Source organism: Variovorax sp. (genome assembly GCF_035634955.1).
Classification (GTDB): Bacteria; Pseudomonadota; Gammaproteobacteria; order Burkholderiales; family Burkholderiaceae_C; genus Variovorax.
This window is the reverse complement of sequence record NZ_DASQBZ010000003.1, coordinates 55,515-109,995: the sequence shown is the minus strand read 5'-3', so window position 1 is coordinate 109,995 and position 54,481 is coordinate 55,515. Positions and strand designations below refer to the sequence as shown.

The 54,481-nt window shown below is 68.5% G+C and carries 59 protein-coding genes (2 of these 59 only partly in view); 20 read left to right on the top strand and 39 right to left on the bottom strand.

Annotated elements, in window-relative coordinates; translation table 11 throughout:
- The 14 genes in view from rpsK to rplN are tightly spaced (at most 44 nt apart) and all read right to left on the bottom strand, a layout consistent with a single transcriptional unit that may run on beyond the window.
- Window positions 1–231: the 5' portion of a 30S ribosomal protein S11 gene (rpsK, locus tag VES41_RS00955; RefSeq protein WP_324811783.1), read on the bottom strand. It extends 174 nt beyond the left edge of the window; the window shows 231 of its 405 coding nt (coding positions 1–231); its start codon is at window positions 229–231; the stop codon falls past the left edge of the window.
- A gap of 12 nt (window positions 232–243) precedes the next feature.
- The gene (gene rpsM / locus VES41_RS00950) at window positions 244–609 is read right to left on the bottom strand and encodes a 30S ribosomal protein S13 (RefSeq protein WP_324811781.1); all 366 of its coding nucleotides are present in this window, start codon (window positions 607–609) and stop codon (window positions 244–246) included.
- A gap of 27 nt (window positions 610–636) precedes the next feature.
- Window positions 637–750: a 50S ribosomal protein L36 gene (gene rpmJ / locus VES41_RS00945; protein WP_038201958.1), complete on the bottom strand. Its 114-nt coding sequence runs from the start codon at window positions 748–750 to the stop codon at window positions 637–639.
- Between the two features lie 44 nt (window positions 751–794).
- On the bottom strand, window positions 795–2,108 hold the full coding sequence (secY, locus tag VES41_RS00940; RefSeq protein ID WP_324811772.1) for a preprotein translocase subunit SecY: 1,314 nt from the start codon (window positions 2,106–2,108) through the stop codon (window positions 795–797).
- A gap of 22 nt (window positions 2,109–2,130) precedes the next feature.
- Complete coding sequence (rplO, locus tag VES41_RS00935) at window positions 2,131–2,562, bottom strand: 50S ribosomal protein L15 (protein WP_324811768.1); 432 nt, start codon at window positions 2,560–2,562, stop codon at window positions 2,131–2,133.
- Window positions 2,563–2,584: 22 nt separating this feature from the next.
- Window positions 2,585–2,770, bottom strand: a complete 186-nt coding sequence (gene rpmD / locus VES41_RS00930; RefSeq protein ID WP_324811765.1) for a 50S ribosomal protein L30 — start codon at window positions 2,768–2,770, stop codon at window positions 2,585–2,587.
- Window positions 2,771–2,783: 13 nt separating this feature from the next.
- Entirely contained in the window at window positions 2,784–3,305 is a 522-nt protein-coding gene (rpsE, locus tag VES41_RS00925) for a 30S ribosomal protein S5 (protein WP_324811763.1), read from the bottom strand.
- Window positions 3,306–3,323: 18 nt separating this feature from the next.
- Window positions 3,324–3,689, bottom strand: coding sequence for a 50S ribosomal protein L18 (gene rplR, locus VES41_RS00920; protein WP_324811853.1), 366 nt, complete (start codon window positions 3,687–3,689; stop codon window positions 3,324–3,326).
- Between the two features lie 14 nt (window positions 3,690–3,703).
- Window positions 3,704–4,237 carry a 50S ribosomal protein L6 gene (gene rplF, locus VES41_RS00915; RefSeq protein WP_324811761.1) on the bottom strand — a complete coding sequence of 178 codons (534 nt, stop codon included), beginning with the start codon at window positions 4,235–4,237 and terminating at the stop codon, window positions 3,704–3,706.
- 16 nt (window positions 4,238–4,253) lie between these two features.
- Window positions 4,254–4,649 (bottom strand): 30S ribosomal protein S8, encoded by a 396-nt coding sequence (rpsH, locus tag VES41_RS00910; protein WP_324811759.1) that lies wholly within the window; start codon window positions 4,647–4,649, stop codon window positions 4,254–4,256.
- 20 nt (window positions 4,650–4,669) lie between these two features.
- Window positions 4,670–4,975: a 30S ribosomal protein S14 gene (gene rpsN, locus VES41_RS00905; protein WP_324811758.1), complete on the bottom strand. Its 306-nt coding sequence runs from the start codon at window positions 4,973–4,975 to the stop codon at window positions 4,670–4,672.
- A gap of 8 nt (window positions 4,976–4,983) precedes the next feature.
- Window positions 4,984–5,523 (bottom strand): 50S ribosomal protein L5, encoded by a 540-nt coding sequence (gene rplE / locus VES41_RS00900; protein WP_324811756.1) that lies wholly within the window; start codon window positions 5,521–5,523, stop codon window positions 4,984–4,986.
- A gap of 11 nt (window positions 5,524–5,534) precedes the next feature.
- The gene (rplX, locus tag VES41_RS00895; RefSeq protein WP_324811755.1) at window positions 5,535–5,852 is read right to left on the bottom strand and encodes a 50S ribosomal protein L24; all 318 of its coding nucleotides are present in this window, start codon (window positions 5,850–5,852) and stop codon (window positions 5,535–5,537) included.
- A 17-nt stretch (window positions 5,853–5,869) separates the two neighbouring features.
- Window positions 5,870–6,238, bottom strand: coding sequence for a 50S ribosomal protein L14 (rplN, locus tag VES41_RS00890; RefSeq protein ID WP_214122248.1), 369 nt, complete (start codon window positions 6,236–6,238; stop codon window positions 5,870–5,872).
- A 300-nt stretch (window positions 6,239–6,538) separates the two neighbouring features.
- Between rplN and proC the strand changes: the two genes are divergently transcribed.
- Window positions 6,539–7,387 carry a pyrroline-5-carboxylate reductase gene (gene proC, locus VES41_RS00885; RefSeq protein WP_324811753.1) on the top strand — a complete coding sequence of 283 codons (849 nt, stop codon included), beginning with the start codon at window positions 6,539–6,541 and terminating at the stop codon, window positions 7,385–7,387.
- A gap of 22 nt (window positions 7,388–7,409) precedes the next feature.
- Here proC and ubiA read toward each other — a convergent pair whose 3' ends face one another.
- The 4 genes from ubiA to recG form a co-directional block, all read right to left on the bottom strand.
- Entirely contained in the window at window positions 7,410–8,306 is an 897-nt protein-coding gene (gene ubiA / locus VES41_RS00880; protein WP_414718979.1) for a 4-hydroxybenzoate octaprenyltransferase, read from the bottom strand.
- Between the two features lie 37 nt (window positions 8,307–8,343).
- Window positions 8,344–8,937, bottom strand: a complete 594-nt coding sequence (locus VES41_RS00875) for a Dps family protein (RefSeq protein ID WP_324811752.1) — start codon at window positions 8,935–8,937, stop codon at window positions 8,344–8,346.
- 108 nt (window positions 8,938–9,045) lie between these two features.
- A complete protein-coding gene (locus VES41_RS00870) occupies window positions 9,046–10,011 on the bottom strand; it encodes a LysR substrate-binding domain-containing protein (protein WP_324811750.1) in 966 nt (321 codons plus the stop codon).
- 75 nt (window positions 10,012–10,086) lie between these two features.
- Window positions 10,087–12,267 carry an ATP-dependent DNA helicase RecG gene (gene recG, locus VES41_RS00865; RefSeq protein ID WP_324811747.1) on the bottom strand — a complete coding sequence of 727 codons (2,181 nt, stop codon included), beginning with the start codon at window positions 12,265–12,267 and terminating at the stop codon, window positions 10,087–10,089.
- 99 nt (window positions 12,268–12,366) lie between these two features.
- On the opposite strand from recG, the gene queA reads away from it, so the two are divergent.
- Complete coding sequence (gene queA, locus VES41_RS00860) at window positions 12,367–13,416, top strand: tRNA preQ1(34) S-adenosylmethionine ribosyltransferase-isomerase QueA (RefSeq protein WP_324811744.1); 1,050 nt, start codon at window positions 12,367–12,369, stop codon at window positions 13,414–13,416.
- The gene (tgt, locus tag VES41_RS00855; RefSeq protein ID WP_324811742.1) at window positions 13,410–14,582 is read left to right on the top strand and encodes a tRNA guanosine(34) transglycosylase Tgt; all 1,173 of its coding nucleotides are present in this window, start codon (window positions 13,410–13,412) and stop codon (window positions 14,580–14,582) included. Before queA ends, tgt begins: the two co-directional genes overlap by 7 nt.
- On the opposite strand, the gene VES41_RS00850 is transcribed toward tgt, so the two are convergent.
- The 5 genes from VES41_RS00850 to VES41_RS00830 all read right to left on the bottom strand — a co-directional run bounded on the left by VES41_RS00850 (window position 14,579) and on the right by VES41_RS00830 (window position 19,641).
- Window positions 14,579–15,658 carry a serine endopeptidase gene (locus VES41_RS00850; protein WP_324811741.1) on the bottom strand — a complete coding sequence of 360 codons (1,080 nt, stop codon included), beginning with the start codon at window positions 15,656–15,658 and terminating at the stop codon, window positions 14,579–14,581. The two genes, tgt and VES41_RS00850, sit on opposite strands and share 4 nt — an antisense overlap.
- Window positions 15,659–15,734: 76 nt before the next feature.
- A complete protein-coding gene (locus VES41_RS00845; RefSeq protein ID WP_324811740.1) occupies window positions 15,735–15,899 on the bottom strand; it encodes a hypothetical protein in 165 nt (54 codons plus the stop codon).
- Window positions 15,886–16,698 (bottom strand): phosphatase PAP2 family protein, encoded by an 813-nt coding sequence (locus tag VES41_RS00840; RefSeq protein ID WP_324811739.1) that lies wholly within the window; start codon window positions 16,696–16,698, stop codon window positions 15,886–15,888. The genes VES41_RS00845 and VES41_RS00840 overlap by 14 nt, the downstream gene beginning before the upstream one ends.
- Complete coding sequence (locus VES41_RS00835) at window positions 16,695–18,656, bottom strand: MFS transporter (protein ID WP_324811737.1); 1,962 nt, start codon at window positions 18,654–18,656, stop codon at window positions 16,695–16,697. The genes VES41_RS00840 and VES41_RS00835 overlap by 4 nt, the downstream gene beginning before the upstream one ends.
- Before the next feature lie 82 nt (window positions 18,657–18,738).
- Window positions 18,739–19,641, bottom strand: coding sequence for a hypothetical protein (locus VES41_RS00830; protein ID WP_324811734.1), 903 nt, complete (start codon window positions 19,639–19,641; stop codon window positions 18,739–18,741).
- 143 nt (window positions 19,642–19,784) lie between these two features.
- Here VES41_RS00830 and VES41_RS00825 point away from each other — a divergent pair, with 143 nt between their 5' ends.
- Window positions 19,785–20,549, top strand: coding sequence for a helix-turn-helix transcriptional regulator (locus VES41_RS00825; protein ID WP_324811731.1), 765 nt, complete (start codon window positions 19,785–19,787; stop codon window positions 20,547–20,549).
- On the opposite strand, the gene VES41_RS00820 is transcribed toward VES41_RS00825, so the two are convergent.
- The 4 genes from VES41_RS00820 to VES41_RS00805 form a co-directional block, all read right to left on the bottom strand.
- Entirely contained in the window at window positions 20,546–21,823 is a 1,278-nt protein-coding gene (locus VES41_RS00820) for an FIST signal transduction protein (protein WP_324811730.1), read from the bottom strand. The two genes, VES41_RS00825 and VES41_RS00820, sit on opposite strands and share 4 nt — an antisense overlap.
- Before the next feature lie 40 nt (window positions 21,824–21,863).
- On the bottom strand, window positions 21,864–22,553 hold the full coding sequence (locus VES41_RS00815) for a PhaM family polyhydroxyalkanoate granule multifunctional regulatory protein (protein ID WP_324811728.1): 690 nt from the start codon (window positions 22,551–22,553) through the stop codon (window positions 21,864–21,866).
- Window positions 22,554–22,615: 62 nt separating this feature from the next.
- Window positions 22,616–23,530, bottom strand: a complete 915-nt coding sequence (locus tag VES41_RS00810) for a copper chaperone PCu(A)C (protein ID WP_324811725.1) — start codon at window positions 23,528–23,530, stop codon at window positions 22,616–22,618.
- 192 nt (window positions 23,531–23,722) lie between these two features.
- Window positions 23,723–24,082: a DUF2946 family protein gene (locus tag VES41_RS00805; RefSeq protein ID WP_324811723.1), complete on the bottom strand. Its 360-nt coding sequence runs from the start codon at window positions 24,080–24,082 to the stop codon at window positions 23,723–23,725.
- A gap of 139 nt (window positions 24,083–24,221) precedes the next feature.
- Here VES41_RS00805 and VES41_RS00800 point away from each other — a divergent pair, with 139 nt between their 5' ends.
- On the top strand, window positions 24,222–25,328 hold the full coding sequence (locus VES41_RS00800; RefSeq protein ID WP_324811722.1) for a hypothetical protein: 1,107 nt from the start codon (window positions 24,222–24,224) through the stop codon (window positions 25,326–25,328).
- A 9-nt stretch (window positions 25,329–25,337) separates the two neighbouring features.
- On the opposite strand, the gene VES41_RS00795 is transcribed toward VES41_RS00800, so the two are convergent.
- The 3 genes from VES41_RS00795 to VES41_RS00785 are packed head-to-tail and all read right to left on the bottom strand — an operon-like array spanning window position 25,338 to window position 28,340.
- The gene (locus VES41_RS00795; RefSeq protein WP_324811848.1) at window positions 25,338–26,315 is read right to left on the bottom strand and encodes a tripartite tricarboxylate transporter substrate binding protein; all 978 of its coding nucleotides are present in this window, start codon (window positions 26,313–26,315) and stop codon (window positions 25,338–25,340) included.
- Between the two features lie 25 nt (window positions 26,316–26,340).
- Window positions 26,341–26,544 (bottom strand): hypothetical protein, encoded by a 204-nt coding sequence (locus tag VES41_RS00790; RefSeq protein ID WP_324811719.1) that lies wholly within the window; start codon window positions 26,542–26,544, stop codon window positions 26,341–26,343.
- Window positions 26,541–28,340: an FAD-dependent monooxygenase gene (locus VES41_RS00785; RefSeq protein ID WP_324811715.1), complete on the bottom strand. Its 1,800-nt coding sequence runs from the start codon at window positions 28,338–28,340 to the stop codon at window positions 26,541–26,543. The genes VES41_RS00790 and VES41_RS00785 overlap by 4 nt, the downstream gene beginning before the upstream one ends.
- 65 nt (window positions 28,341–28,405) lie before the next feature.
- Between VES41_RS00785 and VES41_RS00780 the strand changes: the two genes are divergently transcribed.
- A complete protein-coding gene (locus VES41_RS00780; RefSeq protein WP_324811713.1) occupies window positions 28,406–29,182 on the top strand; it encodes a helix-turn-helix transcriptional regulator in 777 nt (258 codons plus the stop codon).
- 50 nt (window positions 29,183–29,232) lie between these two features.
- Here VES41_RS00780 and VES41_RS00775 read toward each other — a convergent pair whose 3' ends face one another.
- Window positions 29,233–30,318 (bottom strand): fumarylacetoacetate hydrolase family protein, encoded by a 1,086-nt coding sequence (locus tag VES41_RS00775; RefSeq protein ID WP_324811711.1) that lies wholly within the window; start codon window positions 30,316–30,318, stop codon window positions 29,233–29,235.
- Between the two features lie 167 nt (window positions 30,319–30,485).
- On the opposite strand from VES41_RS00775, the gene VES41_RS00770 reads away from it, so the two are divergent.
- The 3 genes from VES41_RS00770 (at window position 30,486) to VES41_RS00760 (ending at window position 32,905) form a co-directional block, all read left to right on the top strand.
- Window positions 30,486–31,610, top strand: coding sequence for a DUF3108 domain-containing protein (locus tag VES41_RS00770; RefSeq protein WP_324811708.1), 1,125 nt, complete (start codon window positions 30,486–30,488; stop codon window positions 31,608–31,610).
- 144 nt (window positions 31,611–31,754) lie between these two features.
- Entirely contained in the window at window positions 31,755–32,027 is a 273-nt protein-coding gene (locus VES41_RS00765) for a BTH_I0359 family protein (protein ID WP_324811845.1), read from the top strand.
- Window positions 32,028–32,032: 5 nt separating this feature from the next.
- Complete coding sequence (locus tag VES41_RS00760; protein WP_324811706.1) at window positions 32,033–32,905, top strand: ChaN family lipoprotein; 873 nt, start codon at window positions 32,033–32,035, stop codon at window positions 32,903–32,905.
- Window positions 32,906–32,923: 18 nt separating this feature from the next.
- Here the strand turns inward: VES41_RS00760 and VES41_RS00755 are convergent, their stop codons facing one another.
- Window positions 32,924–34,258 carry an aminotransferase class III-fold pyridoxal phosphate-dependent enzyme gene (locus VES41_RS00755; RefSeq protein ID WP_324811705.1) on the bottom strand — a complete coding sequence of 445 codons (1,335 nt, stop codon included), beginning with the start codon at window positions 34,256–34,258 and terminating at the stop codon, window positions 32,924–32,926.
- 123 nt (window positions 34,259–34,381) lie between these two features.
- Between VES41_RS00755 and purU the strand changes: the two genes are divergently transcribed.
- From purU to VES41_RS00730, 5 genes are all read left to right on the top strand, one after another.
- Window positions 34,382–35,230 carry a formyltetrahydrofolate deformylase gene (purU, locus tag VES41_RS00750; protein ID WP_324811703.1) on the top strand — a complete coding sequence of 283 codons (849 nt, stop codon included), beginning with the start codon at window positions 34,382–34,384 and terminating at the stop codon, window positions 35,228–35,230.
- A gap of 82 nt (window positions 35,231–35,312) precedes the next feature.
- On the top strand, window positions 35,313–35,711 hold the full coding sequence (locus tag VES41_RS00745) for a NirD/YgiW/YdeI family stress tolerance protein (RefSeq protein WP_324811701.1): 399 nt from the start codon (window positions 35,313–35,315) through the stop codon (window positions 35,709–35,711).
- 10 nt (window positions 35,712–35,721) lie between these two features.
- Window positions 35,722–37,224, top strand: a complete 1,503-nt coding sequence (locus VES41_RS00740; RefSeq protein ID WP_324811699.1) for an FAD-linked oxidase C-terminal domain-containing protein — start codon at window positions 35,722–35,724, stop codon at window positions 37,222–37,224.
- Between the two features lie 8 nt (window positions 37,225–37,232).
- Window positions 37,233–37,586 carry a CidA/LrgA family protein gene (locus tag VES41_RS00735; protein ID WP_324811697.1) on the top strand — a complete coding sequence of 118 codons (354 nt, stop codon included), beginning with the start codon at window positions 37,233–37,235 and terminating at the stop codon, window positions 37,584–37,586.
- Between the two features lie 9 nt (window positions 37,587–37,595).
- Complete coding sequence (locus tag VES41_RS00730; RefSeq protein ID WP_324811694.1) at window positions 37,596–38,327, top strand: LrgB family protein; 732 nt, start codon at window positions 37,596–37,598, stop codon at window positions 38,325–38,327.
- Window positions 38,328–38,354: 27 nt separating this feature from the next.
- On the opposite strand, the gene VES41_RS00725 is transcribed toward VES41_RS00730, so the two are convergent.
- The 4 genes from VES41_RS00725 to VES41_RS00710 form a co-directional block, all read right to left on the bottom strand.
- Window positions 38,355–38,678 carry a hypothetical protein gene (locus VES41_RS00725; protein ID WP_324811692.1) on the bottom strand — a complete coding sequence of 108 codons (324 nt, stop codon included), beginning with the start codon at window positions 38,676–38,678 and terminating at the stop codon, window positions 38,355–38,357.
- Between the two features lie 146 nt (window positions 38,679–38,824).
- Entirely contained in the window at window positions 38,825–39,265 is a 441-nt protein-coding gene (locus tag VES41_RS00720; RefSeq protein WP_324811690.1) for a YXWGXW repeat-containing protein, read from the bottom strand.
- 131 nt (window positions 39,266–39,396) lie between these two features.
- Complete coding sequence (locus VES41_RS00715; RefSeq protein ID WP_324811687.1) at window positions 39,397–42,711, bottom strand: carboxyl transferase domain-containing protein; 3,315 nt, start codon at window positions 42,709–42,711, stop codon at window positions 39,397–39,399.
- A 61-nt stretch (window positions 42,712–42,772) separates the two neighbouring features.
- Window positions 42,773–44,389: an AMP-binding protein gene (locus tag VES41_RS00710; protein WP_324811842.1), complete on the bottom strand. Its 1,617-nt coding sequence runs from the start codon at window positions 44,387–44,389 to the stop codon at window positions 42,773–42,775.
- Between the two features lie 89 nt (window positions 44,390–44,478).
- Between VES41_RS00710 and VES41_RS00705 the strand changes: the two genes are divergently transcribed.
- The 4 genes from VES41_RS00705 to VES41_RS00690 all read left to right on the top strand — a co-directional run bounded on the left by VES41_RS00705 (window position 44,479) and on the right by VES41_RS00690 (window position 50,766).
- Window positions 44,479–45,162, top strand: a complete 684-nt coding sequence (locus VES41_RS00705) for a TetR/AcrR family transcriptional regulator (protein WP_324811684.1) — start codon at window positions 44,479–44,481, stop codon at window positions 45,160–45,162.
- A gap of 421 nt (window positions 45,163–45,583) precedes the next feature.
- Window positions 45,584–47,308 carry an aspartate-alanine antiporter gene (gene aspT, locus VES41_RS00700; RefSeq protein ID WP_324811682.1) on the top strand — a complete coding sequence of 575 codons (1,725 nt, stop codon included), beginning with the start codon at window positions 45,584–45,586 and terminating at the stop codon, window positions 47,306–47,308.
- 41 nt (window positions 47,309–47,349) lie between these two features.
- Window positions 47,350–49,041, top strand: a complete 1,692-nt coding sequence (gene aspT, locus VES41_RS00695) for an aspartate-alanine antiporter (RefSeq protein WP_324811679.1) — start codon at window positions 47,350–47,352, stop codon at window positions 49,039–49,041.
- 72 nt (window positions 49,042–49,113) lie between these two features.
- On the top strand, window positions 49,114–50,766 hold the full coding sequence (locus VES41_RS00690) for a bifunctional aspartate transaminase/aspartate 4-decarboxylase (RefSeq protein ID WP_324811677.1): 1,653 nt from the start codon (window positions 49,114–49,116) through the stop codon (window positions 50,764–50,766).
- Between the two features lie 4 nt (window positions 50,767–50,770).
- Here VES41_RS00690 and VES41_RS00685 read toward each other — a convergent pair whose 3' ends face one another.
- The 3 genes from VES41_RS00685 to VES41_RS00675 all read right to left on the bottom strand — a co-directional run bounded on the left by VES41_RS00685 (window position 50,771) and on the right by VES41_RS00675 (window position 53,197).
- Complete coding sequence (locus tag VES41_RS00685; RefSeq protein ID WP_324811675.1) at window positions 50,771–51,598, bottom strand: DUF2242 domain-containing protein; 828 nt, start codon at window positions 51,596–51,598, stop codon at window positions 50,771–50,773.
- Between the two features lie 112 nt (window positions 51,599–51,710).
- Complete coding sequence (locus tag VES41_RS00680) at window positions 51,711–52,289, bottom strand: DUF2242 domain-containing protein (protein ID WP_324811673.1); 579 nt, start codon at window positions 52,287–52,289, stop codon at window positions 51,711–51,713.
- 197 nt (window positions 52,290–52,486) lie between these two features.
- Window positions 52,487–53,197 (bottom strand): YggS family pyridoxal phosphate-dependent enzyme, encoded by a 711-nt coding sequence (locus VES41_RS00675; protein ID WP_324811671.1) that lies wholly within the window; start codon window positions 53,195–53,197, stop codon window positions 52,487–52,489.
- Between the two features lie 73 nt (window positions 53,198–53,270).
- Here VES41_RS00675 and VES41_RS00670 point away from each other — a divergent pair, with 73 nt between their 5' ends.
- Both VES41_RS00670 and VES41_RS00665 read left to right on the top strand, forming a co-directional pair.
- A complete protein-coding gene (locus VES41_RS00670) occupies window positions 53,271–54,314 on the top strand; it encodes a type IV pilus twitching motility protein PilT (protein WP_324811669.1) in 1,044 nt (347 codons plus the stop codon).
- Between the two features lie 73 nt (window positions 54,315–54,387).
- A protein-coding gene (locus VES41_RS00665) for a PilT/PilU family type 4a pilus ATPase (protein ID WP_324811667.1) crosses the window boundary here: on the top strand, window positions 54,388–54,481 show its start. 1,043 nt of this gene lie beyond the right edge of the window; 94 of the gene's 1,137 nt are visible here — the first part of the coding sequence; it begins with the start codon at window positions 54,388–54,390; its stop codon lies off the right edge, out of view.

Here is a 54,481-nt window from a genome sequence, read left to right as displayed (position 1 = left end):
GCGGCCGGCGACTTCCGAAGCGACCTGGGCGGCGAAGGGCGTCGACTTGCGCGAACCCTTGAAGCCCTGGCCACCCGACGAAGCCCACGACAGGGCGTTGCCCTGACGGTCTGTGATCGTGATGATGGTGTTGTTGAACGAGGCGTGCACGTGCGCGATGCCGTCCGCGATGTTCTTGCGAACCTTCTTGCGAACGCGCTGCGCAGCGTTATTGGCAGGAGACTTAGCCATGCTGTTGGATCCTTACTTCTTCAGGGACTGCGCGGCCTTGCGCGGGCCCTTGCGGGTGCGTGCGTTGGTACGCGTGCGCTGACCGCGCATCGGCAGGCCACGGCGGTGGCGGAAGCCCCGGTAGCAGCCGATGTCCATCAGTCGCTTGATGTTCATCGTGGTCTCGCGGCGCAGGTCGCCCTCGATCGTGAACTCTGCGATCTGATCGCGAATCTTTTCCAGATCGCCGTCGGTCAGGTCCTTGATCTTCTTCGAGTAGTCGATGCCGCAGGCTTCGCAGATCTTGCGAGCGCGCGTGCGACCGATGCCGAAGATCGCCGTCAGGCCGATCTCGGCGTGCTTGTGCGGCGGAATGTTGATGCCAGCAATACGTGCCATGTGCGTCCTCTAAATCTCTTTAGTCGATCAACCCTGGCGCTGCTTGTGGCGCGGGTCGGTACAGATCACACGCACCACACCCTTGCGGCGGATGATCTTGCAATTACGGCAGATGGTCTTGACCGAAGCCGAAACTCTCATTTTGTTACTCCTAAATCTCTTTATCCGGGCTCGAGTTCGCTCAATCAAGACGTCTTGAAGTTGGCCTTCTTGAGCAACGATTCATATTGCTGGCTCATCATGTAGTTCTGCACCTGGGCCATGAAGTCCATGGTGACGACCACGATGATCAGCAACGACGTCCCGCCGAAATAGAACGGCACGTTGTACTTGAGGATCAGGAACTCCGGCAGCAGGCAGACGAAGGTGATGTACACCGCGCCCGCCAGCGTGAGGCGAACCAGGATCTTGTCGATATAGCGGGCCGTCTGGTCGCCCGGACGGATGCCCGGAATGAAAGCGCCGCTCTTCTTCAGGTTGTCCGCCGTCTCGCGGCTGTTGAAAACCAACGCCGTGTAGAAGAAGCAGAAGAACACGATCGCAGCCGCATACAGCAGCACGTAGATCGGCTCGCCGGGACGCAATGCACCCGCGATGTCCTTGACCCACGCCCAGCCCGTATCACCGGCTCCGAACCAGCCCACGACCGTCGCCGGCAGCAGGATGATCGACGAGGCGAAGATCGGCGGGATCACGCCGGCCATGTTCAGCTTCAGGGGCAGGTGGGACGATTGTCCGCCGTACACCTTGTTGCCGACCTGGCGGCGCGCGTAGTTCACGAGGATCTTGCGCTGGCCGCGTTCGACGAACACCACGAAGTAGGTCACCAGCACCACCACCGCGACGATGAACAGTGCGACCAGCACGTTCATTGCACCGGTGCGAACCAGCTCCAGCAGGCCACCCACGGCATTCGGCAGACCGGCCGCGATACCTGCGAAGATCAGGATCGAGATTCCGTTGCCCAAACCGCGTTCGGTGATCTGCTCGCCCAGCCACATGAGGAACATGGAGCCGGCCGTCAGGCTGATCATGGCGGTGATCCGGAAGCCGAAGCCGGGCGAGATCACCAGGCCGGCCGACGACTCGAGCGCCACCGCGATGCTGAACGACTGGAACAGCGCCAGGCCCAGGGCCCCGTAACGGGTGTACTGGGTGATCTTGCGGCGTCCGGTCTCGCCTTCCTTCTTGAGCTGCTCGAAAGTCGGCACGACGTAGGTCATCAACTGCATGATGATCGACGCCGAGATGTACGGCATGATGCCCAACGCGAACACGGTGAAGCGCGACAGCGCCCCGCCCGAGAACATGTTGAACAGGCTCAGGATGCCGCCCTGCTGACCCTGGAACAGCTGCGCCAACTGGTCCGGATTGATGCCCGGAACCGGAATGTGCGCGCCGATGCGGTAGACCACCAGGGCGAGCAGCAGGAACACCAGACGGCGACGCAGGTCGCCGTACTTGCCCGTCTTCGCCAGCGTTGCCGCGTTGGTTGCCACGTACTTCCTTTGTGCCCGCTGCTTAGGCGATGCTGCCGCCGGCCGCTTCGATCGCAGCCTTGGCACCGGCGGTTGCACCCACGCCCGTCAGCTTGACGGCACGGGTGAGTTCGCCCGACTTCACGACCTTGACCACCTTGGCGAGCTGGCCCACCAGGCCGGCTTGCTTGAGGGCCAGGACGTCGACTTCGGCCAGGCCGAGCTTTTCCAGCGCGGTCAGCGTCACTTCGGCGTTGAACTTCAGCGTCTGCGACTTGAAGCCACGCTTGGGCAGGCGCCGCTGCAGCGGCATCTGGCCGCCTTCGAAGCCGACCTTGTGAAAGCCGCCAGCACGCGACTTCTGACCTTTGTGACCACGACCGGCAGTCTTGCCCAGGCCGGAGCCGATACCGCGGCCGACGCGGCGCTTCGCGTGCTTGGCGCCAGCGGCCGGCTTGATGCCATTGAGTTCCATATCGTTCTCTCAGCGGCTCTTGTCAGAGCACTTTGACCAGGTAACTGATCTTGTTGATCATGCCGCGCACCGCGGGCGTGTCCTGCAACTCCGAGACGGAGTTGAGCTTGCGCAGGCCGAGGCCACGCACGGTGTCGCGATGCGACTGCTTCGTGCCGATCGGGCTGCGAACCAGTTGCACCTTGATGGTTTGCTGTTGGGTCGTCATGTGACTACTCCGCTCAGGCCGTGAACAGCTGTTCGACAGCCAGGCCACGCTTGGCGGCGACTTCCGAGGCCGTGGTTGCGTTGCGCAGGCCGTTCAGCGTTGCGCGGACCATGTTGTAGGGGTTCGAAGAGCCATGGCTCTTGGCCACGACGTCGGTGATGCCCATCACTTCGAACACGGCGCGCATCGGGCCGCCGGCGATGATGCCGGTACCCTTCGGGGCCGGATACATCACGACCTTCGAAGCGCCATGATGGCCGTGCACCTGGTGGTGCAGCGTGCCGCTCTTGATCGAAACCTTGAACAGGTTGCGACGGGCTTCTTCCATTGCCTTCTGCACGGCGGCGGGCACTTCCTTGGACTTGCCCTTGCCCATGCCGACGCGGCCATCGCCGTCACCGACTACCGTCAACGCTGCGAAACCGAGGATACGACCACCCTTGACCACCTTGGTCACGCGGTTGATCGAGATCATCTTCTCGCGCAGACCGTCCTCGGGGCCTTCGTTCTGCGTTCTTGCCTGAATCTTTGCCATTGTGAATCTCGTGTCCGGTTAGAACTGCAGGCCGGCTTCGCGGGCCGCATCGGCCAGCGCCTTCACGCGGCCGTGGTAGGCGAAACCTGCGCGGTCGAACGCAACCTTCTCGATGCCGGCGGCCTTCGCCTTCTCGGCGATGCGCTTGCCGACGATCGCGGCGGCGGCAACGTTGGCGCCCTTGCCGGCGCCGCCCAGCGACGAACGCACTTCGGCTTCGGCGGTGGAGGCGCAGGCCAGCACACGGGAGCCGTCGTCGGAGATGACGCTGGCGTAGATGTGCAGGTTGGTGCGGTTCACCGTGAGGCGGGCAACGCCCTGAGTCGCGATGCGGATGCGGGTCTGACGCGCGCGGCGCAGACGCTGTTCCTTCTTGGTCAACATCATTTTGCTGCCCCTTACTTCTTCTTGGTCTCTTTGATCACGATCTTCTCGTCCGCGTAGCGGATGCCCTTGCCCTTGTAAGGCTCGGGCGGACGGAAGGCTCGGATCTCGGCGGCCATCTGGCCGACACGTTGGCGGTCTGCACCCTTGACCACGATCTCGGTCGGGGTGGGGGTGGTGACCGTGACGCCTTCGGGCATCACGACGTCGACCGGATGCGAGAAGCCGATGGCCAGGTTGAGCTTGGCGCCCTGGGCGGAGGCCTTGAAGCCCACGCCAACCAGGTTCAGCTTCTTTTCGAAGCCCTTCGACACGCCGATCACCATGTTGTTGACGAGCTGGCGCATGGTGCCGCTCATCGCCACGGCTTCGCGCGAATCGTTGGTGGGGGCGAAGCTCAGCTTGCCGTCGCCGTTGCTGACCTTGACCAGCGGGTTGACGACCAGCGACAGCGCGCCGCCGGCGCCCTTGACGTTGACCTGGGCGTCCTTGATCGACACATCCACGCCTTGCGGGATGGTGACCGGTGCTTTTCCTACTCGGGACATGTTCCTTGCTCCTCGATCAAGCGACGTAGCAAAGGACTTCGCCGCCAACGCCGTTGGCGCGCGCCTTGCGGTCCGTCATCACGCCCTGGGGCGTGGTCACGATGGCGACGCCCAGGCCGTTCTGGACCTGGGGAATCGCCGAACTGCCGCGATACACGCGCAGGCCGGGGCGACTGACGCGCTCGATGCGCGCAATCACCGGGCGACCGGCGTAGTACTTGAGGGCGATTTCGAGTTCGCTCTTGCCGGCTTCGGTCTTGACCTGGAAGCCGTCGATGTAGCCCTCGTCCTTCAGGACCTGGGCGATCGCGACCTTCACCTTGGAAGCCGGGACCGACACCGTGGGCTTGGCGACCATCTGCGCGTTACGGATACGCGTCAGCAGGTCGGCAATGGGATCACTCATGCTCATGTTTGTTGCTCCTGCCTGGCTTACCAGCTGGCCTTGATGACACCGGGGATGTCACCGTTGAAAGCCAGTTCGCGGATCTTGGCGCGGCCCAGGCCGAATTGACGGAAGGTGCCGCGCGGACGCCCCGTGATCTCGCAGCGGTTGCGCTGGCGGGTCGGGTTCGCATTGCGCGGGAGCTTCTGCAGGCCCAGGCGGGCAGCAGCGCGCTCTTCGTCGCTCTTCTTCGCGTCGTTCGCGACAGCCTTCAGTTCGGTGTACTTGGCGGCGTACTTGGCGGCCAACTTGTCGCGCTTGAGTTCGCGCTGGATCAAAGCTACTTTAGCCATGGATCACCTCAGTTCTTGAACGGGAAACGGAAGCCGGCCAGCAGGGCCTTGGCTTCGTCGTCGGTCTTGGCCGTCGTGGTGATGCTGATGTTCAGACCACGCAGGGCATCGACCTTGTCGTACTCGATCTCGGGGAAGATGATCTGTTCTTTTACGCCGATGTTGTAGTTGCCGCGGCCATCGAAGGCACGGCCCGAGACACCGCGGAAGTCGCGCACCCGGGGCAGCGCCACGGTGACGAAGCGGTCCAGGAATTCGTACATCTGGACGCCGCGCAGCGTGACCATGCAGCCGATGGGCTGGCCTTCGCGGATCTTGAAGCCGGCGATGGCCTTGCGAGCCTTCGTGACGACGGGCTTCTGACCGGCGATCTTGGTCAGATCGGCGACGGCGTTGTCGAGCACCTTTTTGTCGGCCACGGCTTCGCCCACGCCCATGTTGAGCGTGATCTTGGTCAGGCGGGGAACCTGCATCGCCGAGGAGTAGCCGAACTTGTCGGTCAGCTCCTTGACGACCTTTTCGCGGTAGTGTTGTTGCAGTCGTGCCATGTCGGTACCTCTTACGCGGCCTTGATGAGTTCGCCGCTGGACTTGTAGACCCGCACGCGCTTGCCATCGACGAGCTTGATGCCCACGCGATCGGCCTTGCCGGTCGCGGCATTGAAGATCGCCACGTTGGATTGGTGGATCGGCATGGCCTTCTCGACGATGCCGCCGGTCGTACCCTTCATCGGGTTCGGCTTGGTGTGCTTCTTGACGAGGTTGATGCCCTCGATGAGCAGGTGGGAGTCGTCGGCACGCATCGTCACGGCGCCGCGCTTGCCTTTGTCGCGGCCGGCCAACACGATGACCTGGTCGCCTTTGCGAATCTTGTTCATGGCTGTGTTGTCCTTGCTTACAGAACTTCGGGGGCCAGCGAGACGATCTTCATGAACTTCTCGGTGCGCAGCTCGCGCGTGACCGGTCCGAAGATGCGGGTGCCGATGGGCTCGTGCTTGGCGTTGAGCAGCACGGCGGCGTTGCCGTCGAACTTGACGAGCGAGCCGTCAGCGCGGCGGATGCCCTTGGCGGTGCGCACGACGACGGCGTTGTAGATCTCGCCCTTCTTGACGCGGCCACGCGGAGCAGCTTCCTTGATGCTCACCTTGATGATGTCGCCGACGCTGGCGTAGCGACGCTTGGAGCCGCCAAGAACCTTGATACACAGGACGGATTTCGCGCCCGTGTTGTCGGCCACTTCGAGCCTGGATTCAGTCTGGATCATTGTTCGTAGTTCCCAACTTGTATCGATCCGGCGGCGCCTGCAGCCAGCGCTGCAGCGTGTCGATCGGATCGATCAGTCTTGGGCCCGTCAATCGCACCCCGAACCACTCGGAGCGCCACCTTTGGGCAGATAGTCCTCACTTGGCCTGGCAGGGCGCCCTTGGAGGCGACAATAAGTCACTGCTGACTTTGGCTGTGCCGGCGCGCCCTTGCTGCAGCCGTTTACTGTAGCCGCTGCAGCCATTCCGAAGCGAAGCCGCATATTCTCGCACGCCTGAAAATTCTCGTCAACTACCCCGCCATGACCCAATCTCCCGCCCTCCCCTCCTCCCCCGGCCTGCCTGCAGTCGCCTTCATCGGAGGCGGCAACATGGCCAGCGCCGTCATCGGCGGCCTGATCCGCCGTGGCGCCCCGGCCGCCGCCTTCGAGGTCGTGGAGCCATTCGAGGCGGCCCGGCTCAAGCTCAGGCAGGACCTGGGCATCGAAGCCCGGCCGGTCGCCAGCGAAGCCCTGGCGCGCTGCGCCGTGGTGGTCTGGGCGGTCAAGCCGCAGACCTTCGCCGAGGCGGCTCGGCCGGTGCAGGCCTACGCGGCCGGCGCGCTTCACGTGAGTGTTGCCGCGGGCATCCCGTCGGACAGCATCGCCCGATGGACGGGCAGCGAGCGGGTCGTGCGCACCATGCCCAACACGCCGGCGCTGGTCGGCCAGGGCATGACCGGGCTGTTCGCCCGCCCGGCGGTCACGCAGGCCGACCGGGCGCTGGTCGAGCAGGTGCTCGCGCCCACCGGCGAGCTGCTGTGGCTCGATGCCGAGGCGCAGCTGGACGCCGTCACCGCCTGCTCCGGGTCCGGGCCGGCGTACGTCTTCTATTTCATCGAGGCCATGACCGAGGCCGGCGTGGAGATGGGGCTCACTGCCGCGCAGGCGCACCGGCTGGCGGTGGGCACGTTCACCGGGGCCGCGGCGCTGGCTGCTGCGTCCAGCGAATCACCAGCGGTGTTGCGCGAGCGCGTCACGTCCAAAGGCGGCACCACCTACGCCGCGCTCACCGCCATGGAGGCCGCCGGCATCAAGGACAGCTTCAAGTCGGCCATCCGGGCCGCGCAGGCCCGGGCCGCGGAATTGGCCGACGAGTTCGGCCGCGGGTGAGCGGCCGGCCCGGCCGGAACGCTCAGCGCCAGGCGTAGCCGGCCACGACGCCGGCGAACACCGCGAAGCCGAGCCAGTGATTCAGCCGGAAGGCCTGGAAGCAGCCTTCGCGCGTGCGCGCCCGGATCAGGCGCCAGTGCCATGCGGCCTGGGCCGCCGCCACCGCGATGCCCAGATAGAACAGCGGACCCAGCCCGTGGGTGACGCCCACGGCCAGCCACACCGCCAGGAAGATGACGTAACTCAGCATCACCGCCGCGACGTCGAAGCGCCCGAAGGTGATGGCCGAGGTCTTCATGCCGATCTTCAGATCGTCGTCGCGGTCGACCATGGCGTATTCGGTGTCGTAGGCCAGCACCCAGAACAGGTTGCCGGCCAGCAGCAGCCAGGCCAGCGGCGCCACCTCGCCGCTTACCGCCGCGAAAGCCATCGGGATGCCGAAGCTGAAGGCGACGCCCAGGACGGCCTGCGGAACGGCCAGGAAGCGCTTGGCGTATGGATAGACCAGCGTGACCGCCAGCGCCGCGAAGGACCACAGCACGGTGGCGCGGTTGGTGGTCAGCACCAGGCCGAAAGCCGCCAGCGCGAGCGCGGCACCGACCGCCAGGGCTTCGCGCACCGACACTTCGCCGCTCGTCACCGGCCGCTGCGCAGTGCGCTTGACGTGCAGGTCGAAGTCGCGGTCGGCAACGTCGTTGATGCAGCATCCGGCGCTGCGCATCAGGATGGTGCCCAGTACGAACACTGCCACCAGATGCCAGCCCGGCCAGCCGCCGGCGGCGAACCACAGCGCCGCCAGCGACGGCCACAGCAGCAGAAGCCAGCCTGCCGGCCGGTTCCACCGGATGAGGTCCAGCCAGGCCGCCAGCCGACCGCGCGCCGGCACGGACGCCCGCGTGCGGTCGATCGCCTCTCTCACAACCACTCTCCCGGCTGGCGCTCGGCCCGGCGGTGGATCATTCCTCCAGCAGCGACCGCAGCATCCAGGCGGTCTGGTCGTGCACCGTGCAGCGCGCGGTCAGCATGTCGGCGGTCGGATCGTCGCCAGCCTGCTCGGCCACCGGGATGAACTCGCGCGCAATGCGCGAGACCGTCTCGTGCCCCTTGACCAGGATTCGCACCATTTCCATGGCCTTGGGCGGCTGCTGCGGCACGTCGGGCACGGTGGCGATCTTGCTGAACTCGGCGTAAGAACCCGGCGCGTAGTGGCCCAGGGCGCGGATGCGCTCGGCAATCACGTCGGTTGAAGCCCACAGCTCGGTGTACTGCGCCATGAACATGGCGTGCAGCGAGTTGAAGTGCGGGCCCGTGACGTTCCAGTGGAAGTTGTGCGTGGTCAGGTACAGCGTGTAGGTGTCGGCCAGCACGCGGCTCAGACCCTCGGCGATGGCGGCGCGATCGGCGCGGTCGATGCCGATGTTGATCGTCGGCGCGGCGCCGCTGCCCGACTCCGCGGCTACGCGCGTACCGCCCTTGACCGGCACCTTGCCGGCCGATGCCGCGGGCGATGCGGCGATGGAGGGCTTGGACTTCTTCGGAGCTTTTGCCATGACGGAAGTTTTCCTTCTTCAGGTTGGTGATGGTGAATCGGACTGGGCGACTGTAGAAGCGGTCAATTGCGACCGCAACAGTTTCAGGCTATGAAGCGTCGGCCCTGCTCACGACAGGCGCTTGACGCCCGGCAATTCGCAGGCATAGATGGCGTTGCGCAACGCGGCAATGGCCTCGTAGCGGGTGAAGCTGCGGCGCCACGCCAGCACCACGCGGCGCGTCGGCGGATCGCGCTCGCCTGCGTCGCGGACCGGGAGGTAGCGCACCATGGGCTCGGCCTCGCGCCGCGCGCGGGCCTTGGGCTTGAGCGCATCCTGCGGCACCGACAGGCGCGGGACCAGCGTCACGCCCATGCCGGCGGCCACCATGTGCTTGATGGTCTCGAGGGACGATCCCTCGAAACTCTTGCGGATGCCCTCGGCGCTGCTCGAGAAGCGCGCGAACTCGGGGCAGACCTCCAGCACGTGGTCGCGGAAGCAGTGGCCGGTGCCCAGCAGCAGCATCGTCTCGTTCTTCAGTTCGTCCGAGGTGACCGATTCGCGCTGAGCCAGGGGATGCTGGGTCGGCACCGCCGCCATGAACGGCTCGTCGTACAGCGGCGCGATGGCCAGCCCGGTGTCCGGAAATGGCTCGGCCATGATGGCGCAATCGACTTCGCCGGCTCGCAGCATGTCGAGCAGCTTGGCGGTGAAGTTCTCCTGGAGCATCAGCGGCATCTGCGGCGTGCGCGCGATGTTCTGTCGCACCAGGTCGGGCAGCAGGTACGGACCGATGGTGTAGATCACGCCGAGCCGAAGCGGCCCGGCCAGGGGGTCCTTGCCGCGCTTGGCGATCTCCTTGATGCTGGCGGCCTGGTCGAGCACGCTTTGCGCCTGTTGCACGATCTGCTCGCCCAGCGGCGTTACCGTGACTTCGCCGGCGCTGCGCTCGAACAGCTTGATCTCCAGCTCGTCTTCGAGCTTCTTGATCGCCACCGACAGCGTCGGCTGCGACACGAAACAAGCCTCTGCCGCCTTGCCGAAATGCCGCTCCCGCGCGACCGCAACGATGTATTTCAGTTCAGTCAGGGTCATAGCCTGGATCAATTATGGCGCACGAAGCGATAACCGTCACCCGGGGTCCGCTTCGCGCGCCCGCGGCCGCGCGGCTCAGGCGCGCAGGTATTCGGCACGGGTGCCGAGCCAGCGGTCGATGTGGCGCTGCGCCAGGCCGGGGTATTCGGCAAGCATGCGCGGAGCGAGTTCGCGCGCCCATTCCAGCAGGCGCGCGTCGGTGGCCAGGTCGGCAAAGCGCAGCAGCGGCGCGCCGGACTGGCGGGCGCCCAGGAACTCGCCCGGGCCGCGGATCTCCAGATCGCGGCGGGCGATCTCGAAGCCGTCGCCGGTCTCGGCCATGGCGCGCAGCCGGGCCCGCGCGGCCTCGCCGACGCGGCCGCTTTCCCCTGGCGCATAAAGGAGCACGCAGGCCGAGGCTGCCGCACCGCGCCCGACCCGGCCGCGCAACTGGTGCAGCTGAGACAGGCCGAAGCGTTCGGCGTGCTCGATCACCATGAGCGAGGCGTTGGGCACATCCACGCCGACCTCGATGACGGTGGTGCTCACCAGCACCTGCATCCGGCCCGCCGTGAACTCGGCCATCACCGCCTGCTTCTCGGCCGTGGGCATGCGCGAATGCAGCAGGCCGACGGACACCCCGTCGCCCAGCGCATCGGCAAGCTCGTCGCGCGTGGCGGTGGCGTTGCGCAGGTCGACCGCCTCGCTCTCCTCGATCAGCGGGCACACCCAGTAGACCTGGCGGCCCTGAGCCAGTTGCGACTGGATGCGCTCGATCACCTCGTCGCGCCGGTGGTCGGCGACCAGCTTCGTGACCACCGGCGTGCGTCCGGGCGGCAATTCGTCCAGGGTGGAGACATCCAGGTCGGCGTAGTAGCTCATCGCCAGGGTGCGCGGAATCGGGGTGGCGCTCATCATCAGCAGGTGCGGCTCGAGCCCGGCGCCCCCGGTCCCGTCCGCCACGGCGGGGCCGGGAGCGGCAGCCCCGTCGGCCGGCAAGGGCGAGGGACTGGCCTTGCCCCGCAAAGCGAGCCTCTGCGCCACGCCGAACCGATGCTGCTCGTCGATGATCGCCAGCGCGAGCCGGGCAAACCGGACCTTCTCTGAAATGACCGCGTGCGTGCCGATGACCAACGCGGCCTCGCCGCTTTCGACCGCCGCCGCCATGGCATCGCGCTCGCTCTTCTTCTGGCTGCCGGTGAGCCAGGCGACTCGCAGGCCGCGGGCCTGCAGCAAGGGGTCGAGCCATTGCACCAGCTTGCCGAAATGCTGTGCGGCCAGGATCTCGGTCGGCGCCATCAGCGCGCACTGGTGGCCGGCGTCGATGCAAAGCGCCGCGGCAAGCGCCGCCACCACCGTCTTGCCGGAGCCCACGTCGCCTTGCAGCAGGCGGTGCATCGGCAACTCGCGCGCGAGGTCGCGGCCAATCTCGTCCGTCGCCCTGCGCTGCGCGCCGGTCAGGGCGAACGGCAACACGGCCAGCAACTGCTCGGAAAGCGACCCAGGCACCACCCGCGGCCGCAGAGCCGGCGCGCGTTGCGCCGCGCGCTCGTGTCTCGCCTGCTGCTGCGACAACTGCTGCGCCAGCAGTTCCTCGGCCTTGACGCGCTGCCAGGCCGGGTGGCTGCGGTCTTCCAGGGTCGCCAGCGCGACGTCGGGCGTCGGGTAGTGCAGGAAGTGCAGCGCACGGCGAAGGTCCCACGCGGGGCGACCCGCCTCGTCCGGCAGCGTCTCGTCCAGGGCCGCCCGCGCCAGGCCGGAACGCACCTCGCGCCGCAGCGCGGGCTGCGCCAGCCCCGCGATGGTCGAGTAGACCGGCGTCAGGGCTTCGGGCAGCTCGGTACCGGCCGCCTTGACGGTCGGATGCATCATCTGCCGCCCCAGGAAGCCGCCGCGCAGCTCGCCGCGCACGCGCACGCGGGCGCCGACCGACAGCTGCTTCTGCTGCGACGGATAGAAGTTGAAAAACCGCAGTTGGCAGGTGTCGCTGCCGTCGTCGACGGTCACGATGAGCTGGCGCCGCGGCCGGTACACGATCTCGCAGGTGCGCACCACCGCCTCGATCTGCGCGGTGTCGCCGTCGCGTGCATCGGCCAGGCGCACGATGCTGGTCTCGTCTTCGTAGCGCAGCGGCAGGTACAGGGCGAAGTCGATGTCGCGCACCAGCCCCAGCTTGCGCAGCGCCCGCTGCTGCGCGCTCAGGCCCGCGCCAGGTGCCGCCGGCGCGGCAGCGCCGGGGGTCTTTGCGGATGACGGAGGCTGGGCGGCTGCGGGCATGGGACAATTCTGCCCGCCCGGCGCCGCACCCCGACGCGATGGCCGCGCACCTTCCCCCTTCCGTTCCCTTGGCATGGGTCTGTCCGGCCCTCAAGCGCGATGCAGCAATTCAGCCTTTCCGATTTCGATTTCGAGCTGCCACCCGAGCTGGTGGCACAGCATCCCGCCGAAGAGCGCAGCGCATCGCGCCTGCTCGACGGCACATCCCCCGACCCGGTCGACCGGGTCTTCCGCGACCTGCCGCAACTGCTGCGCCGGGGCGACCTGCTGGTCTTCAACGACACCCAGGTCGTCAAGGCGCGCCTGTTCGGCCACAAGCCCACCGGCGGCCAGCTCGAGCTCCTGATCGAGCGCGTCCTCCAGGGCCAGGAGGTGGTGGCCCACATGAAGGTCAGCAAGAAGCCCCCGGTCGGCACGGTGCTGGCCATGGCCGGCGGCTTCGAGGCCACGGTCCTGGGCCGCTGGCCGGATGACCAGGGTCCCCTTTTCCACCTGCGCCTGGACAGCCCCGACGGCGAGACGCCCTACGACCTGATGGCCCGCTGCGGGCATGTGCCGCTGCCGCCCTACATCACCCATGCCGACTCGGCCGAGGACGAACGGCGCTACCAGACCGTGTTCGCCCGGGTTCCGGGGGCGGTGGCGGCGCCGACGGCAGCCCTTCACTTCGACGAAGCGCTGCTGGCCCGCCTGGACGAGCGCGGCGTGGAGCGCGCCAGCGTCACCCTGCACGTCGGCGCCGGCACCTTCCAGCCGGTCAAGACCGAGAACATCGCCGAGCACACCATGCACGCCGAGCGCTACCAGGTGCCCGAGGCGACCCAGCGGGCGATTGCCGCCTGCCGCTCGCGCGGCGGCCGCGTGGTGGCAGTAGGAACGACCACCGTGCGCACCCTCGAATCCTGGGGCGCGACCGGCGAGCCGGCGGGCGACACCCGCATCTTCATCACGCCCGGGTTCCGGTTCCGCCACGTCGACCTGCTCGTGACCAACTTCCACCTGCCCAAGAGCACGCTGATGATGCTGGTGAGCGCGCTGGCCGGGCATGCCCGCGTCATGGCCCTCTACGCGCACGCGATCCGCGAGCGCTACCGCTTCTTCAGCTATGGCGACGCCATGCTGCTCGCCAGGGAAAACCTTCCATGCTGACCTTCGACCTCCTCGCCACCGACCCCGACAGCCACGCCCGGCGCGGCCGGCTCACGCTCAACCACGGGGTGGTGCAGACCCCGATCTTCATGCCCGTGGGCACCTACGGCACCGTCAAGGGCGTGATGCCCCGCAGCCTCGAGGAAATGGGCGCGCAGATCATCTTGGGCAACACCTTCCACCTGTGGATGCGCCCTGGCCTGGACGTGATGAGCGCCTTCGGCGGACTGCACGCGTTCGAGAAGTGGAACCGCCCGATCCTGACCGACTCCGGCGGCTTCCAGGTGTGGAGCCTGGGCGCCATGCGCAAGATCAGCGAGGAAGGCGTGCGCTTCGCGTCGCCGGTCAACGGCGACAAGCTGTTCCTGACGCCGGAGGTCTCGATGCAGATCCAGACCATCCTCAACAGCGACATCGTCATGCAGTTCGACGAGTGCACCCCCTACGACACCGGCGGCCAGATCACGACCGAGGCGCAGGCGCGCAGCTCGATGGAACTGAGCCTGCGCTGGGCCCGGCGCTGCCAGGCCGAGTTCTCGCGGCTGGGCAATCCCAACGCGCTGTTCGGCATCGTGCAGGGCGGCATGTTCGAGCACCTGCGCGAGGAATCGCTGGCACAGCTGGTCGAGATGGACTTCCCGGGCTACGCGATCGGCGGCGTCAGTGTCGGCGAGCCCAAGGACGAGATGCTGCGCATCATGGCGCACACCCCGCACCGGCTGCCGGCGCACAAGCCGCGCTACCTCATGGGCGTGGGCACGCCGGAAGACCTGGTGCAGGGCGTGGCCGACGGGGTCGACATGTTCGATTGCGTGATGCCCACGCGCAACGCGCGCAACGGCACGCTGTTCAGCCGCTACGGCGACCTGAAGATCCGCAACGCGCGCCACAAGAGCGACCCCCAGCCGATCGATCCCAGCTGCACCTGCCATGCCTGCGCCGGCACGTCGGGCGTGCCATGGGACAGCGGCGGCCGCGACGGCTTCTCGCGCGCCTACCTGCATCACCTCGAGCGCTGCGGCGAAATGCTTGCGCCGATGCTCGCGACCGTGCACAACCTGCACTACTACCTGAACCTGATGCGCGAAGTACGCGAAGCGCTCGAAGCGGGCACGTTCGGCGCGTTTCGCGCCCGCTTCAGGCAAGACCGCGCCCGCGGCGTCTAGCCGGGCGCCGCGGCAGCTGCGGCGGACGGACGGGGCGCGGGCATTGCCGTGGCCGCCGTGCCGCAGGCGTGGCAGAACTTGGCGAACGCGCTCTTGCGCGTGCCGCATTGGCCGCAGTGGTCATGCAGGCCGATGCCGCAATGCGGACAGAAGTCGATGGCGGTGTTCTTCAGGTCCACCGGCCGCTCGCAGCCCGGGCACACGCCCTTGGCCAGGCGTGCGAGCGCGGTGTCGTAGCCCAGCTCCTCGCGGCGCGCCTGCTCCGGCTGCGCCTCGGCCAGCTTCTGCCGCGCCAGGTAGCGGTTGAGGGCCAGGATCGCGTAGCGCCCCACCAGCACCGTGACGACGATGCCCACCGCATAGCGGACATAGCCACCGTAGCTGGGCAGGTAGGGCACCAGCTCCACGAAGAACGCGAACAGCGCAAAGAAGATGAAGCCCCAGACGAACGGCCACCAGGTGCTCTTGCGCTTGCGGGCGAACAACCACCCCGCGACAACCAGCAAGGGCAGCGTGAGCGCCAGCCGGTAGCCGAAGACGCGAAGCTCCTGGCGGCGCGCGGCGGTCTGCCACTCCTTGTCGGCGGCGCGGCGCATCTCGTCCAGTTGCAGGTTCGCCTGCTGCTCGGCCTGCCGCGCGTCGAGCGCGTGCTGGCGCTGCACCTGCACTTTCTTCTGGGCCGCCTCCTCCGCGGACTTGAGCCCGTCGAGCTGGCGTGTGCGCTCGATCAGCTCGCGGTCCTGGTCGGGTTGCTGGGTGGCCCGGCGCGTGGCCAGCCAGTTGGAGAAGCTTTCGCGTGCGTTGCTGTTCGCCTGTCGTGCCGCCTCCAGGCCGAGCCGCGCCTGCTCCAACTCTCGCTGGGCCGTGCGCTGCGCCTCCCTGGCCTGCTCTGCCGATTCGCGCAGCGCCGTCGCCGCCGCCGGCATGAAGTCGTCCGGCGAAAGCCTCTGCTCGACCCGCGGCAGGTCGCCGACCAGCGTGCTGCCCAGGCCGATCAGGAACGAGGCGAACACCAGCGCCACCAGCCACAGGCCGCGGCGATACCACTTTTCGGACAGTCGCAGGGACTTGCTCATGCCAGGCCCCCCGAACGCATGGGCGATGCGGGCGCGGACGAAGCGGAAGGTCTGTCGTACATGTCGGGGGCAGTCTTCAGATGGGAAACACGAGCAGTCCGGCCGCCACGGCGATGGCCGCCATCATGGCCAGCTGGAGCATGCCGGGCGTCATGCGGCGCCGGTGACGGTCGCTCGCGCGGCGCGCCTCGTCGTCTCCATAGCTGCCGTAGTTGGTGTTGTTGTCATCAACTGGTTTCACCTGGAACCTCCACTGGAGTCATCGGATGCGGGCGAATGATGGATGGCAACTTCGCCGCGCGCGCTGCCGGAGTCGACAAGTCGCACGTGCGGCCCGCCGGAGTATCGGAAGGCGATACCGCGCCGCGGGCCGGCACCGATCGGCATGCCAGGTCGTCCCGCGTGAATGGCCGCTCGATCCCCGCCACGCGCGTGGCGATCCGCTCGAGAAGGCCCTGCGTCGGTGCCGCATGACCGGGCGGGAACAGGGTCAGCGGCAGCAGCAGCGTGAGCAGGACAAGCGATGCCCGCGGCGCGGGATGCGGCAGGCGCCGCTGGGCGGCCAGAAACGCGGCGCTGGTCGCCGTTCCGAGCAACAGGCCCGAGGCAACCTCCGATACCGAGTGCGCCAGCAGCGCCAGGCGCGAGAGGCCGATGGCCCAGGCCAGCAGCCACCCGACAGTGGCCATCGTCACGCGCCAGCGGTGCCCGGCGCGTGCCGCCGCCAGCCACAGGGCCACCGGCCACACGCTTGCCGAGAGCATGGTGTGCCCGCTGATGCCGGTGAAGTTGAACCGCGCGCTGCCGATGCCCCAGCCGAGAAACGCCAGTTTCGTCAGCAACACCAGCGCGCTCGCCGAACCGAACAGCACCAGCCACAGGAACGCCGTGTGCCACGTGCGGCGCGAGACCAGCAGCCACAGGCCGATGAAGAACGCCGCCGGCACCAGCAACCCGCTGTCGCCCAGCCAGGTCAGGCCATGCCAGAAGCCGAACGGCACGGCCAGGATGGTCTGCCAGATCGCGTCGCGCAGGCTCATGGCGTCGATGCGGCCTGCAGCAGCTCGCGCACGCGGCGCTGAAGGGGCTCCGGTGCGGCGTACGCCGCCGGCATGGCGCTGCCCACGTGCAGGCCCACCCGGCTGAACATGCCACGCCTGAACGGACGCACCATTGCGACCCGTTCGCCGTCGCGCACCTCGATACGGCTGAAGAAGGAACCCCACAGGTTGTGCAGGGCCATGGGCACGACCGGCACTGCCAGGCCCTCGGCCCGCGCCATGTCCAGGATCTTCTTCGCGCCGGCCTTGAACGGCTGCAGTTGCCCGTCACGCGTGATGGCGCCTTCCGGGAAGATGGCCAGCAGATCACCGTCGCGCAGCACCTGCAGCGCCTGCTCGAAGGCCTGTTCGTAGGCGGCGGCATCGTCTTTCTGCGGCGCGATCGGTATGGCCTTGGCCAGCTTGAACAGGCGCCCGAGCACCGGCAGGCGGAAGATGCGGTGGTCCATCAGGAACCGGATCGGCCGCGGGCTGGCCGCCATCAGCAGCACCGCGTCGACGAAGCTGACGTGGTTGCACACCAGCAAAGCGGCGCCCTGCCCGGGAATATGGCCGGCGCCGCGCACCTCGAAGCGGTATACGACATGCGAGAGCACCCAGGCCACGAAGCGCAGGAGGTACTCGGGCACCAGGAGGAAGATCCAGATCGCGACCACCGCGTTGGCGATGCCGGTGGCCAGGAACACCTGGGGAATCGAGAACCCGGCCGCCAGCATCGCGCCGGCCAGTACCGCGCTGGCAATCATGAACAACGCATTGAGGATGTTGTTGGCGGCGATGATCCGGGCCCGGTGCGTTGCAGGGCTGCGCAACTGGATGAGCGCGTACATCGGCACGCTGTACAGGCCGGCGAACAGCGCCATCAGCCCCAGGTCGGCCATCACGCGCCAGTGCGCCGGGCGGGAGACGAAGTCTGCCAGCCCTTGCGCCGCGGACGCCGGCAGCCCGCGCGATGCGAAGTACAGGTCGACCGCGAAGACGCTCATGCCGATCGCCCCCAGGGGCACCAGTCCTATCTCGACCTGCCGCCGCCCGAGCGCCTCGCAAAGCAGCGACCCCAGGCCGATGCCGACCGAGAACACCACCAGCAGCAGCGAGGCCACATGCTCGTCGGCATGCAGCACCTCCTTGGCGAAGGCGGGAAACTGCGCGAGGAAGACCGCGCCGAAGAACCACATCCACGAAATGCCGAGCAGCGACCGGAACACCACGGTGTTGCCATGCGCCAGCCGCAGGTTGCGCCAGGTCTCGGTGAACGGATTCCAGTTGATGGACAGGCCTGGATCGGTGGCCGGTGCCGGCGGAATCGCCTGTGCGCAGGCACGGCCGGCCAGCGCAAGCAGCAGGCAGGCTGCCGCCACGCTGGCCCGGCCGATCTCCGGGACGGCGACCAGCAACCCGCCGGCGACCTGGCCGAGCAGGATCGCCACGAAGGTGCCCATTTCCACCATGCCGTTGCCGCCGGTCAGCTCGCGCGCGTCCAGGGCCTGGGGCAGGTAGGCGAACTTGACCGGTCCGAACAGCGTGGAATGCAGGCCCATCAGGAACACGCAGGCCAGCAGCATCACCGCGTCCGCGCGCAGGAAGCCCCAGGCGGCCAGCGCCATGATGAGGATCTCGAGGTTCTTGACCAGCCGGATGACCCGCGTCTTGTCGAGCTTGTCCGTGACTTGCCCGGCAGTGGCGGAAAAGAGAAGGAACGGCAGGATGAACAGCGCACCGATCACCAGTCCGGCCAGGGCCGGCGGCAACCAGGCCAGTTGCAACTGGTAGGTCACCATCACGGTGAACGCGAACTTGAACAGGTTGTCGTTGGCGGCGCCGGCGAACTGCGTCCAGAAGAAAGGCGCGAAGCGGCGCTGGCGCATCAGGGCGAACTGGCTGGAAGCTTGGGCCGTCGCCGGTTCGCGCTCGCCGCAATGGCGGGATTCAGCCATGTCGAGGTTTCTCCCAGAAGAATCGGGCACGGGTGCGTCGGGTGTCACAAGGTCGGTGCAAGGATTGCGCCTGCTACCTGTTTCAAATCGTGACCGGCCGATGGGCGCGATTGTGCCCGACCGGCGCGGCGTCGAGGCCGCGCAATGCCTGCAGTACGGGCAGGGCCGCCAGGGCTGCCGCCACGTGCTTGAGGGAATGCCCCGAAACCAGGTGCGCGGTGCCTTCGTAGATGGATGCGTCGGCCAGCTCGCACAGCTTGGCGACGGCGTACAGGGCAATCACCCATCCGAGGTTCAGGCGCATGCCGGCGGCCGAGGCGCAGTCGACGGGTCGCAGCATCGCCATGCCCAGCACCAGCCCCATGCCGCCGAACTGCACCACCGCCCACGGCACGACGTTGCCGGTGCTCTGTGAGATGGCGACGGACAGCAGGCCCGCGGCCAGCAGCGTCCAGGCCACGGGCCACCCGGCGCGCGGACTGATCCTGTCGCAGGCCGCCATGCCGAGCAGCCCGGCGAACGCCACCGTCATGGCGGCCCGATCCCCGGCCAGGCGCAGGCTGTCCCCCGGCAGCAGGTGATAGAACGCCGACGCCGCGGCCACGAGGATCAGGCCGCCGAAGAAGAGCCAGGCGCAGTCCAGCGCATTGAGCGGCAGTTCGTCTTGACCGGCGCGCGTCGCCACCGGGCGCTGCGGTTCGGCCTCGAGCCTGCATTCGAGGCGGTGCAGGCGACGTAGTCCGAGCACGCCGAGCGCGAGGAACGGCAGGTTGCTCAGCACGTCCAGTGCGTTGGGCAGGCCGCTCCAGCCGCGCAGATCGGCGAAGTGCGCAGGGGCGTCCCAGCCCTGGCCCAGGCCGGCGGGCAGCAGCAAGGCCGCCGCCACCAGGACGACGGCGACGTACAGCAGGCAGGCCTCGCGGCGCGTCAGGCGACGAGGGGCTGCACGGCGGGAGGCTTCGGCAGTGGCGGCGCTGGGCTTCATGGCAGGTCCTTGCGAGGGTGGTCGAGTCGCTGCGAATGTAGAAGTGGACCAGTTGCAAAGCATCGGATATCGATACGATGGCATCAAGCAGCACTTTCGGTACTATTTCTCGATACCGAACCATGAATGGAGGAGATTCCGACGTGAGCACCACCGCCGACCTGGTCCAGGCCCTGAAGCACGAGCTCAAGACCGCCCGCATGACCTACGCCGACCTGGCCGAACGCCTGGGGATGGCCGAATCGAGCGTCAAGCGCATGCTGGCCAAGGGCGACATGCCCCTGTCGCGCGTCGATGCCATCTGCAGAGCGCTGAAGACCGACTTCGCCGAACTGGCGCGCCGGGTGGCGGAATCGCAGCCCCTGCTCAAGGAACTGACGCTCGAACAGGAGCGGGCCGTCGTCCGAGACAAGAAGCTCCTGCTTTGCGCCATCTGCGTGCTGAGCCAATGGACGGCGGACCAGATCGTCAAGGCCTACCGGATCAGCGAAACAGAATGCATCGGCTGCATGGCGCAACTCGACCGCATCGGCATCATCGAGTTGCGCCCGCTCAATCGCTACCGCCTCAAGCTGGCCAAGACATTCCGCTGGCGGCCACACGGCCCGGTGATGGCGTTCTTTCGCGAGCACGTGGTGCTGGACTATTACGCCGGCGGCTTCGACGGCCCGGCCGAAGGCCTGCTGCTGGTGCATGGCGAGATCAGCCGCTCGCTCGCGCCCTCGTTCCTGGACCGGCTGCAGCGGGTGGCACAGGATTTCGCGCAGCAGCACCAGGCCGACCAGAAGCAGGGCACGCGCGACCGCGAGGGCTACACGCTGCTGCTGGGCATGCGCAACTGGGAATTCGCGGCCTTTGCCCAGCTGCGCCGGCCCGATCGCGCCAGCACGGTCCGGACGACGGCCTAGTCGGCCGCGAAAACCGTCAGCACGCCGGTGTAGCCGTACAGGTGATGCCGGGCGATTTCGCCCCCGGCGAAGAATCCCACCAGGGGGACGTCGCCGAGCGCGTGGCGCACGATCTGCAGCTCCGCGCCGGGCGCGCCGAAGTGCGGGCCGCCGCGGCCGGAGCAGCTGACATACACCGCACCGGCCATGCGCCTCGCAGGATGCGGACTGGCCTCGGCCTCGCCGGCCGCCATGGCGCTGGCCACCTCCAGCGATTGTTCCTCCGGCTCGAGCTCTTCGCGGATCTCGGCGCAGATGCGCCGCAGATCGGCCCGCGCCGCCTGCGCGTCGCGCCGCACGAACGTCATGCGCATACCGGGCTCGGCCTGGTCGGCAATGGCGACGGCACGCCGGTTGGGGTCCAGCCCGATGATGTGGCGCACCCGCACGTCGGGCCCGAGGTCGCCAGTGCGGCGCAGGCCGTCGCTGCCCGGGCTGGACAAGCCCACGAGGGTGGCGCGCACCGCCTCGATCGCCTCCTGCGGCTGCTCGAGACTGACGCCGAGTTCGGACAGCAGCACGTCGAGCGCCGGCTCGCCATCCAGCGTGATCAGCAGGTTGTCTTCAGACTCGGTGATCGCACGCTCGGCCGAGATCGGGTGGCAGCCCTGGGTGACGCGAGACACCAGGCGCACCCCTTCGCCGAAGGCCACGCCGGACAGGCCGCCGGCGAGCACGCCGCCGCCATGGTCGGCGCCCGGCGGCAAGGCGGCGTCGCCGCTGCGCGCGAACTGGTAGGTCTGGCCGCGTCCGCTCGACAAGCCCCCGAACAGGTAGCCGGTTTCAGTGCGCGCGGCCAGGTCGGCCACCAGTTCCGGCAGATCGTGGGTGGTCGGGTCGGCATGCACCAGCGCGGTGTGCTGGCGGGCCGGGCCGGCGCCCACGGCGTCGACCGGTGGCAGCGGCGCCAGGCCCGAGAACACCCTGTATTGCTTGTCCGGCAGTTCGCACAGCATGACCGCGATGGCCGGCTCGTCGAAATACTCGGCGTTGTGGGCCGCGATGCCGATGCCGACCGTGCCCGACCAGTCGCGCACGCCCGGCAGCGATGCGCACAGGTGCTCGAGGATGGCCGGCGCATCCGCCGCGAACAGGTCGGTGATGTAGAGCAGGCCGAGCGTCGGCTCGGACGCGTAATCGGGCTGAGCCATCTGCGCGCGCAGTTGCGCGAGCACGAGTTCGGCCGCGGTGCTCCATTGCGGGTGGGTGGCATGGCCGGAGGGAAAGAGCTTCATATCGCAGGGGCGAGGGGCAGCAGGCCCCCCGTCTGCCCGATTACAGCACTTGGCGCCGACCCGCCGGCGCGCGTGCCTTCTTCGGTGCCGTCTTTCGTGCCGCGGGCGCGGACGGCTTGGGCTTTGCTTTCCTCGTCGCCGGCGCCCTTGCCGCCGGTGCCGACGCCGGTGCGCCGGCCATCGCAGGCATCTTCAGTTGCGCGGCGTCTTTCAGCGCGGTGCTGGCGATCTGCTGGAACTGCTCGGCCAGGGCGCCCCACAGCATCATGGGGTCGACGATGCCGCCGGACTTGGAGGTCGCAGGCCCGGCATCCGAAGGCGCCGATGCCGGGGCTGCTTGGGGCGCCGGCGCGGCCGGCGGCTCGGATGTGGCCTGCGCTCTCGCCCTCGGCGCACCGGCGGCGAACGCCTGGGCCAGGTCTTCCATGCGCAGGTTCATGCCCTTGAGCGTGGACAAGGTCATCTTCTGCACTTCCAGCGCCTGCACGGTCGCCTTGAGCGCGTGCAGGTTCTGCTCGAGCCAGAACTGCACCGCCTTCATCTCCTGGATGCGCTTTTCGACTTCCTCGACGCTGAGGGTGGGGGCGACCCAGTTCGACAGGCCCGGCACCCCGGCGGTACCAGGCATGCCCTGGCCGGGCGAACTGCTCGCGGCACCGACGGACAGGTTCTTCAGAAAGTCGAAACCGGGAACGAACTGGTCGAAAAAGAAGGACGGCTTCTCGCTCATGGTTCCTGCCTCCTGCAAGTGATGGGCCAGGCCCAGCTTATACCCGCCCCGGCATGCGCCGCTCAGTGCTTGTGCTGGTGCCCGGCCATCGGCGCGGCGTCCGCAGCGCCCCCGCCGGGCGGCGCGATGGCGACGGGCAGGTGCAGGCTCAATGCGCTGGGCGCGCCCTTGTCATCGACGAAGCGAAGCACCAGCGGCACGCTGGCACCGACCGGTATCTCCTGCTTCAGGTCCATCAGCATCAGGTGGAAGCCGCCCGGCTTGAGCTCGACGCCCTCGCCGGAGGGCAGCGCCACCCCACCTTCGACGGCCCGCATCTTCATCGTGTCGCCCTCCATCTTCATCTCGTGGACCTCGGCCACGCCCGCCACCGGCGTGGACGCGCCGACCAGCCGCAGCGGCGCGGAAGAGCGCAGCGTCATGAAGGCACCGGTTCCGCTCTGGCCGGGCACGGCGCGGCGCACCCAGCCGCCGCTCGCCTCGACCGGCGCCACGGCGCCAGCGATCACGTCCAGGCGCGCTGCCGGAAACTCGGGCCTGGCAGCGTCGGTGGCCGGCACCTCGGCCCAGTCCGCGCTGCCGGTGTCGCAGGTCTGCAGTACCTTGAACCACAGGGTGCCGGGCTGGGCCGGCGGCGTGCCGCGCAGAACGAACTGCGTCTTCTCATGGCCCGGCACCGCGCGATCGGGGGCGTCGGCCTTCCAGGTCACTTCGTTGGCGGTTGTCTGAACGGACCAGCCGGGTCGCAGCTCGGCCTTGCCCACGGTGAAGCCTGCCGGAATGCGCACCGAGATGGCGGTGGTCGATGCCGCGCCCTTGCAGGCGTGCCCGACGCGGAAAGCGGCCTCGTACGGCGCGCCCGCGCTTGCCGTCTGCTGCGCGAGCGTGACGTGCGCCAGCGCGCCGGTGGCGCCTCCGAGCAGCAGTGCGGCGGCGCCAAGACGGCGGCCCGCGCGGGGGATGGACAGTTTCTTCATGGTTTGCTCCTTGGCAGAAATGAGGTCAGAGATCGGCCCGCAGGGGCGCCAGCGAAACATGGAACGGTTCATGGATGCCTGTGCCGGCACCCCGGCTTGCTCGCCAAGGGCTGCCGGTCTTTCCTGGAACCGAGCCGCTGTGCATGCCGGCCGGCTCAGCCGGCGGCGCTCACCACGGGACGAGAGGGAGGATCAGGCGCCGGCGGGAGGTCCGCGCGCCGGCAACGGCGCCGCGGCCGCGGCCACGAAGCGGGCCGCGGGAATCGGCTGGAGCGCATGGCCGAGCGGCTGCTCGTGCCCGACGACGCAGACCGGCGCGGGCGGAGGCGGCGCGCCGGCCAGCGCGCACAAGGGACAGTCGAGGTGGCTGGCGCCGAGTTCGCGCGCGCCGTCGTCGGTCTTGACCAGCACCTTGACGGCACCGGCGCTGGTGCACACCAACTGCATGTCCTGTGGCTGCACGAGCGGCGACGCCACGGCCACACCCAGCGACAGCGCGAACCACAGCAGCACGAGGCGGCCCAGCTGCGGAAGGCGTCGAAGGGTTGGCATGGCGGCCGATTATCCACGCGCCGCGCGTTCGAACCGGTACACAATATCAAGCAGACGACACGCTTTCATACATGTTCCGGCCAACCCTCCTTCGTTTCCGCCCGTGCGGGCCGGTTCGCGGTACGCAGCCATCGCGCATATGAAAGTCCCGCGCCGCGCCTGGTTCCGGCCGGTGTACCTGGGCGCGTGCCTCTGCGCGGGGCTGGCCGCGCTGCCGGGCGGCGCGGTGGCACAGGCCGGCGCCGCGCCGACATGCCTGCTCGACGGAAAAGCGGTCGACCCGGACCTTCCGGCCAGCATACGGGGACAGAGCGGCCGGCTGATCTGCCGGGACCCGGCCAGCAACCGCGTGACCCGCGACGCCGTCTACGACGACGGCCAGCAGTTGGGGCTCTCGCGCCTGTTCTACCCCGACGGCACCCTGCGCCGGGCCGCCTTCCGCGCCGAGCCTGGCGGCGACCGGGCGGTGGCCGAGTTCACCGTCAAGGGCCGCCTGTCGCAGCTGCGCTGCGCCGACAAGCCCCTGCTGGCGCCGGCGGTCGACGACGCCCGCCTGTGCGGCTTCGGGACCGGCGAGCCGGCGACGGTCGACCTTTTCGACGGGCAGGACGTGCGCCGGTCGCGCGTCGTGCACCAGGCCGGCCGCAGGTTGCGCACCGAGAGCTACTACGACAACGGCATCGTGGCGACTCAGGAAGAGCAGATCGGCGATCGCCGCTTCGAGCGCCAGTACGCCTCGGACGGCACCCGTCGCAGCGAGACGGTCTTCCTGCTCGAACGCGGCCGGGCGGTGCGGATCAGCGCCAGGGAATATGCGCCCAATGACCTGCTGCTGCGCGAACAGTCGTGGAATGCCAGCGGAGACCTCCTGCGCGACGACCTCTACTACGCCGACAGCGGCAGCCCGCGCAGCACCACCCGCTTCAAGGGTGACGGCTCCGCACGCACGGCGGAAGTGGCGGAGTATTTCCCCGGCGGTCAAACCGCCTTTCGCGGGCTCTACCTGGCGCCCGCGCGCGCGCCGATGCAGCCGGTGGGCACGCACCAGCGCTTCGATGCGCAAGGCGCGCTGGTGGCCGAGTCCATCTACGACAGCAAGGGCAAGTGGCTGCGCGAGCGTGCCTGGGGCGCCGATGGCACGCTGGTGCACGACGACAACAGCGGCGACGCCGGCCATGCAGGCACCGAGGCGGCGAAGCCGGCCGCTGCCACCACCGGTTCGGCGTCGGCCGCGCCGACGCCCTGAGGCGCGGGATCAGTCGAGCTTGACGCCGGCCGCCTTGATGATCGGCCCCCAGCGCTGCGATTCGGCGCGCGCCAGCGCGAAGAACTGCTCGGGCGAACCCGGCATCGCTTCCATGCCGAAGTCGCTGAATCGCTTGGCGACCTCGGGTGCGTTGAACGACTTGTTCAGTTCGCGGTTGAGCCGTTGCACGACGGGACCCGGCAGGCCGGCCGGCCCGAGCACGCCCTGGAAGGCAAAGACTTCGCTGTCGCGCACGCCCGCCTCGGCCAGCGTAGGCACGTCGGGCAGGAGCCGGGAGCGCTGGGCCGATCCGATGGCCAGCACCCGCACCTTGCCCGACTGCATGATCGACAGGCCCGAGGCCAGGTCCAGGAACATGCACGGCACCTGCCCGCCCATCACGTCGGCCATGGCCGGCGCGGCGCCGCGATACGGGATGTGGGTCAGGAACGTGCCGGTGCGGTTCTTGAACATCTCCATCGCCAGGTGGTGCGGCGAGCCGTTGCCGGGCGAGGCATAGTTCACCTCGCCCGGATGCGCCTTCACGTAGGCCAGGAACGACTTGAAGTCCTGCGCCTGGAACGACGGATTGACCACCAGCGCGAGCGGGAACTTGCCGATGGCGCCGATATAGCTGAAGTCCTTGGCGGGGTTGAACGGCAGCTTGGTGAACAGGTATTCGTTGAAGGCCAGCACCGCGTTGTCCGCGGACATGATGGTGTAGCCGTCCGGCTTGGCGTGAGCCACCAGTTCGGCGCCGATGTTGGTCGCCGCACCGGGCCGGTTGTCGACCACGAACTGCTGGCCCATGCCCGCGCGCATCGCTTCGGCCAGGCTGCGTGCGATGACATCCGTGCCGCCGCCGGCCGGATAGGGCACCACCCAGCGGACCGGCTGCGATGGATAGGCGTCCTGGGCGCGCGCCCACGGCGCGGCCAGTGCGGCGCCGGACGCGGCAAGGCCGGCGAGAAGTTGTCTGCGGTCGATCAAGGCATGTCTCCAGTCTTTGTATTCAGGCGGAAAGGGATGGTAGTGGCAGTTCATGCAGCGCATCGGCCAGCGCTGCGCGGCAACGCGCCTCGTCGCCGAGCTGCTCGAACAGCAGCAGCGCCAGGCGTGCCAGGAAGAGCGATTCCCGCTCGGGCCCGGCCTCGCTGATCGCGTGCGCGCACTCGGCATACACGCGGTCGCGCGCCTCGGGTGAAAGCTGGCTCATTGCAGGACCTCCTTGGGCGCGGACAGGAGACGGCTGGCTGACGCGCGCGCCAGGGCGGCCAGCACGTCGTCCGCGCCCGGCCGGTGCCAGCGCGCGGCCACGTGACCATCCGGGCGCAGCAGGTACAGGGCACCCTGGTCCGCCGCGCCGAGCGCTGCAAAGGTTGCCTGCGAATCGGGCTGGGGCAACAGCTCGTGCACCTGCGGCGCCAGGCCTGTCGCCCCGGCCTGCTGCCGCACCTGGGCACAGGTCTGGCGCAACGCAGCGGCCCGTGCACCGTCGACCGGCATGAGCGCAAGAAGGGTGAAGCCCGGCGCAATCAGGTCGCTCAAATGCCCGCGGGACCACGGCAGGTCGGCCATCACCTCGCCGGGTTTCGGCCCGGCCGTCCAGGCCCCGACGTCGTCGCTGGACAGCGGCGAATCGGCGTAGCGCACGGCCTCGGTCTGGCGCGGGTTGATGAGCCTGGCAATGCCCGGATGCGCGCCCGACAGGGACAGCGCCGCCTCGCGCAGCAGGTCGAAGCCGCGCGAGGGCGGGGACATGAACTCGGTACTGCGCATGGCGCTTTCGGCGTTGATGTGGAAAGCGGCGATCCGCTCGTCGCAGTAGGTGTCCAGCAACGCCGCGTCCGACATGCCGCGCGCCACCAGCGCCAGCTTCCAGGCCAGGTTGTCGGCATCGTCGAAGCCCGAGTTGAGGCCGCGCACACCGAAGATCGGCATGGCATGCGCTGCGTTGCCGGCGAACAGGATGCGGCCGCCGCGGCCGTGGCGATAGCTTTCGAGCGTCATCGCCCCGGCGCGATAGATCGACGTCCACACGGTCTTCCACGGCAGATGGCCTTCGCCGATCGCCGACAGGTGGCGCGTGACGAATTCATGCACGGCGTCCGGCTGCAGCGCCGCCTCGCTGTCCTGGCCGGGGCGCAGCTGGTAGTCGATGCGCCAGATGTCGTCCGGCTGGCGGTGCATCAGCACGGTGGAGCCGGGGTTCCACGGCGGGTCGAACCAGGCGCGGCGCTCGGTCGGGTGGCTGCTGTGCAGTTCAATGTCGATGATCACGTAGCGGCCTTCGTAAGCCGTGCCTTCGAGGTTCAGGCCCAGTGACTTGCGCACGAAGCTCTGGCCGCCGTCGCAGGCCACCATCCACGCGGCCCGCAAGGCGTAGTCGCCCAGCGCGTTCCTGGCCTGGAGCATCAGGCCGTCTTCGCCGCTGTCGTCGAAGCCGACGAGTTCCGTGCCCCAGCGAATGTCGATCAGCCCGGGTTGCGCGGCGTCGCGCCGGCGGATCTCGTCGAGCAGGTAGTGCTCGATGTAGTACTGCTCGAGGTTGATCATGGGCGGCAGCTTCTGCCGAGCGTCATGGGGCATCTCGAAGCGGAATACCTCCTGCGTCCTGTAGAAGCTGCGCCCGCCGGTCCAGGCCAGCCCCTTGGCGAGAAAGTCCTTCTGCGCACCAAGGCGGCCGACGATCTCGAGGCTTCGCCGCGAAACGCAGGCAGCCCGGCTGCCGACGCACACGGTGTCGTCCGCCTCCAGGATCACGCTGCGCACGCCATGGTTGGCCAGACCCAGCGCCAGCGACATGCCGACCGGACCGCCGCCGACGATCACCACCGGATGGCGGCCCGGCTCGGTGCCGCCCTCGAGCGGCGGCAGCCAGGGCGCGAAGCGCGTGTAGTGGAAGTCGCCCACGGACGGCGGCAGGGCACCGGACGCCGAGGTGGGCGGCAACGGGGCGCCGGCCGCGCCGACGGCGTCGGTGCGGGGATGCGAGGCAACGAGGGCGTTCATGCGAAGGGATTGTCCGGATGCGTCCGGCTGCAGGTTGTCCTAACTTCGTAGGAGGTACTTACCCTATGAAACGCTGGCGCCTTCCTCCCTCCGACGACAACGCCTCGCTGGCTTCACCGGTGGTGCTCGACCTGCTGGCGGGCATCGGCACCCAGCACCTGGCCGCCAGCTTCCTGGCGGGCATGCACCGGATATTGCCCGTGACGTTCTGCACCGTGTATGCGGTGGGCGCCGATGGCCGCATCCAGACGGTATCGGCCGCCAGCAGCTACGGCACCACGGCCGAACGCACGGCCGAGCACTATGTCGCGCGCCGCTTCGACCAGCTCGATCCGAACATGGTGTGGCTGGCGGCGCGGCCGCGGCCGCGCCGAGCCCAGCTGTGGCTGGGCCACCAGCATGCCGACGAGGTGGCGGACCCGGCCTACCGCGCCGCCTGTTACGGCGACGTGGGCATCCGCGAGCGGGCATCGGTGCTGATGCTCATGCCGCAGGGGCAGCGCGCCGCCGTGAGCTTCTACCGCAGCCTGGCTCAGCCGGAGTTCGGCACCGAGGACTTCGCACGCATCGCCGCGCATGCGGCGCTGCTTGCCGCAGCCACGTTCGCGCACGGCCGTGGCGCCGCCGACGCCCCGGCCCCACAGGCGCCGGACCTGGCGGCCCGCCTGCTCGGCCTGAGCCTGCGCGAGCGCGAAGTCATCGCGCACCTGCGGGCCGGCCGGACCGCCAAGGAGGCGTCACGGGAGCTGGGCATCGAGCTCAGCACCGTACGCACCCACCAGTACCGGGCGTTCCGGCGGCTGGGTATCCGGTCGCAGAAGGAGTTGCTGCGGGCCAGGTGAATCCGGCGACAAGGTCGTCCACCGGGCGGCATCGACGCCCGCGTTGCAGGCTAGGAGGATGCAATGGCTTCCGCCCCGCCCTGAAGATCCGAGCCCGACGCTGCCGACGCCTCCGCCTTCGGTTTGCCGCCCGGCGCCATCACCTCTTGGTCGATCGCGCCGAAAAGCGAGCGTCCATCCGTGCCCTTCATCTCGATGCGGATGGTGTCGCCGAACTTCATGAACTCGGTCGAGGGCTGGCCGTCGAGAATGGTCTCGATGCAGCGCTTCTCGGCGATGCAGCTGTAGCCCTTTGGCCAGTCCATGCGGCCGTCCTTGCGCTCGACGCCCTTGTTGCTGACGGTGCCGCTGCCCACGATGGCGCCGGCGCGCAGGTTGCGGGTCGTGGCGGCGTGGGCGATGAGCTGGCCGAAATGGAAGGTCATCTCGGGCCCGGCATCGCACAGGCCGACCTTGCGGCCGTTCCAGCTGCTTTGCAGCGCCAGGTGCACCCGGCCCGACTGCCAGGCCTCGCCCAGTTCGTCCAGCGTGACCGCCACCGGGCTGAAGGCGGTGGCCGGCTTGCTCTGGAAGAAGCCGAAGCCCTTGGCGAGTTCGGCCGGGATCAGGTTGCGCAGGCTCACGTCGTTGGCGAGCATGACCAGGCGGATGCCCTCCAGCGCCTGTTCCGGCGTCGCACCCATCTTCACATCGCCGGTGACGACGGCCAGTTCGGCCTCGAAATCGATGCCCATCGCCTCGCTCGGCACCACGATCGGGTCGCACGGACCCAGGAAGTCGTCGCTGCCGCCCTGGTACATCAGCGGGTCGGTGTAGAAGCTCTGCGGCACCTCGGCGCCGCGCGCCTTCCGCACCAGTTCCACGTGGTTGATGTATGCCGAGCCGTCGGCCCACTGGTAGGCGCGCGGCAGCGGTGCCATGCACTGCTGCGGGTCGAATGGAAAGGCATGGCGCGCCCGGCCATGGTTGAGGGCGGCGTAGAGATCCTGCAACTGCGGACTGAGAAAGCTCCAGTCGTCGAGCACCTGTTGCAGGCGCGAGGCGATGCCGGTGGCGTAGTGGGCCTGGCTCAGGTCGCGCGAGACGACGACCAGCTGGCCGTCGCGCGAACCGTCCCGGTAGGTAGCGAGTTTCATGGTGTTGGGGTGTCCGCTGCGCCGCCGCGCAGGCGCGACTAAACTGGGCCGATAACGGCCGGCAGTTTAGCGAGGCGCGCGCGACGCCCTGCCAGGCGCGGCTGCGCCGCCGTGCTGCCAGCCGCGACCTGCCGTCGCCGGCCGACCTCGGCGACGGCCATTACCTGATGACGTCCCGCTCCGCCTCCCCCGCACCGACCGCCTGGCGCCGGACCGCCTGGGTGGCGGTCGTGGTGCTGATGCTGCATGCCGTGGCGCTGCTGGGGCTGCCGTTGCGACCGCCCGTGCTGCCGGGGCCAGACCGCCAAGTCACCGAGGCACGGCTGATTGCGCCGCCGCCTCCCCCGCCGGCGCCGGTGACCCGGCCGCCACCCCCGCCGCCGGCTCCTGCAGCGGCGCCTGCCGCGCGCCCGGCCCGGCGGGCAGCAGCGCCTCCCCCGCCGCCTTCCCCACCGAAGCGGACGCCCGCACCTGCCGGGCCTGACGTGGTGCAGGTCTACCCGGCCGCCGCGGAACCGGCATCAACCCCGGCCGGACCGAACGACGGGCAATCCGCGGAACCGGCCAGGGAGCTGGCCGGCGGGCCAACGGTCAGTCATGCTTCCGGCAGCGGGGTCGAAGTGGCCGATCCCGCCCCGGCCGCGGGCCAGTCGCAGGTCCACCCATCGGTGCAGCTTCGCTTCGACATGCTGGGCCAGCGTGGCGTGCAACCGTGGAAGGGCGTCTTCGGCCATCTCGACTGGCAACAGGACGGGCAGCGCTACGAGGCCAGGCTGGCCATCAAGGTGCTGTTCAAGACGGTGCGTACGCAGACCAGCGCCGGGCGGATCGTCGATGGCGCCCTGGTGCCCGAGCGCTTCACGGAAACGCGCCGCAACGAGGAAGTCGCACAGCTGCAGCGCGACCAGGGCCGCGTCGTGTTCGGCAATGGTGCGCCGGCCGCCGTCCTGCAGCCCGGCGCGCAGGACCGGCTGAGCGTGGTGATGCAGCTGGGCGCGCTGCTGGCAGGCAACGAGGCCAGGCACCCGCCCGGCAGCCGGCTGGCCATTCAGACCGTCGGGCCGAAGGATGCCGAAGTGTGGACGTTCGAAGTCGGGGAAACCGAGACGGTGTCGGTGCCTGCCGGCCAGTATTCGGCACGCCGGCTGACCCGGGCCCCGCGCCGCCCGGACGACTATCGACTCGAACTGTGGCTGGCGCCCGAATTGGGGTACCTGCCGGTGCGCATGCAGCAGACGCAAACCAACGGAGATGTGATCGATTTGCAACTGCGTGACGCGTCGACGCCTTGAAACATCGAATTGCGCACGCCAGGCGTCTCGGATGTCGTTGACCGGGGCACTTTCCTACAACAACTGCGTCTATCTTGAAACTGGCGCATCAGTTGCTATCTAACCATCATGAATGACATCGACTTCCGGACTTCGCTGGACAACATGCAAATGCTCTATGACTCCGACTCCTTCGTCGTCGTCCATCTGCAGGCGAACGACGAGGTGGTGCAGCCGAACCTGCCCGCCCTGGTGCGGCACGGGTTCGAAATCGTCGACAAGCGCTCGGGCAAGGAGGTCTACCTCGACGGCTCCTGGGCCGAGTTGTTCCAGCAGCAGATCACGGCCTGGCAGCTGAACACGCCAACCGAGGAGGAAGTCGAGACCACCCTCGAAGGCTATGCCGAATTGGCGCAGAATCCGGTGCTCATGCACTGACTGGCATGGCAGAAATCAAAAGTGAGCGGCCGCTTTCGAGCGGCCGTTTTCTTTTTGGCGCCGTTGGGCTGCTCCTTTGCGGCTTCGGCGCGGCCGGCTGCAGCCTGCTGGCGCCCGGCCCGGCGGACGGCCCGGCACCCGGGCCGGGCGCCACCGGAGCGTCTCTGTCCAAACTGCCCGCGGTCGACTTCCTGCTGATCGGCGAGCAGCACGATGCCGACGAACATCACCGCATCGAGCGCGAAGCGGTGCAGGCCCTGGCGGCGCAGGGCCGGCTGGCGGCCCTGGCGGTGGAAATGGCCGAGCAGGGCCGCGACACGCGGCGGCTGGGCCCGGACGCCGAGCCGGCGCAAGTGCGCGAGGCACTGGCCTGGAGCGATCGTGCCTGGCCGTGGTCGGACTACGGGCCCGTCGTGATGGCGGCGGTCGAGGCCGGCGTGCCGGTGCTGGGCGCCAACCTTCCGCGGGCCAGGATGAAGGACGCCATGGCCGACGTCTCGCTCGATGCCCAATTGAGCGCGGACGCCCGCAAGGCCCAGGAAGACGCCGTGCGCGACGGCCACTGCAACCTGCTCCCGGAAAGCCAGATCCAGCCCATGACCCGGGTGCAAGTCGCGCGCGACCGCGCCATGGCGTTGACGCTGGCGCAGGCCCGTGTGCCGGGCAAGACGGTGCTCCTGGTCAGCGGCGCCGGCCACATTGCGCGCGGCACCGGCGTGCCGCAACACCTGCCCACGGACATGAAGGTGCTGGTGCTGCGCCTGGCCGCCGGCGAGCCGCCCCCGGCCGAGCCGCCGGCCGCCTACGACGCGACCTGGACGACCCCGGCGCTGCCGCCGGTCGACCATTGCGCCGAATTGCGCAACCGGCCGCGCTGACGGCGAGGCCGGCGCCGGTCAGGCGTGGCGCTTGATCGAATCCGCCAGCGTGTTGACCAGCGTGTCGATGTGCGACTTCTCGACGATGTAGGGCGGCGCGATCACCAGCACGTCGCCAGCCGGGCGCACCAGCGCGCCGCGGTGGTAGCAGTCCAGGAAGATGTCGTAGGCGCGCTTGCCCGGTGCGCCGGCCATCGGCGCCAGCTCGACCGCCGCCGCCAGCCCCATGCTGCGCACGCCGATCACGTTCGGCAGACCCTTGAGCGTGCCGTGGAAGGCATCGCCCAACACCTTGGCCATCTCGCCGGCGCGGGCGAACAGGCCCTCTTTCTCATACAGCTCCAGCGAGGCGATGGCGGCCGCGCAGGCCACCGGATGGCCCGAGTAGGTGTAGCCGTGGAAGAACTCCACCACGTGCTCCGGCGCGCTGGTGTTCATCATCGCGTCGTAGAGCTTGTCGCGGCAGATTACGCCGCCCAGCGGGATGACGCCGTTAGTCACGCACTTGGCGAAGTTCAGCATGTCCGGCACGACGCCGAAGAAGTCGGCCGCGAAGTTGGTGCCCATGCGGCCGAAGCCGGTGATCACCTCGTCGAAGATCAGCAGGATGCCGTGCTTGTCGCAGATCTCGCGCAGGCGCTGCAGGTAGCCCTGCGGCGGCAGGTACCAGCCGGCCGAGCCGGCCACCGGCTCCACGATGATCGCCGCCACGTTGCTCGGGTCGTGCAGCGGCAGGATGCGCTGCTCCAGTTCGGCCAGGGGATCTTCCTTCCACTGCGGCAGCTCGTTGTGGATGTAGGCGTGATTGACCGGGTCATGGATGAAGCGCATGTGGTCCACCCGCGGCAGCAGCGAGGTGCCGAACACCTTGCGGTTGGCCGGAATGCCGCCCACCGACATGCCGCCGAAGCCGACGCCGTGATAGCCCTTCTCGCGGCCGATGAAGATGTTGCGGTGGCCCTCGCCGCGGGCGCGGTGATAGGCCAGCGCCACCTTCATGGAGGTGTCCGCCGCTTCGCTGCCCGAATTGCAGAACAGCACCCGGTTGAGGTCGCCCGGGGCCATGGCGGCGATCATCTCGGCCGCCTTGAAGGCCTTGTCGTTGCTCACCTGGAAGGCGGTCGCGTAGTCCAGCGTGTCCAGCTGCTTCTTGATCGCCTCGTTGATCGGCTTGCGGTTGTGCCCGGCACCGACGCACCACAACGACGACACCCCGTCGATCACCTTCCTGCCGTCGTGCGTGGTGAATTCCATGCCATCGGCCGCCACGAAGACCCGCGGGTCCTTCCTGAAATGGCGGTTGGGGGTGAAGGGCAACCACTGGTTGTCCATGTTGAAGTCGTTGTAGGCCATCGATATCACTCCTAGGGCAAGCCGGCGGGGCCGGCGACAGGGACGGGCATTTTGGCACCCCGGGCAAAGCCGTGCACCGGCGCCGGCAAGGGCACCGCCGCCCTGCGACAATAGCCCCCCTCTATGACCCCCGCGTACATCCTTACCCTTTCCTGCCCCGACCGGACCGGCATCGTGCATGCCGTCTCGGGCTTCCTGCTCGAGCGCGGGGCCAACATCGAAGAGGCGGCGCAATACAACGACCACGGCACCGGCCTGTTCTTCATGCGCGTGCGCTTCGCCTGCGGCGACCATCCCGAGGCGGCGCTGCGCCAGCAACTGGAGGTTTTCGCCCAGGGCTTCGCCATGAACTGGCAGCTGCATGCGGCAACCCAGCCGATGAAGACCGTGCTCCTGGTCAGCCGCGACGGCCACTGCCTGAACGACCTGCTGTTCCGCTGGAAGAGCGGCCTGCTGGCCATCGACGTGCGGGCCATCATCTCGAACCACCGCGACTTCTACCAGCTGGCCGCCAGCTACAACGTGCCGTTCCATCACATTCCGGTGACGGCCGCGACCAAGGCGCAGGCCGAGGCCCGGCAGCTGGAGGTGATCGAGGCCGAGGGCGCCGAGCTGGTGGTGCTGGCGCGCTACATGCAGATCCTGAGCAACGATCTGTGCACCCGGCTGGCCGGCCGCGCCATCAACATCCACCACTCCTTCCTGCCCAGCTTCAAGGGCGCCAAGCCGTACTACCAGGCCCATGACCGCGGCGTGAAGCTGATCGGCGCGACCGCCCACTACGTGACCGCCGACCTGGACGAAGGCCCGATCATCGAGCAGGACGTGGCGCGCGCCGACCACACCGACACGGTGGAAGACCTCACCGCGCGCGGCCGCGACACGGAAAGCCAGGTGCTGGCACGCGCCGTGAAGTGGCATGCCGAGCACCGCGTGCTGCTCAACGGGCACAAGACCGTCGTGTTTCGCTGACGGCCGCGCCGGCCCGACGCGCCGTGGGCGCCGCCCCCGGATGACGCACAATGATTCCTCGCCCATAGCAAAGGAGGAACCCATGAACCGACAAGTCCGAAGCCGCACCGCACGACGCCTGGCCGCGCTCGCACCGACCGCCGGCGCCCTGCTGCTGGCCGCGTTTGCGGCCGCTCCCGCGGCGGCCCAGTACACGGGCCCGAACGCCGTCGCGCCGGTCACGGTCGAATCGCTGCTCAAGGACGGTCGGGACGACCAGCAGGTCGTCCTGCGTGGGCGCCTGCTCAAGAAGGTGGGCAGCGACAAGTACGAGTTCTCCGACGGCACCGGCACCATCCGCGTCGAGATCGACGCCAAGCACTTCCCGGCCGAACCGATCGACGACAAGACGCAAGTCGAGATCCACGGCGAGTTCGAGAAGGACTTCATGCATTCGCCCGAGATCGACGTCGACGTGCTGCGCCGCGTCACCGGCTCCTGAACCCGCTGCCATGAACGCGCCCGCCTCGCCCCCTCACCAGGCCGCGCTGTCGCGCGCCGAGCGCCAGTCCCAGGTGGTGCGCGCCCTGCAACGCGTGCTGCCAGCGCACGCCCTGCTGTGGCAGTCCGAGGACACCGTGCCGTACGAATGCGATGGCCTCACGGCGTACCGCGCGCGGCCGCTGGTGGTGGCGCTTCCGGAAAGCGAGGCCCAGGTGGCCGCTGCGCTCAAGGTCTGCCATGCCCTCGGCGTGCCGGTGGTGGCGCGCGGCGCCGGCACCGGCCTGTCGGGCGGAGCCATGCCCCACACCGAAGGCGTGACGTTGTCGCTGGCCAAGTTCAACAACATCGTCAAGATCGATCCGGTCAGCCGTACCGCGGTCGTGCAATGCGGGGTGCGCAACCTGGCCATCAGCGAGGCCGCGGCGCCCCATGGCCTGTACTACGCGCCCGATCCGTCCAGCCAGATCGCCTGCACCATCGGCGGCAACGTGGCCGAGAACTCGGGCGGCGTGCACTGCCTCAAGTACGGGCTGACGCTGCACAACGTGATGCGCGTGCGCGGCTTCACCGCCGAGGGCGAGCCGGTGGAATTCGGCTCGGACGCACTCGACACGCCGGGCCTGGACCTGCTGCCCCTGGTCATCGGCAGCGAAGGCATGCTGGCCATCACCATCGAGGTCACCGTCAAGCTGGTGCCCAAGCCCCAACTGGCGCGCTGCATCATGGCCAGCTTCGACGACGTGCGCAAGGCCGGCGACGCCGTCGCGGCGGTGATCGCCGCCGGCATCATCCCGGCCGGCCTGGAGATGATGGACAAGCCGATGACCGCCGCGGTGGAAGACTTCGTGCAGGCCGGCTACGACCTGACGGCCGCGGCCATCCTGCTGTGCGAATCGGACGGCACGCCCGAAGAGGTCGAGGAAGAGATCGGCCGCATGAGCGAGGTGCTGCGCGCCTCGGGCGCCACCGCCATCGCCGTGAGCCGCGACGAGGCCGAGCGGCTGCGCTTCTGGAGCGGGCGCAAGAACGCGTTTCCGGCGTCGGGCCGCATCAGCCCCGACTACATGTGCCTCGATTCGACCATTCCGCGCAAGCGCCTGGCCGACATCCTGCTGGCGATCCAGGAAATGGAGAAGAAGTACGACCTGCGCTGCTGCAACGTCTTCCATGCCGGCGACGGCAATCTTCACCCGCTGGTGCTGTTCGATGCCAACGATCCGGACGAGCTGCATCGCTGCGAACTGTTCGGCGCCGACATCCTCGAGACCAGCGTGGCGATGGGCGGCACCGTCTCGGGCGAACATGGCGTGGGCGTCGAAAAGCTCAACAGCATGTGCGTGCAGTTCACCCCCGAGGAACGTGCGCAGATGGAGGGCGTCAAGCGCGCCTTCGACCCCGCCGGCGGATTGAACCCCGGCAAGGTGATTCCCACGCTGCAGCGCTGCGCCGAATACGGCAAGCAGGTGGTGCGCGGCGGCCGCCTGCCGCATCCCGAGCTCCCGCGCTTCTGATGCCGGGCATGCAGGGCCTGCGCGGACTGGCCTGGCTGCTGGCCTTCCAGAGCCTGGGCGAATTGCTCTCGCGCGCGTTTTCGCTGCCGCTGCCCGGGCCGGTGCTCGGCCTCGTGCTGCTGCTTCCCGCCCTGCGCCATCCGAGGGTGCGCGAGAGCGTCGCCGCCTGTGCCGATTTCCTGCTCGCGCACCTGTCCCTGCTGTTCATCCCGGTGGGCGTCGGCGTCATGACGCACCTGACGCTGCTGGCGCAGTACGGCGGGCGCATGCTGCTGGTGATCGTGCTGTCCACCTGGATCGGGCTTGCGGTCACGGCGGCCGTTCTTTGGTGGCCGCGCCCGAAGCGCGACCGCGAGCACTGAACGAAGGTCATGCCGCGCTTCGTCGAACTCTGGATCTACCTGTCGGCCCAGCCGCTGTTCGGGCTGACGGCCACGCTGGTGGTGTACCTGCTGGCGCAGGCGCTGTCGGCACGCGTGGGCGGGGCGCCCTGGGCCAATCCGGTGCTGTGGTCGGTGGTCGTGCTGGCCAGCGGCCTGCTGGCAACCGGTGTCGACTACGGGAGCTACTTTGCCGGTGCGCAGTTCATCCACTTCCTGCTGGGGCCCGCCGTGGTGGCACTGGCCTGGCCGCTGTGGCAGCGGCGGACCGAATTGCGCCAGCGCTACGGCCGCATCCTTCTGGCCGCCCTGCTCGGGGGCGCGGCCGCCAGCAGCTCGGCGCTGCTGCTCGGGTGGGCAGTGGGGCTGCCGCACGACGTGGTGCTGTCGCTGGCGCCCAAATCGGTGACGGCGCCGGTGGCGATGGGCATCTCGGAAAAGATCGGCGGGATTCCGGCGCTGTCGGCGGTGTTCGCCGTGCTCACCGGCATGACCGGCGCGCTGTCGGCGAAATACCTGTTCGACCGCCTGCGCATCGGCACCGACCCTGCCGGCTACGCCGCGCGCGGATTCGCCCTTGGCACCGCCTCGCACGGCATCGGCGCGGCGCGGGCCCTGCAGGTGGATGCACAGGCCGGCGCCTATGCCGGACTGGCGCTGGGCCTGCAGGTGGTGATGGCGGCGCTGCTCATGCCACTGGCGTTCCGCCTGCTGGGCCACTGAGCACCGCTACGCGCCTGGAGAAGCCGCTCAATAGCGATAGGGGTTGTTGGGACGACGGTCGTGGCGGTTCGGCACGCCGTCGCCGTCACGGTCCCAGCGGCGAGCGTTGTACTCGCGATGGTAGTGACCACGGTCGCGATAGTGATAGCCGGGCGCCGGGCCATAGACCGGACGCGGCGCCACCACGACCGGGCGCGGCACGTACACCGGCGGTGCCGGCACCACGGCCACCGGCGGGCCCGGCAGGTTGAGGCTGATCGAGCCGTAGACCTGCGCGTTCGCGGTCGATGCGCCGAGCGCGGCCAGCCCCAGAAGGCCGGTGGCGAGAGCGATGCGGGCTGTACGGTTCATGGTGGGCTCCTATGTATTGTTTCGATTCGCTTGCGGCGCGGCGTGGTTGCCGTGCTGCATGACGCTATCGTGGATGACTTATGTAAACGCTATGTCAAGCGCGGGCGAAGACTTGGTTGAAAGTGCTTCGCCCGTCCACACCGTTGTTAGCGACGATGCGGATCGTCCGGACGGCGATCGTAGGCGTTGGCTACGCCGTCATGGTCCCTGTCATGCCGTGCGGCATCGGGCCGGTCCGGGTGCCGGTCGTCTCGATTGGCGATACCGTCGCCGTCACGATCCCAGCGGGCCTGGTTGTAGTACCAGCGGCCATTGCGCTCCTGCCATTGCGGCGCGTGATAGGCATAGCCCGGTCGGGCGTCCATCCAGCGGCCCTTCGACCACACGTAATGGCCCTTCCTGTATTCGTAGTGGCCCGGCGCCCACACGTGGCCCGGACGCGGTGCCGGCACGACTTCGCGCACGGGTGGCGGCGGCGGGCCGAACTGGACGGAAACGGCCACGTCGGCCAGGGCGGTGGACGGCAGTGCCAGCGTGCCCAGCGACATCAGGGCGGCGGCGCCGGCGGTGATCAATAGCTTCTTCATGTTGTGGTCCTTTCCATCGAATGAAGGAGCCTTCATCGTGCCGGGGCCATGTCAAAGGCGTGTAAGCCTGACGCGAAGTCTTGTGTAGAGGTGTAGCGCCGATCCGGGACAGCCGGGCGCGCGCCGCGTCCTCACCAGGTGTCGACGAACGGCTGCGCGGGCTCGTGCATGCCGGCCGCCGAATCGAGGCCGCGCACCAGCCATTCGCGCGTGTGCGCGGGGTCGATCACCGCATCGATCTCGAGCGTCTGCGCCATGTGGATGGCTTCGCCGTTGGCGTACTGCTGCGCCACCAACTGCTTGAACAGCGCATCGCGCGGCTCGCCTTCGGGCACCGCCTCCAGTTCCTTGCGAAAGCCCAGCCGGACGGCCCCTTCCAACCCCATGGCGCCGAACTCGCCGGTCGGCCAGGAAACGGTGAAGACCGGGGCGTCGAAGCCGCCGGCCGTCATGGCCTGCGCACCCAGCCCGTAGCCCTTGCGCAGCACGACCGCGAAATACGGCACGCGCAGGTGCGACGCCACCATGAACATGCGGCACACGTGGCGAACCTGCGCCTGCGCCTCGACGTCTGGGCCGACCATGAAGCCCGGCGTGTCGCACAACGCCACCAGCGGCAGCCCGTGCGCGTTGCACAGCTGCATGAAGCGGGCCGCCTTGTCGGCCGCGTCCACGTCGATCGCGCCGCCCAGGTGGTGCGGATTGTTGGCCAGCACGCCGACCGGCCTGCCCTCGATGCGCGCCAGCGCGGTGATCATGCCGGCGCCGAAGCCGGCACGCAGCTCGAGCATCGATCCGCTGTCGACCAGCCCTTGCAGTGCGGCGCGCATGTCGTAGACGCGCAGCCGGTTCTCGGGCACCGCATGCCGCAGCAGGCGCTGGTCGGCGCATTGCCAGTCGGTCAGCGGGCCCTGGAAGTAGGACAGGTATTGCTTCGCGACCGCAACGGCATGCACCTCGTCCTTGACCAGCACGTCGATCACGCCGTTGCCCGATTGCACCCTGCTGGGCCCGATCTGCTCTGGCGCGAAGGTGCCAAGACCGCCGCCCTCGATCATGGCCGGGCCGCTCATGCCGATGTTGCTCGCTTCGGTGGCGATGATGACGTCGGCGCAACCCAGCAATGCCGCATTGCCCGCGAAGCACCGCCCGTGCGCGACGCCGATCACCGGCACCTTGCCCGACAGCGCGGCGAACTGGCTGAAGGTGTGGTTGTTCAGGCCCGCGACGATCGGCATGTCGGTGTCGCCGGGACGCCCGCCCCCGCCTTCGGCGAACAGCACCACGGGCAGCCGCAGCTGGTGCGCGACGCGCAGCATGCGGTCGGTCTTCTGGTGATTGCGCCAACCCTGCGTGCCCGCCAGCACCGTGTAGTCGTAGGCCATGACCACGCAGCGCGACTTCTCGGGCCCGAAGCGGTCCGCATTGACGTTGCCGATGCCCGTGACCATGCCGTCTGCCGGCGTGCTGGCGATCAGGTCGTCGAGCGAACGGCGGCGCGTCTGCGCGGCGATGGCGAGCGCACCGTATTCGCTGAAGTTGTTCGCGTCATCATGCAGCGCGCACAGGTCCGCGATGTTGGCGCGCGCCGTGCGGCCACCTTGCGCCTGTCGCTTCGCGACCGCCGCCTGCCGGTTGGCGTCCAGCGTGGGCGCATGCCGGTCGATGACCTTCTTCAGGTCCGGGCGGATGAGGTCGGGATCGAGCGCCTCGTTCGCCAGCGCCTGCACGCCGCCGGCGTCGACGGCCTCGAGCCGCATCAGCGACTGCCCCTCGACCAGGTACTCCCCGGGCTCGGCCAGCAGTGCCAGCACCCGCCCGGCACGCGGCAGGTGCAGCAGGTGCTCCATCTTCATGGCCTCCAGCACGCCGGCCTGCGCGCCAGCCGGCAGCGCATCGCCCACCGCGACTTCGAACTGCACCAGTCGCGCGGCCATGGGCGCGCGCAGGATGAAGACGCCGTCTTCTTCGTCGCCGGCAATGTCGCGCGGCCGCGGATGCGTCGACGCGGCCGCGACTGCGGGTGCCGACGGGCGCTCGAACCGCCGCGCCGAAGCCAGAAGGTCTGCCAGGTGCATCTCGACGAAGCGCGTGTGCACCGCTTGTCGCGCGAACTCGGGGCGCTCGCCGAGCGCGCGCAGCAGCGGCAGGTTGGTCGCCAGGCCTTCGATGACGAATTCGTCGAGCGCACGCTGCGACCGGCGCAGCGCATCGGCGAAGTTGGCCGACGCGCTGTGCACGACCAGCTTGGCCAGCAGCGAATCATAGTGAGGCGAAGGCGCCAGCCCGGCATAGCCGTGCGTGTCGACGCGCACGCCTGGTCCGGCGGGAAGGTCGAAGCGCGACAGCATGCCGCTGGCCGGCCGCGCCTGGCCGTGCACATCCAGCGTCTCGGCGTTGATGCGCCACTGGACGGCAAAGCCGCGCTGCGGCACGGACCGCCCCGGCGCGACGCCCAGTTCATCGAGCGTGCGGCCGGCGGCCACGCCGAGCTGCAGCTGCACCAGGTCGAGTCCGGTGACCGCCTCGGTGACGGTGTGCTCCACCTGCAGGCGAGGGTTGGCTTCGATGAAGACGAACGGCAGGTCGCGCGCGTTCTCATCGACCAGGAATTCGAACGTGCCGAGGCCGCGGTAGCCGACCTGTTGCGCCATGCGCAGCGCCGCCTGGGTGATGCGCTCGCGCAGCGGATCGCCCAGCGTCGGGCTCGGCGCAATCTCGACCAGTTTCTGGAAGCGCCGCTGCAGCGTGCATTCGCGCTCGCCCAGGCTGGCCACGGAGCGGCCATCGCCGAGCACCTGGATCTCGATGTGCCGCGCGTGCAGCATCAGGCGCTCGACGTAGACGCCCTCCACGCCGAAGGCCGCCTTCGCCTCCGAGCTGCAGCGCGCGTGCGCATCGGCCAGGTCCGCGCGCCGCAGCACGGCACGCATGCCGCGGCCGCCGCCGCCACCGATGGCCTTGACCATCACGCCGGCTTCGCCGCCTTCGGCCTGCTGCGCGTCGAAGAAGGCCCGCGCCTGCTCGAGCGTGACGGCTCCGACGCTGCCCGGCATGACCGGCACGTCGCATTGCCGGGCCAGCGCCCGGGCCCGTGCCTTGTCACCGAACAGCGCAAGCTGCTCGGGCGTCGGCCCGATGAAGACCAGACCCGCATCGGCACAGGCCTGCGCGAAATCGGCCCGCTCGCTCAGGAAGCCGTAGCCGGGATGCACGCCGTCGCAGCCGTGCTCGCGCGCGATGGCGATCCAGCGCACCGGATCGAGGTAGGCCGAGGGGCCGGTGGCGTCGAGCGCGACGGCGGTATCTGCCACGCGCGCATGCAGCGCCTGCGCATCGTCACGCGAGAAGCCAGCCACGCTGACGATGCCCAGGTCGCGCAGCGCGCGTGCCAGCCGCACGGCGATCTCGCCGCGATTGGCAATGAGTACCTTGCGCAAGCTCATGCTTCCACCTCGGCGCGGCGCGCTGCGGTGCGTGCCCTTTGCGGGGCGGTCCGGCGACGACTCATCGGACGTCCTTGAGCAGTCGGCGCAGCACCTTGCCGGCGCCGGTGGTCGGCAACGCGTCGATGAAGCGCACGGCTCGCGGCGCCTTGTACGGCGCCATGTTCTCGCGCGCCCAGGCGATGAGCTGGGGCTCGTCGAGTTGCGCATCCTTCTTGCGCACGATGAAGGCCTTGACCACCTCGCCCTTTTCCGGATCGGGCTGCGCGATGACCGCGGCCTGCGCCACCGCCGGATGCCTGATGAGAATGGTCTCGACCTCTTCGGGAAACACGCTGTAGCCCGAGACCTTGATCATTTCCTTGAAGCGCCCGATAAAGGCGAGGTAGCCATCGGCATCGAGCTTGCCCATGTCGCCGGTGTGGACCCAGCCATCGCGCAGCGTGGCGGCGGTGGCCTCTGGCTTGTTCCAGTAGCCCTTGAAGGTGCCCGGGCTGGTCAGCACGATTTCGCCGATCTCGCCCGTCGGCTGGTCCTGCCCGGTATCGGGGTCGACGATGCGGATGCGCACGCCCGGCGCCGGCAGGCCCTGCGTTCCCCAGCGCGGCGCGTGCTGCGGCGTGTAGGTGTCGCAGGTGTGCGTTTCCGACAGGCCGTAGGCAGCCTCGAACGACACGGAGCTCGCCGCGTAGTCCTGCCACTGCCTGGCCAACGGCTCGGTGAAGACGATGCCAAAGCTCGTGACCGGGTTGCGCCGCAGGCTGCCGAGGTCGAATTGGCGCACGTCGGGCAGCTGCATCACCGCCACGTTCATCGGCGCGATGCTGTACCACCAGCTGACGCGATACCGCTCGATGGCCTGCGGCACTGCATGCGCATCGAAGCGATGCAGCAGCACCGCGGTGGCGCCGGCAAGCACCGGCACGTTGACGCCCATCAGCATGCCGGCGATGTGATAGAGCGGCGCGATCGACAGCAGCACGTCGTCGGGCGTGACGCCGTTGCAGTCGGCCGCCACACGCGTCTTGAACAGCGCGTTGGCGTAGCTGAGCATCGCGCCCTTGGGAAGGCCGGTGGTGCCCGACGTATAGGTCATGAGCGCGACGTCGTCCATGTCGATGTCGACCGGCGCCGGCCTGGCGGTGGTGCGCATCGCGGCCAGGAAGTCCTCGCATCCTTGCGGGACGACGCGCGGCGCCGTGCGTACCGCGGCCAGTTCGGCCGGCAGGTCGAGCGTCGGCGCTTGAGGCAGCAGGTCGGCGTAGTGCACGACGAACACGTGCGCGAGCGAATCGACCTGCGCGCGCACCCTGTCGACCACCGGCAGCAGGTCGCTGGCCGCGACGATCACGCGGGCGCGCAGGTCGCCCACCTGGTAGGCGAGCTCGTGCTCCTTGTTGAGCGGCCCGCTCGGGCAGACGATGGCGCCGGCCTTCTGGATGCCGTAGTGCGCCACGAGGTATTGCGGGCAGTTGCCAAGGAAGAGCACCACCGGATCGCCCTTGCGCACGCCGATGGCCTGCAGGCGCGCGGCAAAGGCGTCGCTGGCGGCGTCGAGTTCGGCAAAGCTCATGGTGGCGCCGTACCAGATGCAGGCCGCGTGCGCGCCGCGATCTCGCGCATGCGCGCGCAGGTATTCATGCAGGGGCTGCAGCGGGCGATCGGGAAGGGATGTCACCATGGCGTCTGTCTCTCAGGGTTACCGATAGCGGCGTGGGCCGCGCCTTCGGTTGTCATCTGAACAATGTTGCAACAACAATCCTACCGATGGGTATAACTTCGGCGACACCGCGGAAACCCTCTCGGCGGCGAGCGGCGGGGAGCGATTCGCCGCGCACCGGCCGGCAGCGCGTGGCCACGCCAGGGACGCAGCTGCAGCGTGAGCGAATCCTGCAGGCGGCGGCCCGGCTTTTCGCCGAGCAGGGCTATGCCAGCACGACGATGGCGCAGATCGTGCGCGAGCTGGGCGTGACGAAGCCGTTCGTCTACTACTACTTCCGGGACAAGCAGGAGATCTTCGAGACGCTGTCGTGGCGGCCGGCGGTGGCGTGCCTGACGGCGATGGATTTCGCCGCCGATGACCCGCGCAGCGCCTGCGACAAGGTGCTCGAGGGGCTGCGACGCCTGATCCGCGCGACCATTGCCCACCAGCCCTGCGCGTTCTTTCCGTATCGCGAGCCTCAGGTGTACCGGCCGGAGTACCGCGCTGCGCAGCGCAAGCTTGCGCACCATTTCTACGACCAGTTGCGGCCCTTGCTCGAGCAGGCCCGCAGCGACGGCGACCTGGACTTCGACGACGCCTCGATCACTGCGCTGGCCGCCTGCAGCCTGCCCGGGTTCCTCTACACCTGGTACCGGCCGGACGGGCGCTACGGGGAGGACGAGTTGAGCGACAAGCTGTGCGTGCTGGCCTATCGGGTTGTTGGTCTGCGCAAGGTCGCTGGTTATTGATTGTGCTGTGTTGTCACGTTGCGCCCTGCTGCGGCGGTGGGCGGCGTGCGCCGGGGGCCTTCACTGTGTCGGCCCCTTCGGGGCTGCCCTGCGGTGCACCCGCCAGTCCCTCCGGCAAGGCCGGTCACGCCACGCCGCCCGGCCTGCGCTGCCCGCCGGCGGCCGCCTCTGTGCCGCCGAGGAGCGCAGTGAAGCCCCGAAGGGGCCGGCGCAGTGAAGGCCGCTGGCGGGCAGCGCAGGACGGGCGGCCCTCCCCAAAGAAATGGACCCGCCTATAGCACGACCGAGAGACCGCAGGATGGCCACCCCACCTCCCCACCCAGACAAAGCAGAAACAATGTCTCGGAATACGAATCTTTCGGAGCTACACTGATTCGCAGTGGTCAACAAAATGTGACGGCGCCGACCGGCACGCAAGAACATGACGCTGCTTGACTGGGTAGGGAATCTGCTTCGCGCACATCCGGAAATCGCCCTGTTTCTGGCGTTGTCGATCGGCTATGCGGTCGGCCAGATCAAGTTCGGGCCGATCCAGCTGGGCGGCATCTGCGGCACGCTGATCGCCGCGCTTCTGATCGGGCAGTTCGGCGTGACGCTGGAGCCGAGCGTGAAGAACGTCTTCTTCATGCTCTTCATCTTCGCACTGGGCTACGCCGGCGGCCCGCAGTTCTTTGCCAACCTCAACGCCAAGGGCCTGCGCATCGGCCTGCTGTGCGTGATCGAGGTCGTCGTCGTGCTGGCGCTGGTGCTGACCGCCACCCACCTGATGAAGCTCGACCCGGGCACCGCCGCCGGCCTCATGGCCGGGGCCGCCACCGAATCGGCCGTGGTGGGCACGGCCACCGACGCGATTTCCAAGCTCGCGCTGCCGGCCGAGCAGATCCAGCAGCTGCAGGCCAATGTCGTCACGGCCTATTCGATCACCTACATCTTCGGCCTGATCACCATCGTGGTGGTCACCAGCCAGCTCTTTCCGCTGATCCTGCGCGTGAACCTGCGCGAGGAAGCCGAGCGGCTGTGGAAGGCCATGGGCGGGCAGTCCGACGATGCCAGCGCCGTGCCGGCGGCACCGGAGCTGGTGGGACGGGTGTACCAGGTCAAGGCCGGCGGCCGGACCGTGCGGCAGATCGACGAGCGACTGCGCGGCGCAGGCAGCGTCCAGGGCCTGATCCGCAACGGCCAGCATCTTGCGCTGACGCCCGAGACGGTCTTCCAGCCCGGCGACCACGTCCTGCTGATCGGCCACCGCCGGGCGCTGGTCGACGCCACCGAGCGCGCCGCCGGCCTGGTCGAGGAGTCGGGCGACGCCAGCGCGTTCGGCCTGGTCCTGCAAGGCAGCACGCTGGTGCTGCGCAACAAGGCGGCGCAGGGATCGACCCTGCGCGAACTGTCGCTGCCCGGCGTCGGCGGGCGAGGCGCGCCGCTGGTGGGCGACAGCGTGCTGGTCGCCAACGTCCAGCGCGGAACCTACCGATTGCCGCTGCTGCCCGGCCTCAAGCTCCAACTGGGCGATCGGCTTGAACTGTTCGGCACTGCCGACCAGATCGGCGATGCCGTCAAGGCGCTGGGCGAACCCGTGCTCAAGTCGGTCAAGAGCAACATCGCCTACGCCGCGGCCGGCATCGTCCTGGGCGTGTTCATCGGGCTGTTCAGCGTCAAGGTGGGCGGCGTGCCGCTGTCGCTGGGTACCGGGGGCGGCGCCCTGCTCACCGGCCTGGTGTTCGGCTGGTACCAGGCGCGCCACCCGAGCCGGCTGAGCGTGCCGGACGACGCGCTGTCGCTGCTCAAGGACATCGGCCTGGCGACCTTCATTGCCTGCGTCGGGCTGGCCTCCGGGCCGCAGGCGCTGGACCTGGTGCACAAGTACGGCGTCTCGCTGCCGCTCATGGGCGTGGCCATCGCCGTCGTGCCGGCCTTCTGCTCGCTGATGGTCGGGCACTTCCTGCTCAAGTTCGAGGCTCCGGTGCTGCTCGGCGCCATCGCCGGCCAGCAATGCAGCACGCCGGCGCTCAGCGCCATCCAGAACGCGGCGGGCAACACCACGCCTCTTCTGGGCTACACGATCACCTACGCCATTTCCAACGTCATCCTGCCGCTGATGGGGCCGGTGGTCGTGGCGCTGGCAGGACTCGCGCAAAACGGCTGAGGCGGCCTTCGCCTCTGAAGGGACACGAAAGGAGCTCCCGCATGGACTGGCTGCACGAAATCTTCAAGCGCTCGCCCGAGATCGCCCTGTTCCTGTCACTGTCGCTGGGCTACCTGATCGGCAAGATCAAGTTCGGCAAGTTCCAGCTCGGCGGCGTGGCCGGGTCGCTGCTGGTGGCCTGCGTGGTCAGCCAGTTCGGTGTGCAGATCGATTCGGGCGTGAAGTCGGTTCTGTTCGCACTGTTCATCTACGCGGTCGGCTACGAGAGCGGGCCGGACTTCTTCAATTCGCTGGGCCGGCAGTCGGTCAGGGAGATCCTGCTGGCGGTGATCATGGCGGCCACCGGACTGGCGACGGTGGTGATCATGGCCAAGCTGGCCGGCTTGGACAAGGGCCTGGCGGCCGGGGTGGCGGCCGGTGGCCTGACCCAGTCCGCCATCATCGGCACCGCCGGCGACGCCATCGGCAAGCTCGGCCTCGCGGCCGACGAGACGCAGCGCCTGCAGGCCAACGTGGCCATCGGCTATGCCGTCACCTACGTGTTCGGCTCGTTCGGCGCCATCATCGTGTGCGTCAACATCCTGCCGTGGCTCATGAAGCGCAGCATCCGCGACGATGCGATCAAGGCCGAGGCGCAGATGCAGGCCGGCAGCGTACGCGTGCTGGGCGAAGGCCAGCAGGAAGCGGCACCCGACCTGATCGGCCGCCTCTACAGAATCTCCGCAGGCAAGGGCCACGCCGTGGCCCAGCTCGAATCGGCGCTGGGCGAGCCGCCCGTGACCATCGAGCGCATCAAGCGCGGCGACCAGTTCATCGAGGTCACGCCGCAGGTGGTGCTGGAAGACGACGACATCGTCCTGGTGGTCGGGCGGCGCGCCGGCGTGGTGGCCAGCGCCGCGCTGCTGGGCAAGGAGGTCTACGGCATCGACGGGATGGAAGTCACCCTGCTGCGGCGCGACGCGGTCATCACCAGCAAGGCGTTGATCGGCCGCACCGTCGACCAGATCCGCGTGGCGACGGCCGGAGGCGTCCGGCACGGCGTGTACGTGCTGGGCCTGCGCCGCATGGGCAAGCCACTGCCCCTGGCGCCCGAGGTGGTGATCCAGGCGGGAGACACCGCCACGCTGTACGGCGGCGAACATGACGTGCGCCGCGTGGCGAGCGCTTTCGGCGAGGTGGTGGTGACCAGCTCCAAGACCGATTTCGTCTTCCTCGGCGCTGGCCTGGTCGTGGGCCTGCTGGTGGGCCTGCTGAGCGTCAAGCTCGGCGGCATACCGCTGACGCTCGGCGCCGGCGGCGGCGCGCTGCTGTCGGGCCTGGTGTTCGGCTGGTGGCGCGCGCGCAGGCAGACTTTCGGCGCCATGCCGCCGGGCGCCGTGCAGATCCTCAAGGACCTCGGCCTGGCCGGCTTCGTTGCGGTGGTCGGGCTGCAATCGGGCCTGCAGGCGGTGTCCACCATCCGCGAGCACGGCCTGACGCTGTTCCTGGTCGGCGTGGTGGTCACGCTGGTGCCGATGATCATCACCCTGCTGATCGCGCGCTACGTGCTGCGCTACGACAACGCCGCCATCCTGGCCGGCGCGCTGTCCGGTTCACGCAGCGCCAACCCGGCCTTCGGCGAAGTGCTGGACAAGGCCGGCAACGCGATCCCGACCGTTCCCTTCGCCATCACCTACGCGCTGGCGAACGTGCTGCTCACCCTGCTCGGGCCGCTGATCGTGGCGCTGGCCTGAACCGACTCTTTTCCAAACGGCGCCGGGCGACGAGCCGGCGGCTTCCTGTCCGCATCACCAAGGAGATCTCCCATGGACTTCAGCGACGTCGAGAAACTGGGCAGCCTGAGCCCCTTCGAACTCAAGGATGCCCTCATCCAGGTGGCCAGGGAAGGCGACCGCCTGATGCTCAACGCCGGCCGCGGCAATCCGAATTTCCTGGCCACGCTGCCGCGGCATGGCTTCTTCCAGCTCGGCCTGTTCGCCATGACGGAGGCGGAGCGCTCGTACATCTACATGGACAACGTCGGCGGCTTTCCGCAACGCGACGGCATCGAGGAGCGCTTCGAGATCTTCGTGCACCGCAACCGGGAGGTGCGCGGCGTGATGTTCGTGGCCGCCGCGGTCTCGTACGTGCGCGACCAGCTGGGCCTGTCGGCCGGCGACTTCCTGTACGAGATGTGCGAGGCGATCCTGGGCTGCAACTACCCGGTGCCGGACCGCTTTCTGCGGCTGTCCGAGATCATCGTGGGCAAGTACATCCACAAGGAGATGATCGGCACGCACCCGTTCGACGGCAATTTCGAGATGTACGCGGTCGAGGGCGGCACCGCGGCCATGACGTACCTGTTCGCCAGCATGAAGCAGAACCACCTGATCAAGAAGGGTGACACCATCGCGCTGGGCATGCCCATCTTCACGCCCTACATCGAGATCCCGCACCTGAACGACTACCAGCTGGTGGAGCTGGAGATCGACGCGCCGGTCGAGAACAACTGGCAGTTCACCAAGAAGGAGCTGGACAAGCTGCTCGACCCGAAGGTCAAGGCGTTCTTCCTGTGCAACCCGAGCAACCCGCCCTCGGTGCGCCTGTCCGACGAGGTGCTCGAGTACCTGGTGGAGATCGTCCGGAAGCGGCCCGACCTGATCATCCTGACCGACGACGTGTACGGCACGTTCGCGGACAACTTCGTGTCGCTGTTCGCCATGTGCCCGTACAACACCATCCTGGTGTATTCGTACTCCAAGTACTTCGGTGCGACCGGCTGGCGCATGGGCGTGGTGGCCACGCACGAGAAGAACGTGCTGGACGAGAAGATCGCCAACCTGCCCGAGGCGCAGCGCAAGGAGCTGGACGAGCGCTACGGCTCGATCACGACCACGCCGCGCCAGCTGAAGTTCATCGACCGCCTGGTGGCCGACAGCCGCACCGTGGCGCTGAACCACACGGCCGGCCTGTCCACCCCGGTGCAGGTGCAGATGGTCCTGTTCTCGCTGTTCTGCCTCATGGACGAACGCGACGAATACAAGGAATCGATGAAGCAGATCGTGCGCCGGCGCAAGGAGGCGCTCTACCGCGAGCTGGCCGTGCCGATGAAGCACGATCCCAACTCGGTGGACTACTACCACCTGGTCGACGGCGAGGCGATGGCCGAGCAGCTGTACGGGCGCGACTTCGCCAAATGGATGGCGGCGCGCACCCGGCCCAACGAGATGCTGTTCCACATCGCCCAGCGCAGCGGCGTTGTGCTGCTGCCCGGCAAAGGCTTCGGCACGCCGCATCCGTCGGGCCGCGTGTCGCTGGCCAACCTCAACGAATACGACTACGCCAACATCGGCCGCGCCATGCGGGAGCTGGCCGGCGACTACTACGAGACGTACAAGCGCGAGAAAGCCGGCGGCGGCAAGCCCGCCGGCAAGGCGGCTGCCGGGCCGGCCAAGGCCAAGCGCCCGAAGGGCAAGTAACTCTCTAGTTCGGCGCTGCGGGCGCCTGCACCGTGCCGGCGACCGAGCGGGTCGGCGGCGCCGCGGCAGCCTTGAGCGGCTGCTCGGCCGGCTGCGTCGCGTCTGCCGGTTGCGGGGCGTCGGCCGCGGCTTGCTGCGGCGCGTCAGCCGCCGGTAGCGGCGGCAGGGGGGCAAGCGGCGCGACCATCGCGAGTCCGGCGGTTTCGCCGTGCAGCGGCGTGGCACCCGGAGCCACCTGCTCGGGGAACACCTGCGGGGCCACCGGCATGGCCGTCGGCGGCAGCGGCGCGGGGGTATCCAGCACCAGGTAGCGCTCCACGATCTTGAAGAACCGGTCGTAGAACCGGTCGTCCGTCACCGTCTGGCTGGCGACCTTCACCATCGAATCGTCGGTGGACGAGTACGGAAGCGACACCGACCCGATCACGCCCACCCCGACGCTGGCCGAGTTGTTCACCTTCTTGAGGCTGTAACGGTCTTGCAGGGCGCTGACAAAGGCAATGGTGCGCGGCTTGCCGTCGGGCGACCGCGCGCCACCGCTGTCCTTGGCGCAGACCACGCGGAAGTCGATTTCCAGGTGTACTTCGGGGTCCGGCTGGAAGGCTTTCTTCCCGGATACAAAAGCGGCGTCGCCGGCGGCGACCAGGTAGCCCTGGCTGAGCAAAGCGCGCCGCGCTGCCTCGCAGGTCTGGCTCTCGGTGGCGACGAAGGTGCGCGTGTGCGTGTCCGTGGAGTTGAAGTCCTCGGACTGGTAGTTGGCCCCGGAAGTGGAACTCGTGCTCGCGCATCCGGCCAGCGCGGCGCCGAGCGCGGCACACGCCAGCACGCGCATGGCAGGACGGGAAACAGTAGGTAAGGATCGCAAGGGCATTGACTCAAATGCTACCCGGCCCACGCCGAGTGGCCACTTTGAGTGGAATTTGCCCCTTGTGTTCCCCGGCCGGCTATTCCTTCTTCCCGCTGGCAACCGGATCGGCCGGCGTACCGGCCGCGGGCGCTGGCGGCGGCTTCGGGTCCGGGCCGTCGGTCGTCAGGTAACGGTCGATCAGCGCATAGAAGCGCTCGTAGAACTGGTCGTCGGACACCGTCGCGCTGGCCACCTTGACCATCGAATCGTCGCTGGCCGAATAAGGAAGCGATACCGACCCGAGCACGCCGACTCCCACGCTGGCCGAGTTGGGCGATTTCTTCAGGGCGAAACGATCCTGCACGGCGCTGACGAACGCGGTGCTGCGGCGCTTTTCGCCGCCGGCCTTGGCGTCGGCGGCGCAGACCACCTGCATCTGCACCTCCATGTGCACCTCGTTCTCGGGCTGGAAACCCTTGACGCCACGCACCTGCTGGGACGTCGCGTCCTTGAGCTGATAGCCCTGGCTGAGCAGGGCGCGGCGCGCGGCCTCGCACACCTGGGCTTCGCTGGCCGGGAAGTCGCGCGAATGGGCGTCGGTCGAATTGAAGGTTTCCGGCGCGTAGTTGGCGATGCGCTCTTCCTTGCTGGTTCCGCAGCCGGCAAGCGCCAGCATCAGTGCCGCACCCGCAACGGCAATACAGGAACGCGGCAGACGTCGGGAAGGTCGTGTCGGCATATGGGCAGGCTGTGTCGGCCTCTCGGCCACGGCCTTCGATTGAACCAGCCGCCGTTCGCGCCGTGCGTCGGCCCGGCACGGCCCGGCTTGTCGGACCATGCGCCGTCCTCGGCTGGCCCGCGCTAGCCTGGGTCTCAGGCCGCCGGATCGGCCGCGTACGCCCGGCCGCCGAAGATCGCCGTCCCGACCCGGACCATCGTGCTGCCGGCGGCAATGGCCGCCTCGAGGTCGGCGCTCATGCCCAGCGACAGGGTGTCCAGCGCCAACCCGGCGGCGCGCAGTTTCTCGTACAGCTGCGCCGCCCGCTCGAACAAGGCCCGTTGCGCCTCGAACCCCTCTGCCGGCTCCGGAATGGCCATCAGCCCGCGCAGGCGGATGTTGGGCAATTGCGACACTTGCTGCGCCAGCGCGAGGGCGTCGGCGGGTGCCACGCCGGACTTGTTGGCGCCGCCGTCCACGTTCACCTGCAGGCAAAGCTGCAGCGGGGCCAGCCCGGGCGGACGCTGTTCGGACAGGCGCTGGGCGATCTTGAGCCTGTCCACGCTGTGGACCCAGTCGAACTGCTCGGCGACCGGGCGCGTCTTGTTGCTCTGAAGAGGGCCGATGCAATGCCATTCGAGGCCGGCGCGCAGGTCGGCCAGCGCCTCGATCTTGGCCAGGCCCTCCTGCACGTAGTTCTCGCCGAACGCCGATTGGCCCGCCGCGTGGGCTTCGCGCAACGCCGGCGCGGCAAAGGTCTTGGAAACCGCCAGCAGGCGCACACTCTCTGGCGTGCGCCCACAAGCCAGGCAGGCCGCCGCGATCCGGTCGCGAACCTGCTGGAGCTTGTGCTCGATCGTCGTCATAATCTTTCGAATTCGTATCAAAACGTCACTAAGAATTTAGCCTGACGTCCAACTCTTTGCGTCGAGGGCCCTCGTGGACATTACCCAACTGCTGGCATTCAGCGTCAAGAACAAGGCGTCGGACCTGCACCTCTCGGCCGGCCTGCCGCCGATGATCCGGGTGCATGGCGACGTGCGACGGATCAACGTGGATCCGCTCGACCACAAGGAAGTGCATGCCATGGTGTACGACATCATGAGCGACACCCATCGCAAGCACTACGAAGAGTTCCTCGAGGTCGACTTCTCTTTCGAGATCGACGGCCTGGCGCGGTTTCGGGTCAATGCCTTCAACCAGGCGCGCGGCGCGGCCGCGGTGTTCCGGACCATTCCGTCGAAGATCCTGTCGCTCGAGGCGCTCAACGCGCCCAAGATTTTCGGCGACCTGGCGCTCAAGCCGCGCGGCCTGGTGCTGGTGACCGGCCCGACCGGCTCGGGCAAGTCGACCACGCTGGCGGCAATGATCAACTACCTCAACGAGACCGAGTACGGCCACATCCTGACGGTGGAGGATCCGATCGAGTTCGTGCACGAATCGAAGAAGTGCCTGATCAACCAGCGCGAAGTGGGGCCGATGACGCTGTCCTTCTCGAACGCGCTGCGCTCGGCGCTGCGCGAGGACCCGGACGCGATCCTGGTGGGCGAGTTGCGCGACCTGGAAACCATCCGCCTGGCCATGACGGCGGCGGAAACCGGCCACCTGGTGTTCGGCACGCTGCACACCTCCAGCGCGGCCAAGACCATCGACCGGATCATCGACGTGTTCCCGGGCGAGGAAAAGGAAATGATCCGCGCCATGCTGTCGGAGTCGCTGCAGGCGGTGATCTCCCAGACCCTGTGCAAGACCAAGGACGGCCAGGGCCGCGTGGCGGCGCACGAGATCATGCTGGGCACGCCGGCCATCCGCAACCTGATCCGCGAGGCGAAGGTCGCGCAGATGTACTCGTCGATCCAGACCGGCAGCGGCCAGGGCATGCAGACGCTGGACCAGTGCCTGACCGACCTGGTGCGCCGCAACGTCATCTCCGCGGCAGAGGCGCGGTCCAAGGCCAAGATCCCGGAAAACTTCCCCGGTTGACGCCAACCCCGCTGTCGGTCCCAATTCGCAACAGGCGCCGACGGCGTCCCGTCCAGATTCAAAGGAGCGCGCCATGGAACGCGATCAGGCCAGCCAGTTCATCAACGACCTGCTTCGGCTGATGGTCAGCCGCAAGGGCAGCGACCTGTTCATCACGGCCGACTTCC

Coding starts and splice junctions, on each gene's coding strand:
- VES41_RS00770 (WP_324811708.1), top strand. CDS start 30,486: ATGACGTCCCGCTCCGCCTCCCCCGCACCGACCGCCTGGCGCCGGACC.
- rpmD (WP_324811765.1), bottom strand. CDS start 2,770: ATGACGACCCAACAGCAAACCATCAAGGTGCAACTGGTTCGCAGCCCG.
- VES41_RS00835 (WP_324811737.1), bottom strand. CDS start 18,656: ATGGCTGAATCCCGCCATTGCGGCGAGCGCGAACCGGCGACGGCCCAA.
- VES41_RS00800 (WP_324811722.1), top strand. CDS start 24,222: ATGAAAGTCCCGCGCCGCGCCTGGTTCCGGCCGGTGTACCTGGGCGCG.
- VES41_RS00705 (WP_324811684.1), top strand. CDS start 44,479: ATGGGTATAACTTCGGCGACACCGCGGAAACCCTCTCGGCGGCGAGCG.
- queA (WP_324811744.1), top strand. CDS start 12,367: ATGCAGCAATTCAGCCTTTCCGATTTCGATTTCGAGCTGCCACCCGAG.
- VES41_RS00870 (WP_324811750.1), bottom strand. CDS start 10,011: ATGACCCTGACTGAACTGAAATACATCGTTGCGGTCGCGCGGGAGCGG.
- VES41_RS00810 (WP_324811725.1), bottom strand. CDS start 23,530: ATGAAGAAACTGTCCATCCCCCGCGCGGGCCGCCGTCTTGGCGCCGCC.
- VES41_RS00780 (WP_324811713.1), top strand. CDS start 28,406: ATGAAACGCTGGCGCCTTCCTCCCTCCGACGACAACGCCTCGCTGGCT.
- VES41_RS00715 (WP_324811687.1), bottom strand. CDS start 42,711: ATGAGCTTGCGCAAGGTACTCATTGCCAATCGCGGCGAGATCGCCGTG.
- tgt (WP_324811742.1), top strand. CDS start 13,410: ATGCTGACCTTCGACCTCCTCGCCACCGACCCCGACAGCCACGCCCGG.
- VES41_RS00830 (WP_324811734.1), bottom strand. CDS start 19,641: ATGAAGCCCAGCGCCGCCACTGCCGAAGCCTCCCGCCGTGCAGCCCCT.
- VES41_RS00785 (WP_324811715.1), bottom strand. CDS start 28,340: ATGAACGCCCTCGTTGCCTCGCATCCCCGCACCGACGCCGTCGGCGCG.
- VES41_RS00840 (WP_324811739.1), bottom strand. CDS start 16,698: ATGAGCCTGCGCGACGCGATCTGGCAGACCATCCTGGCCGTGCCGTTC.
- aspT (WP_324811682.1), top strand. CDS start 45,584: ATGACGCTGCTTGACTGGGTAGGGAATCTGCTTCGCGCACATCCGGAA.
- rpsE (WP_324811763.1), bottom strand. CDS start 3,305: ATGGCAAAGATTCAGGCAAGAACGCAGAACGAAGGCCCCGAGGACGGT.
- VES41_RS00875 (WP_324811752.1), bottom strand. CDS start 8,937: ATGGCAAAAGCTCCGAAGAAGTCCAAGCCCTCCATCGCCGCATCGCCC.
- rpmJ (WP_038201958.1), bottom strand. CDS start 750: ATGAGAGTTTCGGCTTCGGTCAAGACCATCTGCCGTAATTGCAAGATC.
- purU (WP_324811703.1), top strand. CDS start 34,382: ATGACCCCCGCGTACATCCTTACCCTTTCCTGCCCCGACCGGACCGGC.
- rpsN (WP_324811758.1), bottom strand. CDS start 4,975: ATGGCTAAAGTAGCTTTGATCCAGCGCGAACTCAAGCGCGACAAGTTG.
- VES41_RS00820 (WP_324811730.1), bottom strand. CDS start 21,823: ATGAAGCTCTTTCCCTCCGGCCATGCCACCCACCCGCAATGGAGCACC.
- VES41_RS00755 (WP_324811705.1), bottom strand. CDS start 34,258: ATGGCCTACAACGACTTCAACATGGACAACCAGTGGTTGCCCTTCACC.
- rplR (WP_324811853.1), bottom strand. CDS start 3,689: ATGTTGACCAAGAAGGAACAGCGTCTGCGCCGCGCGCGTCAGACCCGC.
- rpsH (WP_324811759.1), bottom strand. CDS start 4,649: ATGAGCATGAGTGATCCCATTGCCGACCTGCTGACGCGTATCCGTAAC.
- VES41_RS00765 (WP_324811845.1), top strand. CDS start 31,755: ATGCAAATGCTCTATGACTCCGACTCCTTCGTCGTCGTCCATCTGCAG.
- rplN (WP_214122248.1), bottom strand. CDS start 6,238: ATGATCCAGACTGAATCCAGGCTCGAAGTGGCCGACAACACGGGCGCG.
- VES41_RS00735 (WP_324811697.1), top strand. CDS start 37,233: ATGCAGGGCCTGCGCGGACTGGCCTGGCTGCTGGCCTTCCAGAGCCTG.
- VES41_RS00690 (WP_324811677.1), top strand. CDS start 49,114: ATGGACTTCAGCGACGTCGAGAAACTGGGCAGCCTGAGCCCCTTCGAA.
- recG (WP_324811747.1), bottom strand. CDS start 12,267: ATGCCCGCAGCCGCCCAGCCTCCGTCATCCGCAAAGACCCCCGGCGCT.
- VES41_RS00725 (WP_324811692.1), bottom strand. CDS start 38,678: ATGAACCGTACAGCCCGCATCGCTCTCGCCACCGGCCTTCTGGGGCTG.
- VES41_RS00730 (WP_324811694.1), top strand. CDS start 37,596: ATGCCGCGCTTCGTCGAACTCTGGATCTACCTGTCGGCCCAGCCGCTG.
- proC (WP_324811753.1), top strand. CDS start 6,539: ATGACCCAATCTCCCGCCCTCCCCTCCTCCCCCGGCCTGCCTGCAGTC.
- VES41_RS00685 (WP_324811675.1), bottom strand. CDS start 51,598: ATGCGCGTGCTGGCGTGTGCCGCGCTCGGCGCCGCGCTGGCCGGATGC.
- VES41_RS00775 (WP_324811711.1), bottom strand. CDS start 30,318: ATGAAACTCGCTACCTACCGGGACGGTTCGCGCGACGGCCAGCTGGTC.
- VES41_RS00760 (WP_324811706.1), top strand. CDS start 32,033: ATGGCAGAAATCAAAAGTGAGCGGCCGCTTTCGAGCGGCCGTTTTCTT.
- rpsM (WP_324811781.1), bottom strand. CDS start 609: ATGGCACGTATTGCTGGCATCAACATTCCGCCGCACAAGCACGCCGAG.
- rplE (WP_324811756.1), bottom strand. CDS start 5,523: ATGGCACGACTGCAACAACACTACCGCGAAAAGGTCGTCAAGGAGCTG.
- rplF (WP_324811761.1), bottom strand. CDS start 4,237: ATGTCCCGAGTAGGAAAAGCACCGGTCACCATCCCGCAAGGCGTGGAT.
- VES41_RS00720 (WP_324811690.1), bottom strand. CDS start 39,265: ATGAAGAAGCTATTGATCACCGCCGGCGCCGCCGCCCTGATGTCGCTG.
- VES41_RS00675 (WP_324811671.1), bottom strand. CDS start 53,197: ATGACGACGATCGAGCACAAGCTCCAGCAGGTTCGCGACCGGATCGCG.
- VES41_RS00680 (WP_324811673.1), bottom strand. CDS start 52,289: ATGCTGGCGCTTGCCGGCTGCGGAACCAGCAAGGAAGAGCGCATCGCC.
- VES41_RS00790 (WP_324811719.1), bottom strand. CDS start 26,544: ATGAGCCAGCTTTCACCCGAGGCGCGCGACCGCGTGTATGCCGAGTGC.
- VES41_RS00805 (WP_324811723.1), bottom strand. CDS start 24,082: ATGCCAACCCTTCGACGCCTTCCGCAGCTGGGCCGCCTCGTGCTGCTG.
- VES41_RS00740 (WP_324811699.1), top strand. CDS start 35,722: ATGAACGCGCCCGCCTCGCCCCCTCACCAGGCCGCGCTGTCGCGCGCC.
- rplX (WP_324811755.1), bottom strand. CDS start 5,852: ATGAACAAGATTCGCAAAGGCGACCAGGTCATCGTGTTGGCCGGCCGC.
- VES41_RS00745 (WP_324811701.1), top strand. CDS start 35,313: ATGAACCGACAAGTCCGAAGCCGCACCGCACGACGCCTGGCCGCGCTC.
- VES41_RS00850 (WP_324811741.1), bottom strand. CDS start 15,658: ATGAGCAAGTCCCTGCGACTGTCCGAAAAGTGGTATCGCCGCGGCCTG.
- aspT (WP_324811679.1), top strand. CDS start 47,350: ATGGACTGGCTGCACGAAATCTTCAAGCGCTCGCCCGAGATCGCCCTG.
- rplO (WP_324811768.1), bottom strand. CDS start 2,562: ATGGAACTCAATGGCATCAAGCCGGCCGCTGGCGCCAAGCACGCGAAG.
- VES41_RS00815 (WP_324811728.1), bottom strand. CDS start 22,553: ATGAGCGAGAAGCCGTCCTTCTTTTTCGACCAGTTCGTTCCCGGTTTC.